Here is a 56,826-nt window from a genome sequence, read left to right as displayed (position 1 = left end):
GCCGGTCGATATGGTCGGCGGACATCGACAACCGCAGCCTGGTGGTCGACCAGGTGTCCGTCACCGAGCAGGGCGCGCCCGAGCACGTGGCCCGGGTGCTGGGAGTGGACCCGGGTGCGCCGATGTGCGTACGGCACCGCCGGTTCGTCCTGGACGGCAAGCCGGTGCTGCTCTCCACCTCCTACCTGCCCGCCGTGCTGGTCGCCGGTACCGCCATAACCCGCGAGGACACCGGGCCCGGCGGTACCTACGCCCGGCTGGCCGAGATCGGTGCCAAGCCCGTCCACTTCCGCGAGGAGGTCCGCTCCCGCATGCCCGGCGCCGAGGAGGCCGCCCGTCTCGAACTCTCCGCCGGCACGCCGGTCATCCTGATCTGCCGCACCGCCTTCGCCGACGAGGGCCAGGTCGTCGAGCTCAACGAGATGATCCTGGACGCCGCCTCCTACGTCCTGGAGTACGACTTCGACGCGTGAAACGGGCAGCGAAACCGCCCCGGTCGCGTGCGCGCGACCGGGGCGGTTGAAGGACTTGCCGATGCTACTGGTAGTGGTAACGGGCCTTGAGGATCATCACTTCCTTCTCGTCGGCCCGGTACACCAGGCGGTGTTCGTCGTCTATCCGGCGCGACCAGTAGCCGGCCAGGTCGCCCTTCAGGGGTTCGGGCTTGCCGATCCCGCCGAACGGGTCGCGCTGAATCTCGCCGATCAGGCGGGTGATCCGCTGAGCCATCTTCCGGTTCGACCCGAGCCAGAAGAGGAAGTCCTCCCAAGCGTCCGGGTCGAAGTGGACACTCCTCACACCTCACCTGCTAGGGCTTCCAGTTCCTCCAGGGTCCTGGTGAGGCCGGGGTGGCCGGCCTTGTCGCGGGCGACAGCTGCCATGAGTCGCTGGGCGTTGGCGGGAGAGCGCAGGAGATAGATCGTCTCCTGCCACGAGTCGTAGTCCTCGGCGGACATGAGGACCGCGTCCCCGCTCTTTGAGGTGATTCTTATCGGGGCGTGGTCGTCGTTGACCTTCTTGATCAACGGGAAGAGTTGGGTGCGTGCCTCGCTCGCGCTGATCGCCATCGCCATGCCCTCCGTGCTCGTTCCTAGTTTCGGTACCACGATGGTACGAGTTTTCCGTACCGTCTGCCATGGCATTGCGGCTATGTGAAACCGCCCCGGTCGCGGCATGCGCGACCGGGGCGGTCAAGGGTCGGGTAGCGGCTACTCCTTGGAGCGGATCCGCAGGTTGGTGATCAGCGGGCCCTCGGTGGTCTCGCGGAAGAAGTCGTTGCCCTTGTCGTCGACGACGATGAAGGCCGGGAAGTCCTCGACCTCGATGCGCCAGACGGCCTCCATGCCGAGTTCGGCGTACTCCAGCACCTCGACCTTCTTGATGCAGTCCTGGGCGAGGCGGGCGGCCGGGCCGCCGATGGAGCCGAGGTAGAAGCCGCCGTGCGTGGCGCAGGCGTCGGTGACCTGCTTGCTGCGGTTGCCCTTGGCGAGCATGACCATCGAGCCGCCGGCGGCCTGGAACTGGTCGACGTAGGAGTCCATCCGGCCGGCCGTGGTCGGGCCGAAGGAGCCGGAGGCGTAGCCCTCGGGGGTCTTGGCCGGGCCGGCGTAGTAGACCGGGTGGTCCTGGAGGTACTTGGGCATGCCCTCGCCGGCGTCCAGGCGCTCCTTGATCTTGGCGTGGGCGATGTCGCGGGCGACCACCAGGGTGCCGGTGAGCGAGAGCCGGGTCTTCACCGGGTACTTGGAGAGCTCGGCGCGGATCGCGGACATCGGCTGGTTGAGGTCGACGCGCACCACGTCGTCGTCCAGGTGCTCGTCGGTGGTGTCCGGCAGGTACTTGGCCGGGTCGGTCTCCAGCTGCTCCAGGAACACGCCCTCGGCGGTGATCTTGCCGAGCGCCTGGCGGTCGGCGGAGCAGGAGACGGCCATCGCGACCGGCAGCGAGGCGCCGTGGCGCGGCAGTCGGACCACGCGCACGTCGTGGCAGAAGTACTTGCCGCCGAACTGGGCGCCGATGCCGATCTTCTGGGTCAGCTCGGTGACCTTGGCCTCCAGCTCCAGGTCCCGGAAGCCGTGGCCGGTCTTGGCGTTGCCCGAGGTCGGCAGGTTGTCCAGGTAGTGCGCCGAGGCGTACTTGGCGGTCTTGAGCGCGAACTCGGCGCTGGTGCCGCCGATCACGATGGCCAGGTGGTACGGCGGGCAGGCGGCGGTGCCGAGCGAGCGGATCTTCTGCTCCAGGAACGAGAGCATGCTCGCCTCGTTCAGGATGGCCTTGGTCTCCTGGTACAGGTACGACTTGTTGGCGGAGCCGCCGCCCTTGGCCATGAACAGGAACTTGTACGCGTCGCCGTCAGTGGCGTACAGCTCGATCTGGGCCGGCAGGTTGTTGCCGGTGTTCTTCTCGTCCCACATGGTCACCGGGGCCATCTGGGAGTAGCGCAGGTTGAGCTTGGTGTACGCGTCGTACACGCCGCGCGCGATCGCGGACTCGTCGCCGCCCTGGGTCAGCACGTTCTGGCCGCGCTTGCCCATGACGATGGCGGTGCCGGTGTCCTGACACATCGGCAGGATGCCGCCGGCCGAGATGTTGACGTTCTTCAGCAGGTCGAGCGCCACGAAGCGGTCGTTCGGGCTGGCCTCCGGGTCGTCCAGGATGCGGCGCAGCTGGGCGAGGTGGGCGGGGCGCAGGTAGTGCGAGATGTCGTGCATCGCCTCGGCCGTCAGCAGCCGCAGCGCCTCGGGCTCGACCTGGAGGAAGGTGCGACCGCCGGCCTCGACGGTGGAGACACCCTCGGAGGTCAGCTTGCGGTACGGGGTCGGGTCAGCGCCCAGGGGGAGCAGGTCGCTGTACTCGAAGTCTGGCGTGGGAGCCATGGGGGCGGTCCTTAGGTGTCCAGTGATCCGGCTGCGTCGGCGAAGCACCATCCAGGGTAGGACCCGCTGATCGCGCGCATGCGGACAGGTCAGCCTTGCGTGACGGGGCTCACTCGGGCAGCAGTGCGAGCGACTAGGCTTGGGCCGTGGACAACTCGCCGTCGCAGGACGATCCGGGGCAGCCGCCGGTGCCGGCTCCCGTACCGATGACCAAGCCCGAACTCGAGCCCCGGCTCAAGCCCGAGACCAAACCCGAGACCAAGCCGCAGCCCTCGCACGCCCCGGTCGCGGAGGCGGAGATGCGGGTGTCGGACGCCGACCGCGAGCGGGTCGCGGAGCTGCTGCGGGACGCCTACGCCGAGGGCCGGCTGGACGCGGACGAGCACGCCGAGCGGATCGGGGCCGCGTACGCCGCCAAGACCTTCGGCGACCTGGTGCCGCTGACCCGGGACCTGCCCGCCCACCGCCCGCCGCCCTTCGAGAAGCCGCCGCTGGACGCCTCGGCGCCGGCCCCCGCGTCGCCCTCGCTGCCGCCCGCGCGCCAGGAGGCGCCGTCGGTGGTGGCGATCTTCGGCGGCGCCGCCCGCAAGGGTCGCTGGCGGGTCGGCTCGCACCTGACCGCGTTCACCATGTTCGGCGGGGTGGAGATCGACCTGACCGACGCGGTGTTCGAGTCCCCCGAGGTGGAGATCACCGTCACGGCGATCTTCGGCGGGGTCGAGGTCCGGGTGCCGGAGAACGTCAGCCTGCAGGGCTCCGGGGTCGGCATCTTCGGCGGGTTCGACGTCCGCGAGCAGACCGCGGCGGACCCGTACGCTCCGGTCGTGCGGGTCAAGGGCGTTGCCCTGTTCGGGGGTTGCAACGCCAAGCCGCGCCGGGGCAAGAAGCTCAGGGAGTGGGCGCGCAAGCAACTCGGCACCGAATAGCCGGGGTTGACCGTCCGAGTGCCCGACCGGGGAGCAACTCCCGGTCGGGCACTCGGCGTTGCGATCGGTGCACTCCGTAGTCGATTGCGTGCAGTGTGCATGAATCCCGCCCGCGCGGGTAGGTCATTCCGCACATCGCTTCTTGTACGGCTGCGCACCGGAGGCGGCCCATGCGGCCGGTCCGGAGGGTTGGACCAGCGGGGGCTCGCAGCCGGGCATGGGAGCGAGGTTCCCCGTGTCCGAGAGCCTCGTCAGGAGTACGGCCGTGCTGCATCCGATCGAGTCCCGCCCCACCTCGCCAGTCGCCGCCGCCCAGTTGCTGGAGCGCCGTCCGGCCGTCCGCCCGCAGCCGCAGCCCCCGAGCGGCACCGTGGGCACCGCGGTGGGCGTCGCTGCGGGTGAGGACAATCCCTGGCACACCGGTGCGGCCTGTCGGCGGGACGAGGCGGGGCTGTTCTTCGCGCCCTCCAAGGAGCCGACGGCGGCCCGGCTGTCGCGCGAGGAGCAGGCCAAGCAGGTGTGCGCCCGGTGCCCGGTGCTGCTGGAGTGTCGGGAGCACGCGCTGGTGCAGCCGGAGCCGTACGGGGTCTGGGGCGGACTGACGGCCGCCGAGCGGCGGGTGGTGCTGGCCCGGCGCCGTCGGCGGGACGCGGAGCTGCGTGAGGCGGCCCGGGTCACCACCGCCCGGAGCCGGATAGCCGGGTGACGGCGGGCCGAGGGCGGGACCGGGGGTAACTCCCCCCAGGGTGGTCGGAAACGGGGCGCGGCCTCGGCGGAGGGGGATTCCGCCGAGGCCGCGCGTGGCCTGAAGCCGCTGCGCGTGGGTCAGTTGGCGCGGTCGAAGTCGATCGCGCTGTAGGCCCGCAGCTTGGACAGCTTGTGGACGGAGTTGATCTCGCGGATCGTGCCGCTCTTGGAGCGCATCACCAGCGAGCTGGTGGTGGCGGTCTCCGAGCGGTAGTGCACGCCGCGCAGCAGCTCGCCGTCGGTGATGCCGGTGGCGACGAAGAACACGTTCTCGCCGCTGACCAGGTCGTCGGTGGTGAGCACCCGGTCCAGGTCGTGCCCGGCGTCCAGGGCCTTCTGCCGCTCGGCGTCGTCCTTGGGCCACAGTCGGCCCTGGATCACGCCGCCCATGCACTTCATCGCGCAGGCCGCGATGATGCCCTCCGGGGTGCCGCCGACGCCCATCAGCAGGTCGACGCCGGTGCCTTCGCGGGCGGCCATGATGGCGCCCGCCACGTCGCCGTCGGAGATGAACTTGATCCGGGCGCCCGCCTCGCGGATCTCCCGGACCAGGCCGTCATGGCGCGGGCGGTCGAGCACGACCACGGTGACGTCCTCGACGGCGCTGCCCTTGGCCTTGGCGACCCGGCGGATGTTGACCGCCGCCGGGGCGGTGATGTCGACGAACTCGGCGGCCTCGGGGCCGGCCACCAGCTTGTCCATGTAGAACACGGCGCTGGGGTCGAACATGGTGCCGCGGTCGGCGACGGCCAGCACGGCCACCGCGTTGTTCATGCCCTTGGCGGTCAGCGTGGTGCCGTCCACCGGGTCGACCGCGACGTCGCACTCGGCGCCGGTGCCGTCGCCGACCCGCTCGCCGTTGTAGAGCATCGGGGCTTCGTCCTTCTCGCCTTCGCCGATGACGACCACGCCGTTCATCGAGACGGTCGAGACGAGGGTGCGCATCGCCTTCACGGCGGCACCGTCCGCGCCGTTCTTGTCGCCGCGGCCGACCCATCGACCGGCGGCCATGGCGGCTGCCTCGGTGACCCGGACGAGTTCGAGCGCGAGGTTCCGGTCCGGAGCTTCGGGCGCGACCTCCAGGGCACTGGGGAGGTGGTGCGGGTACTGCGTGGTCATCGTCGTTACCTCTCTGTACGCGACGGCCAGTGAGCGCCCGACTACTGCCTGGTCGAACGCCGTGGTGAGGGTTATGCGATCGTATCTGCCCACGAGATGACTGTCTGTGGCGCAGGTCGCCGCCCTGCGGCGAAAAGCACCGGTTCGTCCGGCTTCACCCGTACGTGGACACCCCGGGTGGCCCCGCCGGCATATGGATGAGTCACCATGTGGGGGTGGCTGCAGAGAGCAAGGGCATGAGGGGTCGGCAGACCGTACGGGACATGGTCCTGTCGATGCTGGCGGTCGGTTTCGTCGTCTGGATCGGGTACCTGTTCCTCCCGCACGACGCCAACGGTGACCCGGTGCACGTGGTCGAGTACAAGGTGGCGGCGGCCACGGCCAAGCGCGCCGCGCCCTATCCGCTGCTCGCTCCGGAGGGGCTGTCCGACAAGTGGCGGGCCACCTCGGTCAGCTACACCCCGGTCGATCTGGACCCCGGCAAGGGCAACGCCTGGCACCTGGGCTTCGTGACGCCCTCCGGCCAGTACGCGGCGGTCGAGCAGGCCGACGTGCCGCGCGAGAAGCTGCTGGCCGACAAGGTCGCCGGCGGCCAGCCGGACGGCACCTCGGACGCCGCCGGGCGCACCTGGGACCGGGTCCAGGGCGAGAAGGACCGCGCGCTGGCCGTGCAGACCGGCTCGGCGACCACCGTGATCACCGGCACCGCCTCCTACGAGGAACTGGCCGAGCTGGCCCGGGCGCTGAAGTAGCGCGGGGCCCCGCGCACGCGGAAGGGCCCGCACCGGACGAACCGGTGCAGGCCCTTCGCCGTTCTGCCGTCGTGGGTCAGACGGTGGTGACGACCTGGTCGTACTCCAGGCGCGGGGAGCGCGGGAACCAGGCGTCGTCGCCCGGCTTGCCGATGTTGACCACGGCCAGCACCGAGTGGTCGCCGTCGCCGAAGAACTCCTTGTTGATGCCCTCGGCGTCGTAGCCGGTCATCGGGCCGGCGGCCAGGCCGGCAGCGCGCACGCCGATGATGAAGTAGGCGGCCTGCAGGGCGCCGTTCAGCGCGGCGGACTGCTCGCGGACGGCGCGCTCCGAGAAGAACACGTCCTTGGCCTGCGGGAAGTGCGGGAACTGGATCGGCAGCTCCTCGTGGAACTCGTTGTCCGCGGCCAGGACGGCGACCAGCGGTGCGGTCGAGGTCTTGGCCTTGTTGCCGTCCGCCATGTGCTGGACGAGGCGCTCGCGGCCCTCGGCGGAGCGGACCAGGACGACGCGCAGCGGCTGCTGGTTGAAGGCGGTCGGACCGTACTTGACCAGGTCGTAGATGGCCTGGACCTGCTCCTCGGTGACCGGCTCGTCGGTGAAGGTGTTCGCGGTGCGGGCCTCGCGGAACAGCAGGTCCTGAGCGGCGGCGTCGAGTACCAGGGCGTCGGTGGTCATGCTTCTGCACCTCATGCGGGAGGGGGTTCGTCGGTGTGACCGGCGTGGCCGATCACTTCCTCCAACATAGGTGAAGTTTCAACGATTCCCCCATTGAATGTGACCCGTGTCACTCCTCGCCGGGGGCTCCGCCCTCCTCGGCGGCCAGCGCGGCGTCCAGCCGGGCCCGGGCGCCGTCCAGCCAGCGCTGGCAGACCTTCGCCAGCTGCTCGCCGCGCTCCCACAGCGCCAGCGACTCCTCCAGGGAGGTGCCGCCGTTCTCCAGCCGCCGGACCACGTCCAGCAGCGCGTCCCGGGCGTGCTCGTAGCCCAGCGCCTCGTCCGGGGTCGGCGCCGCCGCGTCCTGCTGCTCCTGCTGCTCTGCCATGCGTGCCAGCGTAGGGGCTGGCGCCGACAGGGACGCCCTTCAGGCCTGTCGTGGCCGAAACCCGGGTGCACCCGGGCGGCCCGCGGCGCTAGCCTCCGCCGCATGACCGAGGTACGACCCGCCGTCCCGGCAGACGCGCCCATGGGGGCACCTCCCGGCCGAAGGCTGGGGGATCGTCCGGCTGCGCAACCTGATGTTCGAAGCGATGCCCGGCATGGCCGCCCTGGCCGGGCCGGGGCCCTGGCAGACCACCGCGGAGCGGGTGCTGCGCAAGCGCCTCGCCGTCCCGGCCGCGGAGCTGACCATGCCCTCCTTCGTGATCGACGACCCGGACCGGCCCGGCCGGCTCGCCGCCTGCGCCGTCGGCACCCTGGAGCGGCGGTTGCCCGCGCCCGGAAACCCGGAGGGCCTGTTCGGCTTCGTCTTCAACATCTGCACCGACCCCGACCACCGGCTGCGCGGCTACGCCCGGGCCTGCACCGAGGCGCTGCTGGACTGGTTCGACGGCCGCCGGGCCGGTCGGATCGACCTGCACGCCAGCAGCGGCGGCGAGGTGCTCTACCGCAGCCTCGGCTTCGGCGAGCACTCCACCGCGCTGTCCCGGCAGCGCTCCTACTCCTGAGCCGCCTGAGCCGTCTGAGCAGCCTGGGCCTCGGCCCCGGCCACCGTGACGCCGAAGCCGCCGCCGGCCACCCGGGCGTGCAGTCCCTCGCCGGCCGCGACCTGCGCCGGGTCCGTCACCACCGTGCCGTCCGCCCGCTGCAGCACCGCGTAGCCGCGCTCCAGGGTGGCCGCCGGGGACAGCGCGACCACCCGGGCCAGGGTGTGCCCGAGGTCGCTCTGCGCGTGGTCCAGCCGGGCCCGCAGGGTGCGCCGGGTCCGCTCCAGCAGGCCGTCCACCTCCTGGCCGCGCCCCTCCAGCATCCGGTGCGGTGCGGCCAGTGAGGGGCGGCTGCGCAGCCCGTCCAGGCCGTGCTGCTCGCGCTCGACCCGGGCCAGTACGTGCCGGCGGGCCCGGTCGCGCAGCTGGTGGACCTTGGTCAGCTCCTCGCCGACGTCCGGGACCACCCGTTTGGCGGCATCGGTCGGGGTGGAGGCGCGCAGGTCGGCGACGAAGTCCAGCAGCGGCTGGTCCGGCTCGTGCCCGATCGCGCTGACCACCGGCGTACGGGTGGCCGCGACCAGCCGCACCAGCCCCTCGTCCGAGAACGGCAGCAGGTCCTCCACGCTGCCGCCGCCCCGGGCCACGATGATCACGTCCACCTCGGGGTGCTCGTCCAGCTCCCGCACGGCCGCGCTGACCCGCTCCACCGCGCTGACCCCCTGCACCGGGACGTTGCGCACCTCGAAGCGCACGGCCGGCCAGCGCCGCCGGGCGTTCTCCAGCACGTCCCGCTCGGCCGCCGAGCCGCGCCCGGTGACCAGGCCGACGCACTGCGGCAGGAACGGCAGCCGCTGCTTGCGCTCGGCCGCGAACAGGCCCTCCCCGGCCAGCCGCCGCTTCAGCTGCTCCAGCCGGGCCAGCAGCTCGCCCAGGCCCACCGGCCGGATCTCCGAGGCCCGCATCGACAGCTGCCCGCGCGCCGCGTACCACTCCGGCTTGGCGTGCACGACGACCCGCGCGCCCTCCTGCACCACGTCCGCGACCTGGTCGAACACCGAGCGGAAGCAGGTCACCGTGAGCGAGACGTCGGCCTGTGGGTCACGCAGGGTCAGGAACACCACGCCCGCCCCGGGGCGGCGGCTGAGCTGGGTGATCTGGCCCTCGACCCACACCGCGCCGAGCCGGTCGATCCAGCCGCCGATCAGCGCGGAGACCTTGCCGACCGGGAGCGGGGCTTCGGGGGAGCTGGTGTTGGCCATGCGTACGAGGCTAGCGGCGCCCGCCGACACCTCGGGCGCTATCGGCGCCCGTCGACGCCCGAAGCGGTACCGCCCTGCACGCCGAACACCATCAGGCCGACCGCCAGCCAGGCCAGCCCGACGATCTGCGCGGTCGTCGAGGCCTCGTGGACCACCGCCCCGATCACCGCGATCCCCAGCACCGGGACGACCAGGTGCCGCAGTCGGTCCCGCGAGCCGTGCCGGACGGTGTACCAGCCGATCACCGAGGCGTGCAGCAGCACGAAGGCGGTCAGCGCGCCCACGTTCACCACCGAGGTCAGCTGTTCCAGCCCGTCGTCCCGGTCGGCCGCCCAGACCGCCGCCGCCATGGTGACCGCCGCGGCCGCCAGCAGCGCCCGGCGCGGCACCGCGCTGCCCGGGTCGACCGAGCCGAGCACCCGCGGCAGCCGCCCGTCCCGGCCCATCGCGAAGACCAGCCGTCCGGCGGCCGCCTGCCCGGCCAGTGCCGCGAAGGCCGCGCCGATCGCCTTGCCGGCCGCCACCAGCACGTGCAGCCAGTGCCCGACGCCGCTCTCCACGGTGTCGTAGAAGGCCGAGCCCTGGGCGGCCGGGTCGGCGGCCAACTGCTGCGGGGTCATCGGCTCCAGCAGCGCCGCCAGGTAGGTCTGGGCGACGAACAGCACCCCGGCCAGCGCCAGGCACCACAGCAACGCCTTGGCCACTGCCGCCGAGGCGCCGACCGCCTCCTCGACGAAGGTGGCGATCGCGTCGAAGCCCAGGTAGGAGAGCACCGCGACGGACACCGCGGAGATCACCGCGGTGAGCGAGAAGTCCCCGACGGCGGTGAACGGGGTGTCCCAGCCGCGCCGGGCGCCGTCCTGGGCCAGCGTCACCACGGCCGCGGTCACGAACACCGCCAGCACCGCGATCTCCAGCGTCAGCACCGCGAAGCCGACCGCGGCCGCCGTGCGCACCCCGATCAGGTTGAGCACGGTGGTCACCACCACCGCGAGCGCCGTCCACAGCCAGCGCGGGACGTCCGGCACCAGGGAGTGCAGCGCGATCCCGGAGAACAGGTAGGCCACCGCCGGGATCAGCAGATAGTCCAGCATCGCCATCCACCCGGCGATGAACCCCGGCCCCTCGCCCAGTCCGGCCCGTGCGTAGGCGTACACCGAGCCGGTCTGCGGGACCGCGCGCACCATCTGGGCGTACGAGAAGGCGGTGAGGCCCATCGCCACGGTCGCGGCCAGGTAGACCGAGGCGAGGGCGCCGTGGCTCTTGGCGTCCAGCACGCCGAACACGCCGACGGGGGCCATCGGGGCGATGAACAGCAGTCCGTAGACCATCAGATCGCGGACGCCCAGACTGCGGCGCAGGCCGCTCGGCGCCTGCTCGCTCACAGCGCTCATAGACATCACATTTGAGCACTTCCGATCGGATCCGGCTGGAAAGTGTCCGCCGTCGGCGCGGCTGCCTGCCGGGGACGGTGCGGCTCGCGGGCGCCCGTACGATGGAGCCATGTCCAACACCGCGCAGCGCCGTGTCCTGCTCGCCGCTCCCCGGGGCTACTGCGCGGGTGTCGACCGCGCCGTGATCGCCGTGGAGAAGGCCCTGGAGCAGTACGGGGCGCCCATCTACGTCCGCAAGCAGATCGTCCACAACAAGTACGTGGTGCAGACCCTGGAGAAGAAGGGCGCGATCTTCGTCGACGAGACGGAGGAGGTGCCCGAGGGCTCGATCGTCGTGTTCTCCGCGCACGGTGTCGCCCCGTCCGTCCACGACGAGGCGCGGGCCGGCAAGCTGGCCACCGTCGACGCCACCTGCCCCCTGGTCACCAAGGTGCACAAGGAGGCCGTGCGCTTCGCCGACGAGGGCTTCGACATCCTGCTGGTGGGCCACGAGGGCCACGAGGAGGTCATCGGCACCATGGGCGAGGCCCCGGACCGGATCCACCTGGTGGACGGTGCCGAGGACGTCGCCAACGTGCAGGTCCGGGACGAGTCCAAGGTCGTCTGGCTGTCCCAGACCACCCTGTCGGTGGACGAGACCATGGCCACCGTCGGCGAGCTGAAGAAGCGCTTCCCGGCGCTGGTCAGCCCGCCCAGCGACGACATCTGCTACGCGACCCAGAACCGCCAGGTCGCGGTCAAGCAGCTGGCCCCGGAGACCGACCTGCTGATCGTGGTCGGTTCCAAGAACTCCTCCAACTCGGTCCGCCTGGTCGAGGTCGGCCTGGAGTACGGCGCCAAGGCCGCCCATCTGGTGGACTTCGCCGAGGAGATCCAGGAGTCCTGGCTGGAGGGTGTCACCACGGTCGGCCTGACCAGCGGCGCCTCGGTGCCGGAGATCCTGGTCGACGGCGTGCTGGAGTTCCTGGCCGCGCGCGGTTACGACACGGTCGAGACGGTCAAGACCGCCGAGGAGCACCTGACCTTCTCGCTGCCCAAGGAGCTGCGCCGCGACCTGCGCGCCGAGGCGGCGGGCAAGCTCTGATCCGTCCCGGAGAACCCGGCACCCCCGGTGGGGTGCCGGGTTCTCCGCTGTTCTCCGCGGTGCGCGGCCGTACGCCCTCTCGTAGCTTTGTGCACAGGCTGTGGACACGAAGGTGCGCGGCCGAACTGCGGAGGGCGGAGTGATGGTGGCGGTATTCGGCGTGGACATCGGCGGTTCGGGCATCAAGGGCGCCCCGGTCGACCTCGCCCGGGGAACGCTCACCCAGGAACGCCACAAGGTGCTCACCCCGCAGCCGTCCGAGCCCGAGGCCGTGGTCGCCGCCGTGTGCGAGGTGGTCCGGCACTTCGACCACCAGGGGCCGGTCGGGCTGACCTTCCCCGGTGTGGTGGTCGGCGGCCGCACCAGAACCGCGGCCAATATGGACAAGGGCTGGATCGGCCTGGACGCCGAGGGCCTGTTCCGCGAGGCGCTGGACCTGCCCGCGACCGTCCTCAACGACGCCGACGCGGCCGGCCTGGCGGAGATCACCCACGGCGCCGGGCGGGGCGAGTCCGGCGTGGTCCTGGTGCTCACCTTCGGCACCGGTATCGGCAGCGCGCTCTTCGTGGACGGCGCGCTGGTGCCCAACACCGAGCTGGGCCACCTGGAGCTGCGCGGCAAGGACGCCGAGCGCCGCGCCTCCTCGGCCGCCAAGGAGCGGCACGGGCTGGACTGGGAGCAGTGGGCCGGGCGGGTCGACGAGTACCTGGACCTGGTGGAGATGCTGTTCTCGCCGCAGCTGATCGTGATCGGCGGCGGGGTGAGCCGCAAGAACGAGAAGTTCCTGCCGCTGCTGAAGGACCGCGAGGCGCGGGTGGTGCCGGCGGAACTGCGCAACGACGCGGGCATCGTCGGGGCGGCGATGGCGGCGGCCCGGGCGGCGGGCTGAGGGCCTGCCTGCGCCGGGCGTCCTGAACGGTGGAGCTCAGCGGGAGCGGTGGATCCGGCGCTGGGCGACGAAGCGGGCGAGCACGATCAGTGCGGCCAGGCCGGTGCCGGAGAACAGCCAGCCGGCCCGCAGCGCCAGCCCGGTCGCCAGCGCCACCACCTGGGCGGTGACGCCCGAGGAGCCGACCGGCGCGAGCAGCAGCAGCGCCAGGGCGAAGGCGATCGGCCCGCTGATCGGTGCGGCCAGCAGGTCGGCGTAGCGGACCCGGACGGCCAGCTGGAAGCAGACCACCAGGTAGCCGAGGCCGAACAGCCAGCCGAGGTCGTCGAAGACCAGCCGGTCCAGGCCCGCCGCCGCGAGCGTCGCCAGCACGGCGACCACGCCGGTGCCGATGGCGGTCAGCCGGGCCGGCCGACCGGTCCGGCGCCGCCCGTACACCCGTAGCCGCCGCCCGGGCGACTGGCGCGCCGCGGCGGGCCGACTGGCCGCCGGGCGCGGCCGGGAAGGGGGAATCGCGGGGTCGGCGGGGGCTCCGGTGTGCTCGGGAGCCCGGCCGGGACCGGGGACGGCGGCCCCGGCCGCGCCGTTCGGCGGACGGCGTCTGGGCCCTGGCGGCTGGGTACGGATGCTCTGCTCCACCCGTCCAACGTACGGTCCGATCATCGCCACACTGTGTAATGGACCGTTCAGGCCTTGTCCCGTGTCCTTGGGTGGGGTAGTCCTGTGATCGTCACTCAGGGCATCTGACCTGCTCGGACGAGTCGACACGCCAAGATCATCGGATCGCCGTACGGGGGACGACATGACTGCGGACTTCACTTTCGAACGCCTCGACCACTTCCAGCTCGACATCCCGGCCGACGCCGAGGACGAGTGCCGCGCCTTCTGGTCCGGCGTGCTCGGCATGGCGGAGCTGGAGAAGCCGCCGGTGCTGGCGGCCCGCGGCGGCTGCTGCCAGTCCTGATTCGGCGGGGCGCGGCGGCGGGGTCGAGGTGCACCTCGGCGTCACCCCGGACTTCCGCCCGTCCGTCAAGGGGCACCCGGGCATCCTGGTGAGCTCGTTGGACGCCCTGGCCGAGCGGCTCACCGCGCACGGCCACGAGGTGCGCTGGGACGACAACCTGCCCGGCCACCGCCGCTTCTACGCGGCCGACAAGCTGGGCAACCGGCTGGAGTTCCTGGAGCCGCGGCCCGCGGCGACCGAGGCGTAGGGCGGCGGAGGCGCTGCCCGTAGACTTGGGGGTCGGCCCGTACGGTGCCGACCCAACTCCTCCAAGCCCACGGGACTGCGCTTCATGTCGCTCACGATCGGAATCGTCGGCCTGCCGAACGTCGGCAAGTCGACCCTGTTCAACGCCCTGACCAAGAACGACGTGCTGGCGGCCAACTACCCGTTCGCCACCATCGAGCCGAACGTCGGCGTCGTCGGCGTCCCGGACGAGCGGCTGACCAAGCTCGCCGAGATCTTCAGCTCCCAGCGCATCCTCCCGGCCACCGTCGACTTCGTCGACATCGCGGGCATCGTGCGCGGCGCCAGCGAGGGCGAGGGCCTGGGCAACAAGTTCCTCGCCAACATCCGTGAGTCGGACGCGATCTGCCAGGTCGTGCGCGCCTTCACCGACCCGGACGTGGTGCACGTGGACGGCAAGGTGTCGCCCAAGGACGACATCGAGACCATCCACACCGAGCTGATCCTCGCCGACCTCCAGACCATCGAGAAGGTCCTGCCGCGCCTGCAGAAGGAGGCGCGCCTCAAGAAGGACACCGCCCCCGTGCTGGCCGCCGCCGAGGCCGCGCAGGCGATCCTGGAGACCGGCAAGACCCTCTTCGAGGCCGGCTTCGACACCGCCCCGATCCGCGACCTGCACCTGCTGACCTCGAAGCCCTTCCTCTACGTCTTCAACGTGGACGAGGCCGAGCTGGCCGACGAGGACTTCAAGAACGCCCAGCGCGAGCTGGTCGCCCCGGCCGAGGCGATCTTCCTCAACGCCAAGATCGAGTCCGAGCTGATCGAGCTGGACGACGCCGAGGCCCTCGAACTCCTCCAGTCCATGGGCCAGGAGGAGCCCGGTCTCGCCACCCTGGCCCGCGTCGGCTTCGACACCCTCGGCCTGCAGACCTACCTCACGGCCGGCCCCAAGGAAGCCCGCGCCTGGACCATCAAGAAGGGCGCCACCGCCCCCGAGGCCGCCGGAGTCATCCACACCGACTTCCAGAAGGGCTTCATCAAGGCCGAGGTGATCGCCTTCGCCGACCTGGTCGAGACCGGCTCCACCGCCGAGGCCCGCGCCAAGGGCAAGGCCCGCATCGAGGGCAAGGAGTACGTCATGCAGGACGGCGACGTCGTGGAGTTCCGCTTCAACGTCTGACAGGTCTGACGCGTCCGACCCGGCGACGGCCGACACCCCCGGAGGGGCCGACTCCCGCGAGTGGAGTTCGGCCCCTCCGGCCCGTTCGGGGGCTGTGCGTCCCCGGGGTGGGGGCGGCCGACCGGGGGTCGTGGGAGAGAGGCCGCCGGATCGGCCTAGCCCCAATGCCACTGACTTAACAGCGATCGCGAGCCGCTGACCTGTGGCGATGCTTCGGGCAGAGGGCCGTGGCAGAACGCAAAGTCACCGGCATTGGGCCTAGCCCTGGACGGTGACCGTCAGCACCCCGTCCGCGTCCGCCGTGACGGTGACCGCCTCAAGGGTGGCCGCCAGCGCGTCCGGGTGGTGGGCGGCGGCGCGGGGGCCGATGCCGACGACGCGCATGCCGGCCGCGCGGGCGGCGGCGATGCCGGCGCCGGAGTCCTCGAAGGCGAGGCAGTCGGCGGGGGCGTGGCCGAGGGCGGCGGCACCCTTGAGGAAGCCCTCGGGGTCGGGCTTGCTGGCGCCGACCGACTCGGCGGTGACCAGGACGGGCGGCAGTCGCAGGTCGGCGGCCGCCATCCGGACCCGGGCGAGCGGTTCGTCGGCGGAGGTGACCAGGGCGTGCGGCAGGCCGGTCAGGGCGGCGAGGAAGGCGGGGGCGCCGGGGATCGGGACGACGCCCTCGACGTCGGCGCGCTCCTCGGCGAGCATCCGCTCGTTCTCGGCGAGGTTGACCTCGACCGGGCGCTCCGGCAGCAGCACGGCCATGGTGGCGTGGCCCTGGCGGCCGTGGACGACGTGCATCACCTCGACGGGGTCGAGGCCGTGCCGCTCGGCCCAGCGGCCCCAGCAGCGCTCGACCACGGCGTCGGAGTTGACCAGGGTGCCGTCCATGTCGAGGAGGAGGGCGCGGGCGGTCAGCCGGATGGGGGCGGCGGGCATGGGGCGGCTCCTCGTGGAGAATGGCGGCGGAAGAGCCGGGAAAGCGAGCTCTTTGTTTCTAGATGATACAAAAGATCAGCGGAGCAGATGGGCGTTGACCGCCCGGGCCTCCTCGGCCAGCTCCGGCAGCTCCACCACCTCGACCCCGGCCGCCTCCAGCAGGGCCGTGCCCTGGCAGTCGGCGACGAACAGGTCCGGCTCGCGCCAGGCGACCACCACCCGAGGCACACCCGCCGCGATCAGCAGCCGGGCGCACGGCACCGGCCGCGAGGCGCGCTGCCCGCAGGGCTCCAGGCTGCTGTAGACGGTCGCCCCGCGCAGCCGGGCGTCGCCCGCCGGGAGCTTGCCGAGGGCCGCCTCCTCGGCATGGTCGTGCGCGTTCCCCTCCCGGCTGAAGCCCTCCGCCAGCACCTCGCCGTCGGCGCCGACGATCACCGCGCCGACCGAGAAGGCCGTCTCGGAGGGCGGGCAGCGGCGGGAGAGCTCGACGGCCCGGCGCAGGTGGTCGAGGTCGGTGGTCGTGGGCTGGTTCACGGCGCGGGCTCCTTCGGGGCGTACCTCAACAGGACGACGTCGCCCACGGTACGTGCCTCCAGCAGCCGCATCCGCCGGGCCGGGCCGCCCGGGAAGGCGGCCGTGCCGACGAACCGCGGCGCCCCGGCCTGGCCGACCAGCAGCGGGGCGACGGCCAACTGGAGTTCGTCCGCCAGGCCCTGGGTGAGGAACTGGGTGTGCACGCCGCTGCCGCCCTCGACCATCAGCCGGCGCACCCCGCGCGCGCCGAGGTCGTCCAGCACCGTGCCGAGGTCCACCGCGCCGCCGAGTGCGACCACGTCGGCCAGCCCGTCGAGCCGGGGCCGCAGCACCGCCGCGCCGGCGTCCGTGGTGTAGGCGAGCTTGGCGCCGCCGGTGTGCCAGAACCGCAGGTCCGCGTCGAGGGCGCCGCTCGCGCTGAGCGTCACCTTCAGCGGGTACTCCGGCCGTCCGGCGGCCACCCGGGCGGCCCGGCGCCCGGGGTCGTTGACCAGCAGGCGGGGGTTGTCGGCGCGCAGGGTGTTGCCGCCGACCAGGATCGCGTCGGCGGCCGCGCGCTCCCCGTCCACCCGGTCGAAGTCGGCGGCGTTGGAGAGCAGCAGGCGCTCGGGGGAGGCGTCGTCGAGGTGGCCGTCGAGCGACACGGCGGCGCTCAGCAGGACGAAGGGGCGCTGGCCGGGGCCGGGCATGGGCGGGACCGTTCTGTCGGGGGCGCCTCCACGGTACGGCTGCGGGGTGTGGCGCAGACCTGCGGTAGTCGAAATGCGAGACGCTTCTTCTCGTCATGCGGGATGCGGCGTAGCGTCGGAGCCGTCGCGCGAACGGAAGACCTGCCGGAAGACCGACCACGCCCAGGGGGGACCCTCATGTCCGGACCGCAGCCCGCCACCGTCTACACCCACGGCCACCAGGAGGCCGTGCTGCGCTCGCACCGCTCCCGGACCGCCGCCGACTCGGCCGCCTACCTGCTGTCCGAACTGCGGCCCGGGCAGGCCCTGTTGGACGTCGGCTGCGGGCCCGGCACGATCACCGCCGACCTGGCCGAGCTGGTCGGCCCCACCGGGCGGGTGGTGGCCGTGGACACCTCCGCCGAGGTGCTGGAGCAGGCCGCCGGGTACGTCGCCGAGCGCGGCCTGGCCAATGTGGTGTTCGAGCTCGCGGACGTGCACCGACTGCCGTACCGGGACGGCGAGTTCGACGTCGTGCACGCCCACCAGGTGCTGCAGCACCTGGGAGATCCGGTGTCCGCGCTGCGCGAGATGCGCCGGGTGACGGCGCCCGGCGGGGTGGTCGCGGCCCGGGACGCCGACTACGCCTCGATGACCTGGTTCCCGGAGGCACCCGCGCTGGACCGCTGGCTGGAGCTGTACCGCCGCACCGCCCGCGCCAACGGCGGCGAGCCGGACGCCGGGCGGCGGCTGCTGTCCTGGGCCCGCGCGGCCGGTTTCACCGAGGTGACCGCGAGCACCAGCACCTGGACGTACGCGACGCCCGAGCGGCGCGGCTGGTGGGGCGGGTTGTGGGCGGACCGGGTGACCGGCACGGCCCTCGGCCGGACTGCGGTGGAGCGGGGCTTCGCGGACCGGGTCGAGCTGGAGCGGATCGCGGACGGCTGGCGGGAGTGGAGCGCCGCCGAGGACGGCTGGTTCTCGATGATCCACGGGGAGGTCCTGGCCCGCGGCTGAGCACGGAGGGCCGGGCGGGCGGGCCCGGGCGGGAACGGGCAGGAGCGGCCGGGCGGGCGTTCGGAAAGATCGGGTAAAGTCGCGCGACCGTTCGCATCTGGCCCGTCCGGGGCCGAGCCGGACGGCGCCGAACGCCGCATCACCGAGCCGACGCCCGCCCCGGCGGGTTGGGGGAGCCCACGTGTCCAAGCCTGAGTCCGAGCTGCCCGCCGCCCCGGCGGCGGACCCCCGGGTGGACTTCCGCAAGGACTCCGGCCGTACCGACGCCAAGGCCCCCGAGCGGCCGACCGAGGCCGGGCCCGTAGCGGCCGAGCCCGCCGCGGTGGAGCCCGGTGCCGAGCCGACGGCGACCCCGGCCCCGACCCCGGAGCCCGTCGACCCCTGGGCCCCGCCGTCCGACCAGCCCCCGCAGACCGCCCCGCCGTCCTCGAAGGCCCCGCCCCAGCCGCCGCCCCCGCCGCTGCCGGCCGGCGGCTGGGCCACGGCGGCGTCCTCCGCGCAGTCCGGCCTCCAGCCGGGCCCGCCGTACCCGTACCCGTACCCGTACGGCTCCCCGTCCCCGTACGACCCACAGCCGGAGCGGCGCACCAACGGCTTCGCGGTCGGCTCGCTGGCGACCGGCCTGAGCCTGCTCTCGCCGGTGGCCCTGGTGTTCGGGATCATCGCGCTGACCCAGATCAACCGCCGCAAGGAGCGCGGCCGCGGCATGGCGGTGACCGGTCTGGTGCTCGGGGCGGTCGGCACGGTGCTGCTGGCGCTCCTGGTGGGCGCGGGGGACTTCGGCTCCGCACGGGACGACCGGTACGCCCAGAAGCCCCCGGCCGGCTCGGTCCGCTGGTCCGCCCTGAAGACCGGGGACTGCTACGACTCCCCGGCCGGGAGCGCCGCGACCGACGGCAACGGCGACGAGACGGTGTACTGGGTGCGCCCGGTGCCCTGCTCGGACCCGCACCACGGCGAGGTGGCCGGCACCGCCAAGGTCCCCGAGAACAAGGGCCCCTACCCCGGCGAGACGGTGATGCGGGAGCGGGCTGCCGTGCTGTGCCGCACCGTGCTCGACGACTACGCGCTGGACCAGTGGGCCGTCCCGGACGGCATGGACGACGTCTACCTCTACCCGACCTCGGGCAACTGGGCGGCCGGCGAACGCTACGTCACCTGCGCCTACGAGGACCGCGACGACCAGCACCAGGGGACGGTCCGCACCGACCGGGGCAGCCTGACCTCCGCCCAACTGGCCTACCTGGAGGCGGACCGGGGCTTCAACGACACCTACACGGACGCGCCGAAGAAGGACCTTTCCGTCTCGGAGGCCGAGTACCAGTCCTGGGCCCGCCGGATGGCCGCCGCCTCCCGGGCCGAGGCCGCCGCGCTGCGCAAGCCGGCCACGCACTGGCCGTCGGACGTCCAGCCGAAGGTCGAGAAGCTGGCCGAGGCCCGGACCCAGGCGGCCACCGCCTGGGACGCCGTCGCCTCCGGCGCCGACCTGGCGGGCGACCTGCGCCGGGCCCAAGCACTGGTGGCCAAGACCGCGCCGGTCAGTGTGGAGATCCGCCGTGCCCTCGGCCTGTCCACCGGCGAGCAGGCGCCCGACCTCCGGGTCTGACCGCCCGGGCACCGGGTTACCCATCGTTAACCCGGCCCGTACCTCCCGGTAGCGCACCGCCCGTACGCTCGCTGACATGTCCCCGGCCCGACCCCCACGCCGGCCGGGGACAGCCGCCCGCGACGCCGGTACGCTCGCGCCATGGGCACCTTTCGGGTGATGCGGCAGGACGACAACGGCAACCGCTTCCTGGTCGCCAAGGGCCTGGACCGGGCCGAGGCACAGCGGTTGGCGGCCGAGTTCGAGGCGCGTGGCCACAAGCAGATGTACTGGGTCGAGTCGGAGGACACGGACGCCGCCCCGTAGGGTCGGGGCATGGACCAGACCGGCGGGACCCCCAGCGAGCCGCGGATCGTCGTCGGCGGTGCGCTGATCCACCGGGGCCGGGTGCTCGCCGCCCGGCGCAGCGCGCCCGCGGCGGTGGCCGGGCGGTGGGAGTTCCCCGGCGGCAAGGCCGAAGCCGGGGAGACCGAGGCACAGGCGCTGGAGCGGGAGCTGCTGGAGGAGCTGGGCGTACGGGCGCGGGCGCTGCGGCGGCTGCCCGGCGCGTGGAGCGTCCGGCCGGGCCTGGAGCTGCGGTTCTGGGCGGCCGAGTTGCTGGACGGCGAGCCGCGGCCGTTGGAGGACCACGACGAGCTGCGCTGGCTCGGCCCGGCGGAGCTGGGCTCGGTGGACTGGATCGAGCACGACCGCGAGGTGCTGCCGCACGTCGCCGAGCTGCTGGTGGCCACGGGCGACGCGCAAGCCGCCAGATAGGTCAATCGGACAAGACGACCCGGCGGCCGGGATAGCCTGGGTGCTGCTGGGTATGTCGCTTTTCGGCACTATTCGTCACCATCGGTGAGCCGCCCCAGCCGGCGACGCCGATCCCGACCCAGAGCCGGAGGCCCCGTCGGTGTCGACTACCGGGAACGGCGGCGGGGGAGCGCGGCGGGCAGGCACCGCGGGGAGCGCCTCCGCCCGCGCCCGACTGCGCCGCGCCGTCCGGCCGGCCGCCCCGCAGCCGCCGGCCGGCCGCCGCCGCGGTGGTGCCCTCGCCGGCTCCGAGGCCGCGCAGCCGGTCCGGCCTGCGCCGACCCTGGCCGTCCCCGAGCCGGGCGCCCTGCCCGGCCTGCGCAGCCGCCCCGGGCGGCCGTTCCCCGGTGGGTCCGCCGACGCCGTACGCGGCCTCGGCGCGCCGTCCGAGGGCAGTCTGCTGGACATGCTCAAGGTCGCCATCGCGATCCTGGACACCGCGGGCCGGGTGGTGCTCTGGAGCCCGGCCGCCGAGGAACTGCTCGGCTGGCCGAGCGAGCTGCTGGTCGGCCGCCGGATCGACGACCTGATCCCCGACCAGGACCAGGTCGCCCGGATCCGGGCCGCGATCCAGGACACCCTGCGCCACGGCCGCTGGGTCGGCAGCGCCGAACTGCGCGACCGGGACGGCCTGCCGGTCGCCGTGGACGCCCGGATCTCCCTCCTGGTGGACGGCGACGGCGCCCCGTTCCTGCAGGTCAACCTGGCCGAGGCGGCCGCCGTCCGGGCCGTCGAGCGGGACCTCGCGGTGCGCGACGCGCTGTTCGAGCAGTCCCCGCTGGGCATCGCCGTCCTGGACACCGACCTGCGCTACACCGCGGTCAACCAGACCCTCGCCCAGATGAACGGCGTCGCCCTGGAGGACCACGTCGGCCGCACCACCGGCGAGACCCTGCCCGAGCGGGCCGCCGACGAGATCACCGCGATCCAGCGCCAGGTGCTGGCCACCGGCGAACCGGTCATCGACGTCACGCTCGCCTCCCCGGTCACCACCCGGGCCGGCTACCGCTCGATCTCCTACAGCCGGATGACCGACCGCTCCGGCCGGGTGCTCGGCATCTCGGGCACCGTGATGGACGTGACCGAGCGCTACCGGGCGGTCGCCAAGGTCGAGCACGCCCGGCGCCGCCTCTCGCTGCTCAACGAGTTCGGCTCGCGGGTCGGCGACCTGCTCGACGCCTCCCGGATCGCCCAGGAGCTCGCCAGCTCCGTCGTCCCCCGGCTCGCCGACCACTCCGCGGTGATCCTGCTGCAGGCCGTCGCGCACGGCGACGACCTGCCCCGGCACGGCCACGACCGGCGCACCTCGCTGCTCCAGCTCGGCACCGCCTCCGTCCAGGACGGCCCCGAGGTCGAGGTGATGCTCCGGCACGGCGCCCGGATCACCTTCGCCGAGGACTCCGCCTGCGGCCGGGTGCTGCGCACCGGGGTGCCCGAGCTGCTCTCCGGCGCCGACCAGCTGGACGACGTCACCTACCCCGGCGACCCCAAGATGCAGGCCGCCCACGACCTGGGCGTGCACTCGATGCTGGTCGTCCCGCTGCGCGCCCGCGGCATCGTGATCGGCCTGCTGCTGGTCAGCCGGGCCGGCTACCGCGAGGGCTTCGACCGGGACGACCTCGCCTTCACCGTCGAACTCGCCGACCGGGCCGGCAGCTCACTGGACAACGCCCGCCTCTACGCCCGCGAGCGCACCGCCGCGCTCACCCTTCAGCGCACCCTGCTCCCGCAGCAGGTCCCGCAGCCCACCGGCGTCGAGGTCGCCTACCGGTACGTGCCCGGCAGCAGCGGCACCGAGGTCGGCGGCGACTGGTTCGACGTCATCCCGCTGCCCGGCGACCGTACCGCGCTGGTGGTCGGCGACGTGATGGGCCACGGCCTGCGGGCCGCCGCCACCATGGGCCGGCTGCGCACCGCCGTCCGGGTGCTGGCCGCCCTCGACCTGCCGCCGGACGTGCTGTTGCGGCACGTCCACGAGCTGGCCGACGACCTGGCCCAGGGCCCGGACGAGGCGCTGCTGGCCACCTGCGTCTACGCGGTCTTCGACCCGGGCACGGCGATGCTGACCGTGGCCAAGGCCGGGCACATCCCGCCGGTGCTGGTGGTGCCGGGCGAGGAGGCCGAGGAGCCGACCCGCACCGGTGGCCCGCTGCCGGGCGGCGCCGGCTGGATCCTCGACCTGCCCTCCGGCGCCCCGCTCGGCGTGGGCGGCGTTCCGTTCGAATCCGTCGAACTGAAGATCCCCGAGGGCAGCCTGCTCGCGCTGTGCACCGACGGCCTGGTCGAGTCCCGGGACAAGGACCTGGACGTCGGCCTCGGCCGGCTGATCACCGTGCTCCAGGAGCCGTACGCCTCCATCCAGGCCGCCTGCGAGGCGGTGCTCGACACCATGGAGCAGGGCCGGGAGCCGGACGACGTCGCCCTGCTGCTGGCCCGGCTCGGGCACGGCCAGGCCGGCACCCCGACGGCCGGCTGGACCCTGCCGGCCGAGCCCACCGCCGTCTCCCGGGCCCGCCGACTGGTCCGTTCCACGCTCACCGAGTGGGGCGTCGAGGACCTCACCGACACCGCCGAGCTGCTGGTCAGCGAGCTGGTCACGAACGCCGTCCGGTACGCCAGCGCCCCGATCGGGGTGCGGCTGACGCTGGGTGAGACGCTGCTGACCGAGGTCTCCGACCCGCTGCCCGACCCGCCCCGGGAGCGCCACGCGGCCGAGGCCGACGAGGGTGGCCGGGGCCTGGAGCTGGTCCACCGGCTGGCGCTGCACTGGGGCGCCCGGGCCGAGGGGATCGGCAAAGTGGTCTGGTTCGAGCTGGCGCTGCCGGGTAATGAGCCGGGCGAGTCATGATCCGAGCGGGACGCGAGTAGAACGTCGGAGCCCGAGCGGGACGCGAGTAGAACATCAGGAGAACAGTGCCGCATATGCCGTCGGGGGTCCGGGGGGAGCGCGTAGCCCGGAAGGGGGCGCGGACGTGGCATTGTGGTTGCGCGGGCGGTAGGACAAAAACCTCCGCCCGATCTGATGTTGTGATGTTGAGGGCGTGTGAACGCACCCCTCGATGATGAATACTCGGTCTTCTCGACATCCGGACGGTCGCGGGTTGGAGGGGTCGGTCCGTTGAACAGCACTCCGGCGCGGAACGCGCCGAGCAGCAGCGGTCATGCCGCTGTACCCGGGCAGGCCGGCTCCTTGCACCTGCCCGTACCGGCGGCCCCGCCGGCCACCGGGACCGGGGGCCCGGGCCGCGCCGCCCACCCCGTCGCCGAGCACCGCTCGTGGGGCGCCGGCGACCCCGGCTCGATCTACGACTACATCCGGGTCGCCACCTTCGCGATCGGCCCCGACGGGCGGATCAGCCAGTGGAGCGAGCGCGCCGCCGAGTTCTTCGGCGTCCCCGCCGCCGAGGCGGTCGGCGCCGACCCGGTCTCCACCTTCGTCCCGCGCGAACTCTGGCAGCGCGGCCGCGCCCGGCTGGAGCGCACCCTGGCCGGCGAGGAATGGGTCGGCACCACCCCCTACCGGGACGCCACCGGCGGCGAGGGCCTCGCCGAGCTCTACCTGATGCCCGACAGCGCGCTGCCCACCGCGGGTGCCACCTGCCTGGCCGTCGACCTCGGCCGCCTGCGCCGGATCGAGACCGACCTGGCCGCCTCCGAGGCCGTCTTCGGCCAGACGCCCACCGGCTTCGTGCTCTTCGACGACCGGCTGCGCCTGCAGCGGGTCAACGACGCCTTCGCCTCCGGCATGGGCCTGGTCCCCACCGACCTGGAGGGCCTCACCGCGCACGACCTCTTCCCGCCCTCCGAGGCCGACCGGCTCACCGCCGCCCTGCGCAAGGTCCTCGCCACCGGCGAGCCCGTCTTCGACCTGCGCTTCCACAGCGCCGTCCCGACCCGCGAGGGCAACCGGCTCTGGGCCGTCTCGCTGTACCGGCTCAACGGCTCGGCCGGGCAGCCGATGGGCGTGGCCGGGCAGGTCTCCGACGTCACCAGTCGGCACGTCGCCGAGCGCGAGGCCGACGGCGTGCGCCGCAACCTCGCCCTGCTCAACGAGGCCAGCGCGCACATCGGCTCCACCCTCGACCTGGAGACCACCGCCAAGGAACTCCTGGACGTCGTCGTCCCGCCGTTCTGCGACCTCGCCACCGTCGACCTCTACACCGCGCTGCTCTCCGGCGAGACCGTCCCCAGCGCCGGCCGGCCCGGCGACACCGTGCTCACCGACGGCAGCGGCGAACTGCGCCGGGTCGCCGTCTCCAGCGTGATCGGCGGCGCCTCCTCGGTGCTCGGCTCGGTCACCGGCCTGCCGATCGCCGAGGCCGGTGGCACCCTGTGTTACCCGCGCCGCTCCCCGCACGCCCGGGCGCTGCGCACCGGCCGCAGTGTCGTCCCCGAGCCCGGCCGCGACCCGCTGCTGCGCTCCACCCTGATCGTCCCGCTGGTCGCCCGGGACCAGGTGCTCGGGCTGGTCCAGCTCTCCCGGGCGATCGGCAGCGAACCCTTCGACGCCCGGGACGTGGCGATCGCCGAGGAACTCGTCGCCCGCGCCGCCGTCTGCATCGACAACGCCCGGCTCTACCGCCGCGAGCACGAGCGCGCGCTGATCCTCCAGCGCAGCCTGCTGCCCCCGGGCAACCCGGCCGCCAGCGGCCTGGAGATCGCCTGCCGCTACCTGCCCAGCAACAACAACACCGAGGTCGGCGGCGACTGGTTCGACGTCATCCCGCTTCCCGGCAGCCGCACCGCCCTGGTCATCGGCGACGTGATGGGCCGCGGCCTGCGCGCCGCCGTCGCCATGGGCCAGCTGCGCACCGCCGTCCGGACCCTGGCGATGCTCGACCTGGAGCCGGGCGAGGTGCTCACCGCCCTGGACGAGATCGCCCGCGGCCTCGGCGACGACTCCGTCCCGGCCGGCCCGCCCACCCCGTACGGCCGGCTCACCTCGACCGCCGACGAAGAGGCCCGCGAGGTCTACCTGGCCACCTGCGTCTACGCGGTCTACGACGCCGTCACCCGGCGCTGCTGGATCGCCAACGCCGGCCACCTGCCGCCCGTGCTGCTCAGCCCCGGCGAGCCCGCCCGGATGCTCGACGTGCCGCCCGGCCTGCCGCTCGGCGTCGGCGGCGAGCCCTTCGAGGAGGTCGAGCTGACCCTCCCGGACGGCGCCGTGCTCGGCCTCTACACCGACGGCCTGGTGGAGAGCCGCAAGCACCAGCTGGACGAGGGCCTGCGCGCTTTCCGGGCCGCGCTCTCCGACCCGGGCAAGGGACTGGAGGACCTCTGCGACCACGTCCTCGGCGAACTCAACCCGCACCACGGCGAGGACGACATCGCCCTGTTGATGGCCAAGGTGCACGCCTTCCCCGAGGACGCCGTCGGCAACTGGGTCCTGCCGCCCGAGCCCACCTCAGTGGCGAAGGCCCGCGAGTTGGCCTGCAGCTGGCTGCTCGCCCGGGGCCTGGAGGAGCTGGTCGACACCACCGAGCTGCTGGTCAGCGAGCTGGTCACGAACGCGCTCAAGCACGGGCGGGGCGAGATCCGGCTGCGGCTGCTGCGCGAGCGCAGCATGGTCTGCGAGGTCTGGGACGACGGCTACGCGCAGCCCCGGCAGCGGCGCGCCCAGGAGACCGACGAGGGCGGGCGAGGCCTGCAGCTGGTCAGCCTGCTGGCCGAACGCTGGGGCAGTCGGCGCACGCCCAAGGGCAAGATCGTCTGGTTCGAGCTGGCGCTGTAGTCGGTTCGGACGATGGGCCGTCCGGGTGCTGTCGCCCGGCGGCCCGCCGTGTCGGTGCGGGCCGGGCCGTCCGGGCGGCGTTCGATGGCCGCCATGCGTGTCCGCCAGTTCACCGCCGCAGCCGCCGCGCTGCTGCTCGCCGCCGGCCTCGGTGGCTGCTCCGACAGCCCCGCCCCGGTCCGTCCCCCCACCCCCACCCCCGAGCCCGTTCCCAAGGCCACCGCCTCCACCGGGGACGTCCGGCCCGCCGACCGTGTCGACATCGCGGACGGCGGGGTGCTGCGGTGGGCCGTCGACCAGGTGCCCGCCACGCTCAACGTCTACCAGCCCGCCGCGACCGCCGACTCGGCACTGCTCGCGCACGCCCTCTACCCGTCGCTGTTCCGTCCCGACGAGCACGGGCGGCCCGTCCCCGACCCGGACTACCTGGCCGGCGCCGAGTCCACCCCGCCCGGGCAGCAGCCCCAGGTCGTCACGTACCGGCTCAACCCGCAGGCCGTCTGGAGCGACGGCACCCCGCTCTCCGTCGCCGACTTCACCGCCCAGCGGGCCGCCCTCGCCCGCCTCGACCCGGCCTACGACGCCATCGACGCGATCGCCGAGGGCGCCGACCCGCGCGAGATCAAGGTCACCTTCCGGCGGCCGTACGCCGAGTGGCAGTCCCTGTTCGGGCCGCTCTACCCGGCCGCGGAGACCGCCACGGCCGCCTCGTTCAACCGGGCGCTGGTCGGCGGGGCACACCTGACCGCCGGGCCGTACACGGTGTCCCAGTACAACACCGAGGACGGGCGGGTGACGGTCGGGCGCAACCCGCGCTGGTGGGGCGACCGGCCGAAGATCGACCGGATCGACTTCCTCGCGACCCCGCCCGAGCGGCGGCTCGACGACCTCGACCAGGAACGGCTGGACATCGCCCCGCTCACGGCGGCGGTGGACCGGGCGGTGCCGGCCGCGTCGTCCGGCAGCCCCTCGGCGGCAGCGGTGCCGCCCGCCGCCGCGCCCGAGGCGGCGGCGCTCGCCCTGAAGTGGGCCGAGTCGCTGCCGGACGTCACCGTGCACCGGGCCGCCGCGCCCTCGCTCACCCAGCTCACGGTGAACGCCGCGCGGGGCCCGCTGACCGACCCGGCGCTGCGGCTCGCGCTCGGCCGGGCCGTCGACCGGCGGCGGATCGCCGAGGCCGCGCTCGGCCCGCTCGGCCTGCCCGGCGCCCCGCTCGGCAGCCACCTGCTCGCCGGGGACCAGGAGGGCTACCGCGACAACAGCGCCGCGGCCAGCCCGGCGACCGTCGCGCAGCTGCTGGACGGGGCGGGCTGGACGCGGCCGAACGGCGGCACCCGGGTCAAGGACGGCAAGGAGCTGTCGCTCTCGCTGCTCGTCCCGGCCGGCTCGGCGACCGCCAAGCGCACCGCGGACGCGCTCACCGCGAACCTCGCCGAGTCCGGCATCGCGGTGAAGCCGGTGACCGCGCCCACCGACACCTTCGTCAAGGACCACCTCGCGGCCGGGGACTTCGACCTCGCCCTCTTCTCCTGGCCGGCCGGCCCCAACCCGGCGAGCCAGCAGCGCGCCGTGTACGCCAAGCCCCGGCCGGACGCCGACGGCGCCGTCAAGTCCGGCAGCAACTACGCCCGCAGCGGCACCGAGGAGATCGACCGCCTCTTCGACCGGGCGGCCGCCGAGCTGGACCCGGCGGCCCGGCTGGACCTGCTGCAGGAAGCGGACGTCCGGATCTGGCAGCTCGGGCACTCGGTGCCGCTGTACCAGCGGCCGGACCTGGTCGGGGTCCGGACCGGGGTGGTCGGGGCCGGGGCCTGGGGCTTCGGGTGGCCGCGCTTCCAGGACATCGGCTGGAGCGGCTAGCGGCCGGGCCCGCGGGCGAACGGAGGAGTGTCGGAGCCCGACCGCCGGGTGAAGACCGCGTGACTCACCTGTGATCTTGGTCCCGCCCGACCTGCTCGTTTCCGCCCATCTGGGCGCTTCCCCGTACGATAGGAGGAAGCCGAGGCATGTCCATATGCCCGGCGGGTGGACCGGTAGTAGCAGGCGAACGGGTGGCGGCGGCCGACAGGGGTCGCAAGTGCGCGTCTCGCGGCCGGGCGCCGTAACCCACGATTCCGGGAGAATCCGCTAGGCATGCCCACGCGTAACGATATCCGTAACGTCGCCATCGTCGCCCACGTCGACCACGGCAAGACCACACTGGTCGACGCCATGCTGAAGCAGGCCGGCGCCTTCGCCGCCCACCAGCAGCTCGACGACCGCATGATGGACTCGAACGACCTGGAGCGCGAGAAGGGCATCACCATTCTCGCGAAGAACACCGCAGTCAAGTACCACCCCAAGGACGGTGGCGCGCCGATCACCATCAACATCATCGACACCCCGGGCCACGCCGACTTCGGTGGCGAGGTCGAGCGCGGTCTGTCGATGGTGGACGCGGTCGTGCTGCTGGTCGACGCCTCCGAGGGCCCGCTGCCGCAGACCCGCTTCGTGCTGCGCAAGGCGCTCGCCCAGCGCCTGCCCGTCATCCTGTGCATCAACAAGACGGACCGTCCGGACTCCCGGATCGACGAGGTCATCAACGAGACCTACGACCTGTTCCTGGACCTGGACGCGGACGAGGAGCAGATCGAGTTCCCGATCGTCTACGCCTGCGCCCGTGACGGCGTCGCCTCGCTGACCAAGCCGGAGAACGGCACCGTTCCCGCGGACAGCACCAACCTGGAGCCGTTCTTCTCCACCCTGCTGGAGCACGTCCCGGCCCCCAGCTATGACGAGGACGCGCCGCTCCAGGCCCACGTCACCAACCTGGACGCCGACAACTTCCTCGGCCGTATCGCGCTGCTGCGCGTCGAGCAGGGCGAGCTGCGCAAGGGCCAGACCGTGGCCTGGATCAAGCGCGACGGCTCGATCCAGAACGTCCGCATCTCCGAACTGCTGATGACCGAGGCGCTCACCCGCAAGCCGGCCGAGGTCGCGGGCCCCGGTGACATCTGCGCCGTCGCCGGCATCTCCGACATCATGATCGGCGAGACCCTCGCCGACCCGGAGAACCCGATCGCGCTGCCGCTGATCACGGTGGACGAGCCGGCCATCTCGATGACCATCGGCACCAACACCTCGCCGCTGGTCGGCCGGGGCGGCAGCGGTAAGGGCGCGGACGCCAAGTCCGGCGCCAAGGTGGACCGCAAGGTCACCGCCCGCCAGGTGAAGGACCGCCTGGACCGCGAGCTGATCGGTAACGTCTCGCTGCGCGTGCTGGACACCGAGCGTCCGGACGCCTGGGAGGTGCAGGGCCGCGGTGAGCTGGCGCTGGCCATCCTGATCGAGACCATGCGCCGGGAGGGCTTCGAGCTGACCGTCGGCAAGCCGCAGGTGGTCACCAAGGAGGTCAACGGCAAGACCCACGAGCCGGTCGAGCGCCTCACCGTGGACGTCCCCGAGGAGCACATGGGTGCCGTCACCCAGCTCATGGGCATCCGCAAGGGCCGGATGGACAACATGTCCAACCACGGCTCGGGCTGGGTCCGGATGGAGTTCGTCGTGCCGTCCCGCGGCCTGATCGGCTTCCGCACCGAGTTCCTCACCAACACCCGCGGCACCGGCATCGCCCACTCGATCCACGAGGGCCACGAGCCGTGGTTCGGCCAGCTGACCACCCGTAACAACGGCTCGCTGGTCGCCGACCGCGCGGGTGTGGTCACCGCCTTCGCGATGACCAACCTCCAGGAGCGCGGCGTGCTCTTCTGCGAGCCGGGCACCGAGGTGTACGAGGGCATGATCGTCGGCGAGAACTCGCGCTCCGACGACATGGACGTGAACATCACCAAGGAGAAGAAGCTCACCAACATGCGGTCCTCGACCGCCGACGTGGCCGAGTCGATCGTCCCGCCGCGCAAGCTCTCGCTGGAGCAGTCGCTGGAGTTCTGCCGCGAGGACGAGTGCATCGAGGTGACCCCGGAGACGGTTCGCATCCGTAAGGTCGTCCTCGACCAGAAGGACCGCGGTCGTACTGCCTCGCGCGCCAAGAAGGCGTGATCCGGACGCCCTGACGGCCATTGGCCGGATTGTTTCGCCCCCCTTTCCGATTGGAGAGGGGGGCGAACTTTTTCAACTACTCCAAGTTGTCGGGGCCGGTATTAACGGAATAACGCTCATCACACCCGAGTGTCCGCTGAGCGGACGCGACGGTTCGTCATGCATGACGACTGTCCGTTTGGTACCTGTCTGGCTATGTCTTAAATGTCCGGTTTTCGAAACTTACCGACTGTTCATGTGACCTAATTGAGATCGTCACTGGTCACTTTCGTGTCCGTGCGTGACGGATAGTGGAGCCAGTCAGGCTCGGGTCAAGGGTGAACGCGCAGGGGTGCGCGCCGAAACCGCGAGCGCGGACGGCATTGCGGCTCCGGTGACAACCGTTCCGCGGTGCCCTCCTCGTTGAAACGTCGAATTCAGGAGGCACACCGATGCGCGGTGCGAGCCAGGCCAAGTGGGTTGTCGCAGCTGTTGCTGTCGCCCTTGCCGCGACTGCTTGTAGCAGTGGCAGCAGCTCCTCCGGGGGCAGCTCGGACAGTGGCGCGGCCAACGCCGCGGGCGTCTTCAGCTACCAGAGCGGGGAGCCGCAGAACCCGCTCCAGCCGGCCAATGCCAACGAGACCATCGGCGGCCGTGTCATCAAGAACCTCTTCACGGGGCTCGTCGACTACGATCCCGCGACCGGCGCGCTGCGCAACCAGGTGGCCGACAAGATCGAGACCACCGACGCCAAGAACTACACCGTCACGCTGAAGTCCGGCTGGACTTTCCACGACGGCACCCCGGTCACCGCCGCGTCCTTCGTGAAGGCGTGGAACTGGTCGGCCAACGTCAAGAACAACCAGATCAACTCGTCCTGGTTCTCCGACATCGTCGGCTACGACGCCGTCCACCCGGAGAAGGGTGACCCGACCGGCACCGAGATGTCCGGCCTGAAGATCGTCGACGACACCCACTTCACCATCGAGCTGACCAGCCCGGTCTCGTACTTCACGTACAAGCTCGGCTACTCGGCCTTCTCCCCGCTGCCCGAGGGCTTCTTCAAGGACCCGGCCGGCTACGGCGAGAAGCCGGTCGGCAACGGCCCCTACCAGTTCGTCTCGTGGGAGCACAACAAGGCCATCACCGTGAAGGCCTACGACAAGTACACGGGCAGCAACAAGCCGAAGAACGGTGGCATCGTCTTCCGCAACTACGCCACCGGCGAGGCCGCGTACAAGGACCTGATGTCCGACACCCTGGACGTCCTGGACCAGGTCGACTCGACCGACCTGCCGAAGTTCAAGGACGACCTGGGCAAGCGCGCCGTCGACCAGCCGCAGGGCGCCATCCAGAACATCTCGTTCGCGCTGTACAACGCGGACTGGGCCTCCCTGGACAAGGACAAGGCCGCCAAGATCCGCCAGGGCATCTCGATGGCGATCGACCGCGACACCATCACCAAGACCGTCCTGAACGGCAACCGCCAGGCCGCCGACGCGTTCGTGGCGCCCGGCGTCATGGGCTACAAGGCCGGCACCTGCGGCGACGCCTGCAAGTTCGACCCGGCGAAGGCCAAGCAGCTCATCACCGAGAACGGTGGCGTCCCCGGCGGCAAGATCAGCATCATGTACAACTCCGACGGCAGCCACAAGGAGTGGGTGGACGCGGTCTGCAACTCGATCCGGCAGAGCACCGGCGTCGAGTGCCTCGGTGACCCGAAGCCGGACTTCAAGACCGTCCGCAACCTCGTCACCAAGCAGCAGGTCCCGAGCATGATGCGGACCGGCTGGCAGCAGGACTACCCGCTGAACGCCAACTTCCTGCGTGACGTCTACGGCACCGGTGCGTCCTCCAACGACTCCCACTACTCCAGCCCGGAGTTCGACAACCTGGCCAAGCAGGCCGACGCCGCCACCTCGGTCGAGAAGACCGCCGAGCTGTACCAGCAGGCTGAGGCCGTTCTGGCCAAGGACATGCCGTCCATCCCGCTCTGGTACTACAAGACCAGCTCCGGCTACTCCAACAAGGTCCAGAACGTGAAGTTCGACTCCTTCGGCGACCCGGTCTTCACCGACGTCGAGGTCAAGAAGTAATCGGTCGGCACCGCCTGACCCGGTGCGAACGGCCGGTGCCCGTCCCATCCCCACAAGGGCGAGGACTGGTACCGGCCGTTGGCACGCCGACTTATCTCTTGCTGGGTTGACGGGCCCAGCAGAGCCATACATGGAGGCACGATGGGGCGTTTTGTCGCGAGGCGACTGCTCCAGATGATCCCGGTCTTCCTCGGAACGACCTTGCTCATCTTTGTGATGGTGCACGCGCTGCCGGGCGACCCGGTGGCAGCGTTGTGGGGCGAAAAGGCGCCGGACCCGGCCCAGCTTGCCGCCCGGAAGCACCAGCTGGGCTTGGACAAACCTATGCTCCAGCAGTACTTCGACTACATGAGCGGCATGTTCACCGGGGACTTCGGGAAGACCCTGGCCGGGCGGCCCGTGCTCGATGTGATCACTGAGGCGCTGCCGGTCACCATCCGGCTGGCGCTGTTCGCGTTCGCCATCGAGATCGTGCTGGGCATCGGCATCGGCCTGTTCGCCGGTCTGCGTCGCGGCAAGGCGTTCGACAAGGGCGCCCTGGTCATCACCCTGCTGCTGATCTCGATCCCGGTGCCGGTGCTCGGCTTCATCTTCCAGACGGTCTTCGCGGACGATCTGAAGTGGGTCACGCCGACCGTCCAGGACTCGAACGACATCACCCAGCTGATGCTGCCGGCCTTCGTGCTGGGCTCGCTGTCGCTGGCCTACGTCGCGCGTCTCACCCGTACCTCCATAGCCGAGAACATCAAGGCCGACTACGTGCGCACCGCGGTGGCCAAGGGCCTGCCGCGGCGCAAGGTGATCGGCACCCACCTGCTGCGCAACTCGCTGATCCCGGTGATCACCTTCCTCGGCACCGACCTCGGCGCCCTGATGGGCGGCGCGATCGTCACCGAGGGCATCTTCAACGTCAAGGGTGTCGGCAACGCGCTCTACCACGCGATCAACCTGAAGGAGGGCTCGACGGTCTCCGGCTTCGTGGCCTTCCTGGTGCTCGTGTACCTGGCCGCCGGCCTGATCGTCGACCTGCTTTACGCGGTCCTGGACCCGAGGATCCGTTATGCCTGACCTGACCGAGAAGAAGACGGCCGAGGAGATCCCGGCCCAGAGCGCCGCGGCCACCGCGGCGGCCAAGCCGGAGAAGGCCCGCAGCCTCGGCTCTGACGCCTGGCACGACCTGCGCCGCAAGCCGATCTTCGTGATCTCCGCGCTGCTGATCCTGCTGCTGGTGGTCATCGCGATCGCCCCGGGCCTGTTCACCTCGGTGGACCCGCGGGCCGGCGACCTGCGCCTGCACTACCTGACGAAGCCGAACTACAGCCACTTCTTCGAGCCGGACTGGTTCGGTTACGACCTCCAGGGCCGCAGCATCTACGCCCGCGTCATCTACGGCGCCCGCGCCTCGGTCGTGGTCGGCATCTGCGTCACCCTGGGTGTGACCATCCTCGGTGGCCTGACCGGTATGATCGCCGGCTACTTCGGCGGCTGGATCGACACGATCATCTCCCGCATCACCGACATCTTCTTCGGCATCCCGCTGCTGCTCGGCTCGCTGGTGATCCTCAACGCCTTCACCTCGCGCACCGTGTGGAGCGTGGTCTTCGCGCTGGTCGCCCTGGGCTGGACCCAGATGACCCGTGTCATGCGCGGTGCGGTGATCACGGTCAAGCAGTCCGACTTCGTGACCGCCGCCAAGGCGCTCGGTGCCGGTACCAACCGAATCCTGTTCAAGCACATCCTGCCGAACGCGATCGCCCCGGTGATCGTGGTCGCGACCATCGCGCTCGGCGGTTACATCGCCACCGAGGCGACGCTGAGCTTCCTCGGCATCGGTCTGCAGGACCCGACCATCTCCTGGGGTATCGACATCAACTCGGCCCAGAAGGTGATCCGTACGGCGCCGTTCGCCCTGTTCTTCCCCGCCGGCATGCTGAGCCTGACCGTGCTGGCCTTCATCATGCTCGGCGACGCGGTGCGCGACGCCCTCGACCCGAAGCTCCGCTGAGAGAAGAGGTGACGACCCGATGACCACCGTGATCGAGAACAACCAGAAGAGCGACCGTCTCGAAGTCGGAACCCCGCTCCTGGAGGTCAAGGACCTCCACGTGGAGTTCCACACCCGGGACGGGATCGCCAAGGCCGTGAACGGCGTCAACTACTCCGTCGCGGCCGGCGAGACCCTCGCCGTGCTCGGCGAGTCCGGCTCCGGCAAGTCCGTGACGGCGCAGACCATCATGGGCATCCTGGACATGCCTCCGGGCAAGGTGACCCAGGGCCAGATCCTGTACCGCGGTCAGGACATGCTCAAGATGAGCAACGAGGAGCGGCGGAAGATCCGCGGCCGGAAGATCGCGATGATCTTCCAGGACGCGCTGTCCGCCCTCAACCCCGTGCTCAGCGTGGGCTACCAGCTCGGCGAGATGTTCCGGGTGCACCAGGGCGCCTCCAAGGCCGAGGCCAAGGCCAAGGCCATCGAGCTGATGGACCGGGTGCGCATCCCCGCTGCCAAGCAGCGCGTGAACGACTACCCGCACCAGTTCTCCGGCGGTATGCGCCAGCGCATCATGATCGCCATGGCGCTCTCGCTGCAGCCCGACCTGATCATCGCCGACGAGCCCACCACCGCCCTGGACGTGACCGTCCAGGCCCAGGTGATGGACCTGCTCGCGGAGCTGCAGGCCGAGTACAACATGGGCCTGATCCTGATCACCCACGACCTCGGCGTGGTCGCCGACGTCGCGGACAAGATCGCCGTGATGTACGCGGGCCGGATCGTCGAGACCGCCCCGGTGCACGACCTGTACGCGAACCCCGCGCACCCGTACACCAAGGGCCTGCTCCGCTCGATCCCGCGCCTGGACCAGAAGGGCCAGGAGCTGTACGCGATCAAGGGCCTGCCCCCGAACCTGCTGAAGGTCCCGGCCGGCTGCGCGTTCAACCCCCGCTGCGATGTCGCCACCGACCTGTGCCGCACGGAGATCCCGGCGCTGCACCACGTGACCGACAAGGACGGCGAGGAGCTCACCGGCCGCCGCAGCGCGTGCCACCTTTGGAAGGAGACCCTCCATGGCTGAGAACATCCTGGAGGTCAAGGACCTGGTCAAGCACTACCCGCTGACCCAGGGCGTCCTGTTCAAGAAGCAGGTCGGCGCGGTCAAGGCCGTCGACGGCATCAGCTTCGACCTGAAGAAGGGTGAGACGCTCGGCATCGTCGGCGAGTCCGGCTGTGGCAAGTCCACGCTGGCCAAGGTGCTGATGAACCTGGAGCGGGCCACCTCCGGCCAGGTGCTGTTCAAGGGCGAGGACATCTCCAAGCTGGGCGGCGCGGCCCTCAAGGCCGTCCGCCGGAACATCCAGATGGTGTTCCAGGACCCGTACACCTCGCTGAACCCACGCATGACGGTCGGCGACATCATCGGGGAGCCGTTCGAGATCCACCCGGAGGTGGCGCCGAAGGGTGACCGCCGCAAGGCCGTCCAGGACCTGCTGGACGTCGTGGGTCTGAACCCGGAGTACATCAACCGGTACCCGCACCAGTTCTCCGGCGGTCAGCGCCAGCGCATCGGCATCGCCCGCGGCCTCGCGCTCAAGCCCGAGATCATCATCTGCGACGAGCCGGTCTCCGCCCTGGACGTGTCCGTCCAGGCGCAGGTGATCAACCTGCTGGAGCAGCTGCAGGGCGAGTTCGGCCTGTCGTACATGTTCATCGCGCACGACCTCTCCATCGTCCGGCACATCTCCGACCGCGTCGGCGTGATGTACCTGGGCAAGATGGTCGAGATCGGCACCGACGAGCAGATCTACGACAACGCCACCCACCCGTACACCCAGGCGCTGCTGTCCGCGGTGCCGGTGCCGGACCCGACGGCGCGCGAGTCCCGGGACCGGATCATCCTCAGCGGCGACATCCCCTCGCCGGCCAACCCGCCGTCCGGCTGCCGCTTCCGCACCCGCTGCTGGAAGGCGGAGGACCGCTGCGCGGAGGAGATCCCGCTGCTGGCGATCCCGACCACGCTGGAGGGCCCGGCCGCCCACGAGTCGGCCTGCCACTTCGCCGAGGTCCGGGAGTCGGCCGCGGCCTGACCTCCCCCGGCGTCCCAGGAAGGGCCCGCGGCTTCGGCCGCGGGCCCTTCCGGCATTTCTTTTAATCCGGCATTTCTTTTAATCCGGCGCTGCGTCAACTCCGCAGGGGGAGCGGTACCCGTCCGGGTGCACCCGACTCGCGCCGTCGCCGGGGCGCGCTTCTCATGGGGTGTGATGCGACACACACCCCATGAGGAGGGACCGTCATGCCCGTAGCCGCCCGTGCTCGCCTGGTCCTCGCCGCTGCGACGTCCGTGGTCCTGGTGGCCACCGGGTGCAGCAGTGGCGGTGGCGGCGGTACCAGTTCGTCGAACGCCACCAAGACCTTCAGCTACCAGAGCAGTGAGCCGCAGAACCCGCTGCAGCCCGCCAATGCGAACGAGGTCGGCGGTGGTCGCATCATCCAGAACCTCTTCAAGGGGCTGGTGGACTACGACCCCAGCAACGCCAAGCTCCGGATGCAGGTCGCCGACAAGATCGACACCAGCGACTCGCAGACCTTCAACGTCACCCTGAAGTCCGGCTGGAAGTTCCACGACGGAACCCCGGTGCAAGCCCAGAACTTCGTGAACGCCTGGAACTGGGGCGCCAACCCGGCCAACGCCCAGATCAACAGCTCCTGGTTCTCCGACATCGAGGGCTACCAGGACGTCCACCCGGCCAGCGGGAAGCCGACCACGGACAAGATGTCCGGGCTGACCGTCACCGACGCCCAGCACTTCACCGTCAAGCTGAGCCACAAGGTCTCGTACTTCGAGTACAAGCTCGGCTACATCGCCTTCTCGCCGCTGCCGGACGGCTTCTTCAAGGACCCGACCGGGTACGGGCAGAAGCCGGTGGGCAACGGCCCGTACCAGTTCGTCAGCTGGTCGCACAACACCGAGGTGGTCACCAAGTCCTTCCCGGACTACCAGGGCGTGGACAAGCCGAAGAACGGCGGCATCGTCTTCAAGATGTACACCACGTCCGAGGCCGCCTACGCCGACCTGCAGTCCAACAACCTGGACGTGATGGACCAGGTGCCGCCGTCCGCGCTGGCCACGTACAAGACCGACCTCGGCAACCGGGCGATCGACGCCCCGCAGGGCGCGATCCAGAACATCGGCTTCACGCTCTACCAGGCCGACTGGTCCGCGCCGGAAAGGGCCAAGGTGCGCCAGGGCCTGTCGATGGCGATCGACCGCGACGTCATCACCAAGACCGTGCTGCAGGGCTCCCGCAAACCGGCCAGCGCCTGGGTGGCGGAGGGCGTCGAGGGCTACAAGGAGGGCGCCTGCGGCGACTTCTGCAAGTTCGACGTCGCCAAGGCCAAGCAGCTGATCCAGGAGGGCGGAGGCGTCCCCGGCAACAAGCTGCTGATCACCTACAACTCGGACGGCGGCCACAAGGAGTGGGTCGACGCGGTCTGCAACTCGATCCGGCAGGGCACCGGCGTGGACTGCCTGGGCGACCCGAAGCCCGACTTCAAGACCGCCCGTCAGGCCATCACCCAGCACCAGCTCGACGGCGCCTTCCGCACCGGCTGGGTGCAGGACTACCCGCTGAACGCCAACTTCCTCGCCGACGTGTACCGCACCGGCGCCGCCTCCAACGACACCGGCTACAGCAACCCGCAGTTCGACCAGCTGTCGACCCAGGCCGACGCGGCCCCCAGCGTCGCCGATTCGACGACCGGCTACCAGAAGGCCGAGGCCGTGCTGCCGAGCGGCATGCCGACCATCCCGCTCTGGTACTACCGCACCAACTCGGGCTACTCGACCAAGGTGCAGAACGTGCAGTTCGACTCCTTCGGCAACCCGGCCTGGACCCAGGTCGAGGTCAAGGGCTGATCTCCTGGGCCCGCCCGGCGGTGGGCCCGAACCCCCGGGCCGGCCCCGCCCTCCCCGCGCGGAGGGCGGGGCCCGGTCTCCCGGCCGACCGGCCGCAGCCGGTCGGGCACCTCGAAAGGAGGAGGCCCGGATGGGCAGTTACGTACTGCGGCGGGTGCTGCAGATGATCCCGGTGTTCTTCGGCACCACGCTGCTGATCTTCCTGATGGTCTACACGCTGCCGGGTGACCCGGTGGTCGCGCTGTTCGGCGAGAAGGCCGCCGACCCGGCCGTGGTGGCCAGCATCAAGCACAAGTACTACCTGGACCAGCCGGTCTGGAAGCAGTACCTGCACTACATGGGGAACCTCTTCCAGGGCGACTTCGGCACCAGCTTCACGGGCCGCCCGGTCTCCGACATCATGGCCGACGCCTTCCCGGTCACCATCCGGCTGGCGCTGCTGGCCTTCACCTTCGAGGTGGTCCTGGGCCTCGCCTTCGGCCTGCTCTCGGGCCTGCGGCGCGGCAGCGTCCAGGACACCCTGGTGCTCCTCCTCACCCTGGTGGTGATCTCGATCCCGGTCTTCGTGCTGGCGTACATCGCGCAGACGATCTTCGCCACGAACCTCGGCTGGGTGACACCGACGGTGCAGGACTCCACGGACCTCTCCCAGCTGCTCCTGCCCGCGATCGTGCTGGGTTCGCTCTCGCTCGCGTTCGTGGCCCGGCTCACCCGGACCTCCATCGGCGAGAACCTGCGGGCCGACTACATGCGCACGGCGGTCGCCAAGGGCCTGCCCGGGCGCACCATCGTCTCCCGCCACCTGCTGCGCAACTCGTTGATCCCGGTGATCACCTTCCTCGGCACCGACCTCGGCGCGCTGATGGGCGGCGCGATCGTCACCGAGGGCATCTTCAACGTGCAGGGCGTCGGCAACGTCCTGTACCGGGCGATCAACACGAAGGAAGGCCCGACCGTGGTCGGCATCGTGACCGTCCTAGTGATCATCTACCTGGTCGCCAGCCTGCTCGTCGACCTGCTCTACGCGGTCCTGGACCCGAGGATCCGCTATGCCTGACATCCACGACGAGGACTCGTACGAGCCGCACCCCAAGCCCGGCGTCTCGCACCTCGACTACGCCGGGGAGCAAGGCATGGCGGTCGAGCAGGGGACCCTGGTCGAGCGCGACGTGGAGAAGCGTGAGGAGGCCCGGAGCCTGTGGGCCGACGCCTGGCGGGACCTGCGCCGGCGGCCGATCTTCCTGCTCTCGGTCGCACTGATCGTGCTGCTGGTGCTCGTGGCGATCTTCCCCTGGGCCTTCACCGACGCCAACCCACGCAAGGCCGATCTGGTGCACGACTACCTCAAGCGGCCGGACTGGACGGACTTCTTCGGCGCCGGCTGGTTCGGCTACGACGCGCAGGGCCGCTCGATCTACGCCCGGGTGGTGTACGGCGCCCGCGCCTCGATCACCGTCGGCATCTTCGTGACCGCCGCGGTCACCGTGCTCGGCGGGCTGACCGGCATGATCGCCGGGTACTTCGGCGGCGGCGTGGACGCGGTGATCTCCCGGATCATCGACATCTTCTTCGGCATCCCGCTGCTGCTCGGCGCCCTGGTGCTGTTGAACGCGTTCACCGTCCGCACGGTGTGGACCGTGGTCCTCGCGCTGGCCGTGCTCGGCTGGACCCAGATCGCCCGCGTCATGCGTGGCGCGGTGCTGACCGTCAAACAGGCCGACTACGTGGCGGCGGGGCGGGCGCTCGGCGCCGGGACGGGGCGGCTGATGTTCCGGCACATCCTGCCGAACGCGGTCGCCCCGGTGATCGTGGTGGCGACCATCGCGCTCGGCGGCTACATCGCGACCGAGGCGACGCTGAGCTTCCTCGGCATCGGCCTGCAGGAGCCGACCATCTCCTGGGGCATCGACATCTCCTCCGCCCAGAAGGTGATCCGGACGGCCCCGTACGTGCTGTTCTTCCCGGCCGCGGCGCTCTCCGTCACCGTGCTGGCCTTCATCATGATGGGCGACGCGGTGCGCGACGCCCTCGACCCGAAGCTTCGCTGAGCGAGGGGAGCGCATCGTGACTACAGCTGTGGACACCACCAAGCGCGAGCGGGAGGCGCCGTACGAGGGGCCGCTGCTCGACGTACGGGACCTGCACGTCGAGTTCGTCACCCGGGACGGCGTGGCCCGGGCCGTCAACGGGGTCAACTACAGCGTCCGGGCGGGGGAGACGCTGGCGGTGCTGGGCGAGTCCGGCTCCGGCAAGTCGGTGACGGCGCAGGCGATCATGGGCATCCTGGACATGCCGCCTGCCCGCATCCCGCGCGGCGAGATCCGCTTCCGCGGCCAGGACATGCTGAAGATGGGCAAGGACGAGCGGCGGAGGATCCGCGGCCAGCGGATCGCGATGATCTTCCAGGACGCGCTGTCCGCCCTCAACCCGGTGCTCAACGTGGGTTTCCAGCTCGGCGAGATGTTCCGGGCCCACAGGGGCGTCTCCCGCGCGGAGGCCAAGGCGAAGGCCGTCGAGCTGATGGAGCGGGTACGCATCCCGGCGGCCAAGCAACGGGTGAACGACTACCCGCACCAGTTCTCCGGCGGTATGCGCCAGCGCATCATGATCGCGATGGCGCTGGCCCTGGAGCCGGACCTGATCATCGCGGACGAGCCCACCACCGCCCTGGACGTGACGGTGCAGGCCCAGGTGATGGACCTGCTGGCCGAACTCCAGGCCGAGTTCCACATGGGGCTCATCCTGATCACCCACGACCTCGGCGTGGTCGCCGACGTCGCGGACAAGATCGCGGTGATGTACGCGGGCCGGATCGTCGAGACCGCCCCGGTGCACGAGCTCTACGCCCGGCCCGCACACCCGTACACCAGGGGGCTGCTGGACTCGATTCCGCGGCTGGACCAGAAGGGCCAGGAGCTCTACGCCATCAAGGGCCTGCCGCCCAACCTGCTGCGGATCCCCGCGGGCTGCGCGTTCAACCCGCGCTGCCCCCGGGCGCAGGACATCTGCCGGGCCGAGGTGCCGGAGCTCTTCCCGGTCGCCGAGGAGGACGGCACGCCGCTGGAGGGGCGCGGCAGCGCCTGCTTCTTCTGGAAGGAGACCCTCCATGACCGGTAACGGGGCTAGCGCACTGGGCGCGGTGGTGCCGGAGGAGGCCGCGTTCAACCAGGAGGTGCCGCGCGGCGAGCCGATCCTCGAGGTGCGGGAGCTGGTCAAGCACTTCCCGCTCACCAAGGGCGTGCTGTTCAAGAAGCAGGTCGGCGCGGTCAAGGCGGTGGACGGGGTCAGCTTCGACCTGATGCAGGGCGAGACGCTCGGCATCGTCGGCGAGTCCGGCTGCGGGAAGTCCACGCTGGCCAAGGTGCTGATGAACCTGGAACCGGCCACCGGCGGCTCGGTCCGGTACAAGGGGGAGGAGATCTCCTGGTTGTCCGGCTCCGCGCTGAAGGCCGTCCGGCGCAACATCCAGATGGTGTTCCAGGACCCGTACACCTCGCTCAACCCGCGGATGACGGTCGGCGACATCATCGGTGAGCCGTTCGAGATCCACCCGGAGGTGGCGCCGAAGGGCGACCGCCGCAAGGCCGTCCAGGACCTGCTGGACGTGGTCGGGCTCAACCCCGAGTACATCAACCGGTATCCGCACCAGTTCTCCGGCGGCCAGCGCCAGCGCATCGGCATCGCACGGGGGTTGGCGCTCAAGCCGGAGATCATCATCTGTGACGAGCCGGTCTCGGCGCTGGACGTGTCGGTGCAGGCGCAGGTGATCAACCTGCTGGAACAGCTGCAGGGCGAGTTCAACCTGTCGTACATGTTCATCGCGCACGACCTCTCCATCGTCCGGCACATCTCGGACCGGGTGGGGGTGATGTACCTGGGGAAGATGGTCGAGATCGGCAGCGACGCGGAGATCTACGACCACGCGACCCACCCGTACACCCAGGCGCTGCTGTCCGCCGTACCGGTGCCGGACCCGACGGCGCGCGAGTCCCGGGACCGGATCGTGCTCACCGGGGACGTGCCCTCGCCGGCCAACCCGCCGTCGGGGTGCCGGTTCCGGACCCGGTGCTGGAAGGCGCAGGAGCGCTGCGCGGTGGAGATCCCGCTGCTCGCCGCACCGAGCTGGCTGAAGGGTGCGGCCTTCCACGCCTCGGCTTGCCATTTCGCCGCGGAGCGCGAGATCGGGCGGAGTGCGGCGGAGCGCGAGAACGGGCAGGACGCCGCCGAGCGGGAGGACGGGCCGGGCGGCAGCTGACCCGGTCGTCCTCAGGGCGCGTCCTCGGAGCGAGGGCGCGCCCTGTGCCGTGATGGAACCGAGATCTGCCGTGCTCTCCCCAAGTGTGCTCCGGTCATTGATAGTTGCTAGGCGCCTATCGATGGTCGCTGCTGTGCTGAGGAGGGCTGCTCACATGGACGCGGTGGAAGTGGTCGGCGGCGGTCGGGCGAGCCTGGTGCCCGGGACCCCGTTGCTGGAGGTCGAGGACCTGCACGTCGAGTTCCACACCCAGGACGGTGTGGCCAGGGCCGTCAACGGGGTGAGCTACTCGGTGTCGGCGGGGGAGACGCTGGCGGTGCTGGGCGAGTCCGGCTCCGGCAAGTCGGTGACCGCGCAGGCGATCATGGGCATCCTGGACGTGCCGCCCGGGAAGATCACCTCGGGGCGGATCCTGTTCCGCGGCGAGGACCTGCTGACCATGCAGTCCAAGGCCCGGCGGGCCGTCCGGGGCCAGCGGATCGCGATGATCTTCCAGGATGCGCTGTCCGCCCTCAACCCGGTGCTCAGCGTGGGCTACCAACTCGGTGAGATGTTCCGGGTGCACCAGGGGCTCTCCCGCAAGGAGGCCCGGGAGAAGGCCGTCGAGCTGATGGACCGGGTGCGCATCCCCGCCGCCCGGCAGCGGGTCGGCGACTTCCCGCACCAGTTCTCCGGCGGGATGCGCCAGCGCATCATGATCGCGATGGCGCTCTCGCTGGAGCCGGACCTGATCATCGCGGACGAGCCCACCACCGCCCTGGACGTGACCGTGCAGGCCCAGGTGATGGACCTGCTGGCCGACCTCCAGGCCGAGTTCAACATGGGCCTGATCCTGATCACCCACGACCTGGGCGTGGTCGCCGACGTCGCGGACAAGATCGCCGTGATGTACGCGGGCCGGATCGTCGAGACCGCGCCGGTCCGCGAGCTGTACGCGCGCCCGGCCCACCCGTACACCCGGGGACTGTTGGACTCCATTCCGCGGCTGGACCAGAAGGGCCGGAACCTGCACGCCATCAAGGGCCTGCCGCCCAGCCTGCTGCGGATCCCGCAGGGCTGCGCCTTCAATCCGCGCTGTGACCGGGTGCAGGACCGCTGCCTGGCCGAACTCCCACCGCTGGTACCGGTGGTGGACGAGGAGGGCGCCGAGCTGCCGGGCCGGCGCAGCGCCTGCCACTACTGGCGGGAGACGCTGCACGGCTGACCGTTGCCGGCCGACTCGGCGCCAGGCGGCCCTACTTGGTGAAGCCGACGTTCTCCCAGGCGATGTCGGACAGTCCCTGCGCGCCGATGTTGGCCAGGTCGGCGCGGGCGCCGTACAGCTGCGGGCGCTGGTAGAGCGGCAGCACGCCGGCGACCTTCCACAGCTCGCCGTCGGCCTGGTTGATCGCCTCGGAGGCGGTCGCGGCGTCGGTCGCGGCGGCGGCCCGGTCGAGGGCGGCGTCCGCGGCCGGGCTGCCGGCGCCGACGTGATTGGCGCCGCCGTTCTGGGCGAAGCCGGCCCGGCTGCCGCTGGCCGGGAACGGGGTGCCGAGCAGGGCGTAGGCGGCCAGGTCGAAGTCGTTGTGGTTGATGTACTTGTCGAAGAACTCGTTGGCGGCGGCGGTCACCGTGGTGACCTTGATCCCGACGTCCTTGAGCATCTTGGTGACGCCGGTCGCCTCGTTCTGGGCCAACGCGACCCCGGCCGGGACGATCATCCGCAGGTTCAGCTCATGGCCGTCCTTCTTGCGGACGTCGCCGTCGAGCTTCCAGCCGGCCGCGTCCAGCTTGCGGGCGGCCTCGGCGGGGTCGAAGCGGGACAGGCCGAGGGAGTTGTCCCGGTAGCCGTTCTGGTTGGCGGCCAGCAGGTGGTTGTTGAGCGGGACGCCGGGCCAGTCCAGGCCGTTGAGGTCGGAGCGGATCAGTGCGTCCCGGTTGATCGCCTGGAACACGGCCTGGCGGACGGACGGGTCGCTGAGCGCCGGGGTACGGGCGTTCAGGGTGATCTGCCGGAAGTCCGGCCCGCCGGCCCGGCGGACGGCCGCGCCCTTGGTGTTCTTGATGACCTGGTAGCCGGCTAGGTCGGGGCCGTTGTTGAAGAGGTCGATCTCGCCCTTGGCGAAGGCGGCGCGCATCGCGTCCGGCGTCATGGCGTGGAAGACGATCCGGTCCAGCATCGGCTTGTCGCCCCACCAGGTGGGGTCGGCGACCAGGGTGACGGTCTGCGCGGCACGGTCCAGCGCCTCGACCTTGAACGGGCCGGCGGTGAGCGGGATCGCGTCCAGGTAGGCCGAGTTGAACAGGTCCGGGGTGGCGATCTTGGTGGCCGGCAGCAGCGGGGCGTTGGCGGCGCCGTTGAACATCGATTGCCACTCGGAGAACGGCCGGTCGAAGGTCATCACGGCCTGGAAGTCGTCCTTGCCCCGCTCGACCGAGGAGACCAGCTCGAAGCCGGTGCTGCTGGAGGGCCGGTAGGCCGGGTCCTTGCCGTTCAGCGCGCGCCAGTTCGCCTCGATGTCGCGCCAGGTGATCGGGGTGCCGTCGGACCAGTGGGCCTTCGGGTTGAGGGTCCATGTGACCACCTGCCGGCCGTCCTTGATGTCGGCGTGCGCGTCCTGCAGGTAGGCCGGGTTGACGGTCTGGGTGCCGGCCGCGTCCGAGCGGAAGAACGTCGGCAGCAGCGGCTTGGTGACGGCGATGGTCGAGGACTCGCTGCCGTCGGTGTGGATCGGCGACCACTGGTGGGAGAACTGGGTGATCGCCAGGTTCAGGGTGCCGCCCTGGCGCAGCTGGGTGCGGTCGTGCTGGTTGATGTCGATCGAGGTGAGCTTGGGTACCCCGGCGGCGCTCGGCATCGCGTCCGCGGCGGCGCCGCCCGGCCCGGAGGAGCAGGAGCAGAGCGTGAGCGAGAGGGTCAGGACGGCGAGACCGGCGAGCAGTGCCGTCCGGTGGTGCTGGAGGCGGCGGCCCATCGGCGTGGCTCCCGGGGTTGCTGTGACGGAAGGTGTGGCGTCACATCTTGCTGACCGGAAGGGGGAGTTGTCGAGGGGCGGGACGCCTGCCGTCATAGCGGCAGCGGGCCCGCCCCTCGTTCGTGTCCGGTCCGTCAGGCGGCGGGGAACTTGAAGGTGCGGTCCTTGTCGCCGGTCTTGTCGAACAGCGAGGTGATGGCGTCCGCGACGTCCTGCGGGGTGACCGTGCCGGACTGCCCGTTCTTCTTGACCTTCACCTTGTCGAACACGCCGTTCAGCTGGGAGTTCAGCGCGTCGAGGTCCCACTTGGGCACGATCTTGCCGGAGACGTCCGGAACCAGCGTGAGCGCCTTGGCGGCGGTCTTGCCGCCGAATTCCCAGGGCTTGGCGCCGGCCACGATGTGGATCTTGCCGTTGGTGACCTGCTTGCCGAGGCTGTCCGCGGCGGCCTGCAGGGCCTGGGTGGAGACCTTGGGCTGGGCGGCCGTGACGGCGAGTGCGATCGGCTGGTCGGGCTTGCCGGCGGCGCGGTCGCGGTAGGCCTGCTCGACCACGTCCAGGGCGGCGTTGGAGTCCACCGCCTGGCCGGCCTTGCCGGGGACCACGACCGGGTCGCCGTTGTCGGCGAACTTGACGTAGCCCTCCTGCAGGCCCTGGCCCGAGCCGGCCGCCAGCGAGTCCAGTGCGGCCTTGAGCTTGGCCCGGTCGACCCGGACCTCCGGCGCGACCGCCTTGCTGCCGCCCTGGAGCGACTTGATGACGTCGACCGGGTTGTAGCTGTGCGCGGCGAGGCCGTCCACGGTGGCCGTGGTGTCGAAGCTCAGTCCGGCGACCGTCGGGTCGAGGTTGACGGTCTGGTCGCCGATCTTCAGCTTGAGCGGCTGCTGCCCGGCCTTGCCGACCGAGTCGTCCAGGGCGTGGATCGCCTGGTCGCGGCTGTTGCCGCCGATGTCGGTGCCGAGCACCACGGTGCCCTTGGGGACGTCCGACTGGTTCAGCATCAGGCCGGTGCCGTACGCGGCGGCGCCGAGGAAGAGTACACCGCCGATCGCGTAGACGCCGAGCTTGACCAGCTTCTTGGCGCCGCCGCCCTTGCCCTTGCCCTTGCCCTTGGCGGGGGCGGCCGGTTCGGTCTTGGCCGGAGCCGGGGCGGGCGCGGGGGCGGACTGCGCGGCGGGGCCGGGCGGAACGGGACCGGCGGGACCGCCCGGAGCACCCGGAGCGGGCTGGGTCGCCCCGGGGCCCGAGGTCGGCAGCGGGGTGACCGCGGTGGCCTCCGGGTCGCGGCCGGTCTGCCGGGGGCCACCCGGGGCGGGCTGCGGCGCGCCCGGGAAGAGCCCGCCGGGGGCCGCCGGGGCGCCGAAGGGGTCCTGGCCGGGGGCGGCCGGACGCTGGGTGGCGAACGGGTCGGCGCCGGTCGGGGCCGAGGCGAACAGGCCCGGCTGCGGACGGGCGTCGGCGCCGCGCGGGGCGCCGTTGCGGGGCAGGCCGGGTATGGCGGCCTGCGGCGGGGTGTTCCCCCGGATCGGCGCGAAGCCGTCCACGGAGGTGTCCTCCGGGCCGGGCTCGGCGGCCGGGCCCTGCGGGCGGCCGTTCAGCCCCGGCGCGCCCTGCGGACCGTTCTGCTGCCGCCGGTTCGGCCGGGGGCCGTTCGGCTGGTTCGACTGGGGCGTGTCCTGCCGGGCCGCGTTCGGCTGCGGGGCCTGCTGCTGGCGGCGGCCGCCGCGCGGGCCGCGCGCACCGGCGTCGGGGCCGGTCGGGGCGAACGGGTCGGCGACCGGCGCGAAGGGGTCGGCGGCCTCGTACACGCCGGGCTCCTCGGCCGGCGCCTCGACGCCGTACGGCGAAGCGGGCGCGGGAGCGGCCTGGTTCGGCGACTTGCCCGGGGCGGGCACCGGGCGGCCGTTCGGACGGGCCGCAGCGGCGGCCCCGGCCGGTCGGGCGCCGTTCGGGGCGCCCTGCGGACGGGCCTCGGCGACGGTGCCGGGCGCGACCGCGGCCTCCGGCGCGCTCGGGGCGCCGGCCGGCACGGCGGCCGGGGTGGGCTCGGCGGCCTTCTTCTGCCGCGGCCGGAACCAGGCGCCGGTGGACTCGGACTCGGAGGTCGCCGGCGGGATCGGCGGGATCTGCCACTCCGGCGGCAGGTTCGGCGGGGTGGCCGTGCCGCCGCCGTCCATCACGCCGAGGACGGGCGAGGCGGGCGCGGAGCGGTGCCGCGGGCCGCCCGGTTCGGCGGCGGCCGGGGCCTGGTCGCCCGGGCCGTCCTCGTTCTTGACGGTGCTGCGGACGACGACCGGCGGGATCGGGCGCGAGCCGGGGATGTTGATCCGGACCCGGGTGGTCAGGGTGGTCTCGGTCTTCGGCCCGTCGTCCTCGCCGCCCGACGCGGCGCCGTGGTCGCCGCCGGGGAGGCCCGGGGTGCCGTAGGGCGGCGTGCCCGACGGGTAGGCGTCCGGACCCGTACGCCGGGGCGTCGGGTTGGCGTTGTCAGATTCGCGGCTGCTCAATGCTGCTCTGCTCCGGGTTCGCGGGCGGGCCGTGCGGCGCGACCGCGGTTCGTGGTCGCCGGGCCTTGGGCGGGCGGGCGGCGGTCGGGGACGTCGTACTGCGGGACCACCATACTGGGAAGAACTGAGCGGTGAACGGCTTCGGACAGATCCTGATACGTCCGGTTCCTCCGGTATGAGAGTACGGCCGTGTGGCCCTGACTGCGCGTCGTACGCGGTACCGTACGCCGTTCGCGGGCGGGGTCAGCGCGGGGGGTTGGGCACCCCGGGCAGCCAGCTGTTTCGGGTGGGCAGGGTGGCGCAGATCACGCCCAGGACCGAGCCGGCGAACAGCCAGGCCAGCGAGGTGGCGTTGGACCACAGCACGTTGTCGCCCTCCGGCCGGGGCACCATCATCAGCAGCATCGCCAGGAACCAGCCGGCCGCGGGCATCGCGGCGCCGAGCCGGGTGCCGGTGATCCGCAGACCCGCGTAGAAGGTCGCGGCGCTCGCGGCGAGCGCCAGTAGAACTCCCACCGGCGGCCACAGGGCCTGCACAAAGGATCCGCAGATCGACACCGCGATGCCCAGCAGGAAGAACAGGACATACACCGCGATCCGGACGGCGCGCGGGGGTTGAGGCTCGGCCAGCCGCTCCTTCTGGGTGCCGAGGACGGCCGCCGCGAACGAGCGGCGCGGCGGCGCGGCGGGCGCGGTCATCGGGCGCTCCCCTCAGTGGCGGTCGCGGTGACGTGGTCCAGGCCCGCGAACAGGTCGCGCTCGGGCCGCTCCGGCCCGGCCTGGCCGTGCACCAGCTGGTAGTACTCGGTGGCGAACAGGGGCTGGCCGAGGTCGTTGGAGAGCGCGAAGAAGGCGCCGTCCACGGTGATCTGGGTGGCGTGTGCGGCCAGCGCGGCGGCCTTGCGGCCGACGTACGCGGTGCCGTCCAGCACCGTGGTGACCGCCTCGTCGGCCACCACCCCGGGCACGTCGGCGGGCTGGGCGACGCCGGGGAAGGACGCCCCGGCGGCGGCCTCGGCGAGCCCGGCCTCGATCACCGAGCGGGGCATCCGGTTCCAGTACACCTTGGCGATCCGCCAGGCCCCGCCCAGCTCCGGGCGGTGCGCCGGGTCGGCGGCCAGCTCGTACGCGCGCATCGCGACCCGGTGCGCCTGGATGTGGTCCGGGTGCCCGTAGCCGCCGTTCTCGTCGTAGGTGACCAGCACCTGCGGCCGCACCTCGCGGATCACCGCGACCAGGTGGCCGGCCGCCTCGTCCACGTCGGCCCGCCAGAAGCAGCCGGGGACGTCGTTGTCGGGCACGCCCATCATCCCGGAGTCGCGATAGCGCCCCGGGCCGCCGAGGAAGCGGAAGTCGGTGACGCCGAGGGCGCGCATCGCCTCGGTCAACTCGCCGATCCGGTGAGCGCCGAGGGCGTCCTCCCGATCGGCCGTCAGATGGGCCAGCCCAGGCGGGATCACCTCGCCGCCCTCGCCGAGGGTGCAGGTCACCAGCGTCACCCGGGTGCCCTCGGCGGCGTACCGGGCCATGGTGGCGCCGTTGCCGATCGACTCGTCGTCGGGATGGGCGTGGACCAGGAGGAGGCTGCGGCCGGTAGTCGCGGTCATGGGAGGAAGCCTAGGGCCTGCCGCTGAACTCGCGTCGTCCGCCCGGAGGGCGGGCGGGGCGGCGGCAGGCCCGTGTCCACCGGCCGGAGGGTGCTAGAGCTTCAGGCCGTTGATCATTCCGGCGAGGTTGGTGGTGACCTGGGTGATCGACGGGGCGATCGAGCTGGAGGCCAGGTAGAAGCCGAGCAGTGCGCAGACGATGGCGTGCGCCAGCTTCAGGCTGGAGCGGCGGATCAGCACCACCACGATCGTCAGCATCAGCACGACTGCGGAGATGTTCATGGCCATGTCGGCTCATGCCCCTTCTCGGGCGCCGACCCCTGGGGAGGGCGGCGGTGGGACCGTACGGGAATCGGGGGGCGGGTGACCGGGGGCCGGGACGGGTCCGACGATCACTCGCCCGACCAGTCATACCCGATGGGTAAGGGGAGCATTACATTCAGTGAGTCCGCGCGTGCCGGGGCATCGAGGCGCTCCCGGGGCGCATGGGCCGGTCGGAGGGGGTTTGGACCCCTTTAGGGCGTACTTGGGAACGATGCTCCGAACGAGTGATCACCAGTCACCCGGCAGTGAGAGTCCGTCGTCGTAGGGTCTGGTGCCATGACCTCCCACACCCCTGCGGACACCTTCCCCCGGCAGTACGCGCGGACCCTGCGCTACACCGTCGGCGCGCCCCGCTCCTTCTCCGTCGCACCGGACGGCTCGCGGGTCGTCTTCCTCCGCTCGCGCTCGGGCAGCGACCGGGCCAACCTGCTCTGGACCCTCGACACCGCCACCGGCGAGGAGCGGATCGCCGCCGATCCGGCCGTCCTGCTCGGCGGCGGCGAGGAGGACCTCTCGCCGGCCGAGAAGGCCCGTCGTGAGCGCAGCCGCGAGGGCTCGGCCGGCATCGTCGGCTACGCCCTGGACGCGGACGGTCGGCTGGCCGCCTTCGCGCTGTCCGGCCGGCTGTTCACCGCCGACCTGGCCACCGGCGCCACCGCCGAACTGCCCGCCCGCGGACCGCTGTTGGACCCGCGGCTCTCCCCGGACGGCTCGCACGTCGCCTACGCCAACACCGTCGGCGAGCTGCGGCTGACCCGCACCGACGGCGGTGGCGACCGGGCGCTCGCCGAGCCGGACGGCCCGAACGTCACCTGGGGGCAGGCCGAGTTCATCGCCCAGGAGGAGATGGACCGCGACCGCGGCTTCTGGTGGTCCCCGGAGAGCGACCGGCTGCTGGTCGAGCGCGCCGACGACAGCCCGGTGCGCCGCTGGTGGATCGCCGACCCGGCCAATCCGGACCGCGAGCCCGCCGAGGTCGCCTACCCGGCGGCCGGCACCGCCAACGCCGAGGTCGGCCTCTGGGTGCTCGACCTGCACGGCGGGCGCACCGAGGTGTCCTGGGACCGCGAGGCCTTCCCGTACCTGGCCCGGGTGCACTGGTCCAAGGGCGGCGTGCCGCTGCTGCTGGTCGAGTCCCGCGACCAGCGCGCACAGCGCATCCTCGGCCTGGACGTGGCCACCGGCGCCACCGAGACGCTGTTCGAGGAGCGCGACGACGCCTGGCTGGAGGCCTTCCCGGGCGTCCCGGCCTGGACCCCGGACGGCAAGCTGGTCCGGATCTCCGACGAGGGAGGCGTGCGGGCGCTGGTGGTCGGCGACCAGGCCGTCACCGGGGCCGACCTGCACGTCCGGTCGGTCATCGCGGTCACCGAGGAGGAGGTGTTCTTCAGCGCCTCCGGCGGTGCCGGGGAGACCGACCCCGAGCCCGGCTGGATCGCCGTCGGCCGGATCAGCCACGACGGCAAGCGGCTGGCCTGGGAGTCTTCCAACGGCCGTCCGTTCACCTCCGTCACCAGCGCGGTGCACGCGGGTGGCATCACCGTCCGGGCCACCGCCGAGCCCGACCTGCCCGGCACCCTGGTCCAGGTCGCCCGCGACCTGCCGGAGGGCGTGGTGGTCGACGATGTCGCCGTCATCGCCTCCCACGCCGAGACCCCGGTCATCACCGCCCGCCCGGTCTTCCGCTTCGCCGGCGAGCGCCGCATCCCGGCCGCCGTCTTCCTGCCCACCGGCTACGACCGCGAGCGCGACGGCCTGCTGCCCGTCCTGATGGACCCGTACGGCGGCCCGCACGGCCAGCGCGTCGTCCAGGCGCACAACCCGCACCTCAACTCGCAGTGGTTCGCCGACCGGGGCTTCGCGGTGATCGTCGCCGACGGCCGCGGCACCCCCGGGCGCGGGCCGGCCTGGGAGAAGTCGATCGCCTTCGACTTCGCCGGGGCCACCCTGGACGACCAGGTGGAAGCGCTCCAGGCGCTCGCCGGGGAGTTCCCGCTCGACCTCGGCCGGGTCGCCATCCGCGGCTGGTCGTACGGCGGCTACCTCTCCGCGCTCGCGGTGCTGCGCCGCCCGGACGTGTTCCACGCGGCGGTGGCCGGGGCGCCGGTGACCGACTGGGAGCTGTACGACACCCACTACACCGAGCGCTACCTGGGCCACCCGGCCGAGCGGCCCGAGGTGTACCGGGCGAACTCGCTGAACGGCTACGCGGCCGGGCTGGAGCGCCCGCTGATGATCATCCACGGCCTCGCGGACGACAACGTGGTGGCCGCCCACACCCTGCGGCTCTCCTCGGCACTGCTCGCGGCCGGCCGCCCGCACACCGTGCTGCCGCTGTCGGGCGTCACCCACATGACCCCGCAGGAGGAGGTCGCGGAGAACCTGCTGCTGCTCCAGGTCGACTTCGTGAAGCGCTCGCTGGGGCTGTGAGCGGAGGAGGGGGAGCGGGTCGTGGTGTCGGAACTCGAACCACCGAGGGCCCGCGTCCGAGCGGCGCCGAGGCGGTCTCCTCGATTCCGCTCCCCCTGTGCCGCGACGCTCGAAGCGTGTCCGTCCGGCCTCGCGGGGAACGCTGGCCTCCGCCCCTGACAAACGCCCCTGACAAACGCCTGTGACAAACGCCCCTGACCAGCCCCTTTCGCGGCCGGTGCCCGTGATGCGGGTACCGGCCGCCGGCATGACATCCGTCATACCGAAGGCACGACGGCCGACACTGCCGTCGGCCCCCGCCCGTGCGGGACTCTGAGGTGGTGCGGACAGCGCCGCACGCGACACCTTCAGGGGAGAGGAGCGGGGCGATGGGTACCGAGGTGGCCGCCTTCCGCGGCGTCGGCAAGAGCTACGGGCGGGTGCGCGCCGTGGACGGACTGGACCTCGTGCTGCGGCCGGGCGAGACCGTCGCCCTGCTCGGCCCGAACGGCGCCGGGAAGTCCACCAGCCTGGACCTGCTGCTCGGCCTGCGCGAGCCCGACCAGGGCAGCGTCACGCTGTTCGGCGGCACCCCGCGGGAGGCGATCGCGGCCGGCCGGGTCGGCGCGATGCTGCAGAGCGGCGGGCTGATGACCGACGTCAAGGTCCGCGAGCTGGTCGAGCTCGCCTGCGAGGTGCACCCGAGTGGTCGGTCGGTCACGGGGGTGCTGACCGACGCCGGGATCACCGAGATCGCCGACCGCCGGGTCGACAAGCTGTCCGGCGGCCAGGAGCAGCGGGTCCGCTTCGCCCTGGCGATCGCGGGCGACAGCGACCTGATCGTGCTCGACGAGCCCACCACCGGCATGGACGTCAGTGTCCGGCAGGCGTTCTGGGCGAGCATGCGGGCGCAGGCCGACGCCGGTCGCACGGTGCTGTTCGCCACCCACTACCTGGAGGAGGCCGACTCGATCGCCGACCGCGTCCTGGTGCTGCACCGGGGCCGGCTGATCGCCGACGGCAGCTCCGCGGAGATCAAGGCGCGCGCCGGGGCCCGTCGGATCGCCTTCGAACTCCATGACGCCGACTTCGCCCCGGCCGCCGGCCAGTTCGAGGAGGCCGTGCTGCGCGCACTGCCGGGCGTGCAGTCGCTGGACGTCACCGCGAGGGTCCCGGGGGTGCGGACGGTGCGGATCCGGACCGCGGACGCCGACGCGAGCGTGGCCGGCATCTACCGGGCGGGGCTGTACCCGCGCGGGCTGGAGGTCGCCGGGCTGGGCCTGGAGCAGGCCTTCCTGACCATCACGGGCGAGCTGGACCGCGAGGACGGCGCCGCGAAGGAGAGCGTGCGATGACCACCCTGATCAAGCTGGAGATCCTGCGGACCCTCCGCAACCGGCGCTACCTGTTCTTCACCGTCGCCTACCCGGCGCTGATGTATTTCTTCTTCATCCACGCCTACGGCTCCACCAACCAGGCCGGCGGCCTCCCGGTGAAGACCTACTTCATGGTCTCGATGGCCACCTTCGGCGCGGTCGGCGCGGTGCTGACCGGCAACGCGCAGCGGATCTCACTGGAGCGCAAGACCGGCTGGACGCGCCAGCTGCGGCTGACCGCGCTGCCGGGCCGGGCGTACACCGTCGGCAAGATCGCGGCGACCGCGGTGACCACGCTGCCGGCGATCCTGGTGGTCTTCGCGGTCGGCCTGAGCCAGGGCGTCTCGCTGAGCGTGGCCCAGTGGATCGGGCTGGCGGCGGCGCTGTGGCTGGGAAGCTTCGTCTTCGCGGCGCTCGGTGTGGCGCTCGGCTACGCGGCGGCGCCGGACTCGGTGCAGCCGATCGTGATGATCACCTACATGGCGATGTCGCTGCTCGGCGGCACCTGGTTCCCGGTGAGCGACTCGCTGGAGAAGTTCGCCCGGTTCAACCCGGTGTTCCTGTACAACAAGCTGGCCACCTTCACCCGGCCCGGGAACTCACAGGACATGGTCGCGGTCGCCGGGCTGGCCGCCTTCCTCGCGGTGTTCGTCGCCGCCGCCGCGACGCTGTACCGCCGTGACACCCGCCAGGCATGATGATCCGTATGAGTGACGCGCGCCGGACCCACCGCCCCGACGAATCGCCGGAGGCGGGTGCGGCGCGCGCGTCGTTCATGAACGTCCCCGGCTCGCCGGTGGAGACCCGGCGGCAGCTGCTGGTCAAGGTCGCCTGGATGCTGCTGTGGATGACCTACCTGGCCTACCCGGCGGGCAACCTGCTGAACGGGCACCACAGCCCGGCGGCCCAGGTGCTCGGCTGGTGCTGCCTGGGCGCGTTCGTGGCGGCGTACATCCTGCTGGTGATCTTCCGTTCGCAGGCGGGGATGCGGCCGCGGGCCTGCCAGGTGATCGTCGTGACGATGGTCGTGCTCGCGGCCACCGCCCCGTTCGTCCTCGGCGAAGCCTTCCTGACCCTCTTCATCTACGCCTCGGTGTGCGTCGCGATCATCACACCGGCGAACTACGCGCTGGCCGCCCTCGGCGGCATGGCCGGGCTCGCCGCCGTGGTCGGTCTGCTGATCCACGCCAGTGCGGACAACATCACCACCTTCGCCCTCAGCGCCTTCCTCTCCGGTGTCGCGATGACCGGCCTGCAGCGGCTGGTCGCCACCATGAAGGAGCTGCGCGAGGCCCGCGCGGCCATCGCCCACCTGGCCGCCTCCGAGGAGCGACTGCGGCTCGCCCGCGACCTGCACGACCTGCTCGGGCACTCGCTCTCGCTGATCACCCTGAAGAGCGAGCTGGCCGGGCGGTTCATGGACGCCGGCAAGGACGAGGCGGCGCGGGCACAGGTCGCCGACATCGAGCAGGTCGCGCGCCAGTCGCTGATCGACGTCCGGGAGGCCGTCACCGGCTTCCGCCGTCCGACCCTGCCGGTCGAGCTCGCCGCCGCCCGGACCGCCCTGGCCGCCGCGCAGGTCCGGCTGGAGGCCGCGCCGGAGCTGGTGGACGCCTGGCCGTCGCTGGCCGACGAGGAGGCCGGCGCGCTGGCCTGGGCGCTGCGCGAGGCCGTCACCAACATCGTCCGGCACGGCGAGGGCGCCACCGTCTGCACGGTGACGGCGGACGAGAGCTGGGAGACGAGCGGCGAGCGGTACGCCGTCCTGGAGATCACCGACGACGGGCGGGGGCCGGGCAAGTCCCAGCCGGGCAACGGACTGTCCGGGCTGGAGGAGCGGCTGGCGCTGGTCGGCGGGCGGCTGGAGACCGGGCCGGGGGAGCGCGGGAAGGGCTTCAGGGTGCGGGCCTCGGTGCCGCTGCGGACGACGGCTGCGCCCTCCGAACCTTCCGAGCCCTCCAAGGTCCGCTAGCCGGAAGACGCTCCCGCGGGAACCCGACCGGGCGGACCGATCGTCCTGTCGGTCATGTCCACCGTTCTCATCCTCGGCTTCGACCCGCACGCCGTCCCCGGCATGGACGGCGACGGCATGCGGGCCGTCCTCGACGCCGAACTCGCCCGCTTCGCCGAGCACGGCCTCGACGCGGCGATGACCCTGGTCGCCCCCGATGAGACCGCCGAGCCCGCGATCACCGCCGCCCTCGCCGACCGGGACTGGGACGTCGTCGTCATCGGCGGCGGCATCCGCAAGCCCGAACCGGCGCTGCCCTTCTTCGAACTCGTCGTCAACCTCGTCCGCCGCCACGCCCCACAGGCCGCCGTCGCCTTCAACACCAGCGGCGCCGACAGCGTCGAGGCCGCCCAGCGCTGGCTGTAACCCCTGGTAGGACGTGGTTTCGTCGCACTCAGTCCCGCTGGTACGAGTAACCGCCCGGTGCGGTGTGGGAAGTCGGCCCGGCCGACTTCCCACTACGCTCAACTCCCGCACTCCCACCGCTCGCCGAGGCGGCGGTACCACCAGGGGGCCGGCCAGCTGAAGCGGGTGAGCGGATCGGGAAGGGTGCGGCGGAGGTAGGCGGCATCCAAGGGCCGGACGAGTCGGGCCAACTCGGCGCGCGGCCCTGGCGGAAGAACGGACAGCACCTCGTCCAAGACGTCGCGGGCGTGCCGCACGTCGTCGAACGAGCAGCCGCGGCAAGTGCAGTGAAGCGCCCTCGGATAGCGCGGGCGGGTGCCGGGAGGGCTCAGGAACTGCCGGTACCGCCGCAGGGCTCGTTCGGTCGCGCCCGGAAACACGTAGTACGACCTGTCCAGTTGCTCGTACCGATGGACGGCGAGGCTGGTCGAGGTCGAAAGCCCGTGAATCCGGACCGGCGGGGCGGTCTCCCAACGGCGGGCGGGATCAGGGTGCGCGCGCAGCGCGCCGGGCCGCTTACGCGGCATCGGCCTTTCGGCAGATCGTCATACCCGCCATCATGCCAGCCCCGGCCGTCAGAGGGGTGGGAAGTCGGCCCGGCCGACTTCCC

The 56,826-nt window shown here is 71.9% G+C and carries 50 protein-coding genes and 1 pseudogene (1 of these 51 only partly in view); 33 read left to right on the top strand and 18 right to left on the bottom strand.

The window, feature by feature from the left end:
* On the top strand, positions 1 to 473 hold the 3' portion of the coding sequence (locus ABZW30_RS11880) for a GntR family transcriptional regulator (RefSeq protein WP_355670925.1). Its footprint begins 286 nt before the window's first position; 473 of the gene's 759 nt are visible here — the last part of the coding sequence; its start codon lies off the left edge, out of view; the stop codon is at positions 471 to 473.
* A gap of 64 nt (positions 474 to 537) precedes the next feature.
* Here the strand turns inward: ABZW30_RS11880 and ABZW30_RS11875 are convergent, their stop codons facing one another.
* The 3 genes from ABZW30_RS11875 to ABZW30_RS11865 all read right to left on the bottom strand — a co-directional run bounded on the left by ABZW30_RS11875 (position 538) and on the right by ABZW30_RS11865 (position 2,876).
* On the bottom strand, positions 538 to 798 hold the full coding sequence (locus tag ABZW30_RS11875) for a Txe/YoeB family addiction module toxin (protein ID WP_355670924.1): 261 nt from the start codon (positions 796 to 798) through the stop codon (positions 538 to 540).
* Positions 795 to 1,067, bottom strand: coding sequence for a type II toxin-antitoxin system prevent-host-death family antitoxin (locus ABZW30_RS11870; protein ID WP_355671070.1), 273 nt, complete (start codon positions 1,065 to 1,067; stop codon positions 795 to 797). The genes ABZW30_RS11875 and ABZW30_RS11870 overlap by 4 nt, the downstream gene beginning before the upstream one ends.
* A 141-nt stretch (positions 1,068 to 1,208) precedes the next feature.
* Positions 1,209 to 2,876 carry a fumarate hydratase gene (locus ABZW30_RS11865; protein ID WP_355670923.1) on the bottom strand — a complete coding sequence of 556 codons (1,668 nt, stop codon included), beginning with the start codon at positions 2,874 to 2,876 and terminating at the stop codon, positions 1,209 to 1,211.
* Between the two features lie 299 nt (positions 2,877 to 3,175).
* Here ABZW30_RS11865 and ABZW30_RS11860 point away from each other — a divergent pair, with 299 nt between their 5' ends.
* Together ABZW30_RS11860 and ABZW30_RS11855 are read left to right on the top strand one after the other, a co-directional pair.
* On the top strand, positions 3,176 to 3,802 hold the full coding sequence (locus ABZW30_RS11860; RefSeq protein ID WP_355671069.1) for a DUF1707 domain-containing protein: 627 nt from the start codon (positions 3,176 to 3,178) through the stop codon (positions 3,800 to 3,802).
* A 370-nt stretch (positions 3,803 to 4,172) separates the two neighbouring features.
* Positions 4,173 to 4,508 (top strand): WhiB family transcriptional regulator, encoded by a 336-nt coding sequence (locus tag ABZW30_RS11855; protein ID WP_355671068.1) that lies wholly within the window; start codon positions 4,173 to 4,175, stop codon positions 4,506 to 4,508.
* Positions 4,509 to 4,627: 119 nt separating this feature from the next.
* Here the strand turns inward: ABZW30_RS11855 and glpX are convergent, their stop codons facing one another.
* A complete protein-coding gene (gene glpX, locus ABZW30_RS11850) occupies positions 4,628 to 5,668 on the bottom strand; it encodes a class II fructose-bisphosphatase (RefSeq protein ID WP_355670922.1) in 1,041 nt (346 codons plus the stop codon).
* A gap of 215 nt (positions 5,669 to 5,883) precedes the next feature.
* On the opposite strand from glpX, the gene ABZW30_RS11845 reads away from it, so the two are divergent.
* Positions 5,884 to 6,420, top strand: a complete 537-nt coding sequence (locus ABZW30_RS11845) for a DUF4245 domain-containing protein (RefSeq protein ID WP_355670921.1) — start codon at positions 5,884 to 5,886, stop codon at positions 6,418 to 6,420.
* Between the two features lie 76 nt (positions 6,421 to 6,496).
* Here the strand turns inward: ABZW30_RS11845 and ABZW30_RS11840 are convergent, their stop codons facing one another.
* Both ABZW30_RS11840 and ABZW30_RS11835 read right to left on the bottom strand, forming a co-directional pair.
* Entirely contained in the window at positions 6,497 to 7,099 is a 603-nt protein-coding gene (locus ABZW30_RS11840) for a malonic semialdehyde reductase (RefSeq protein WP_355670920.1), read from the bottom strand.
* A gap of 109 nt (positions 7,100 to 7,208) precedes the next feature.
* Positions 7,209 to 7,466, bottom strand: a complete 258-nt coding sequence (locus ABZW30_RS11835; protein ID WP_355670919.1) for an exodeoxyribonuclease VII small subunit — start codon at positions 7,464 to 7,466, stop codon at positions 7,209 to 7,211.
* Between the two features lie 205 nt (positions 7,467 to 7,671).
* On the opposite strand from ABZW30_RS11835, the gene ABZW30_RS11830 reads away from it, so the two are divergent.
* Positions 7,672 to 8,088 (top strand): GNAT family N-acetyltransferase, encoded by a 417-nt coding sequence (locus ABZW30_RS11830; protein ID WP_355670918.1) that lies wholly within the window; start codon positions 7,672 to 7,674, stop codon positions 8,086 to 8,088.
* On the opposite strand, the gene xseA is transcribed toward ABZW30_RS11830, so the two are convergent.
* Entirely contained in the window at positions 8,079 to 9,329 is a 1,251-nt protein-coding gene (gene xseA, locus ABZW30_RS11825) for an exodeoxyribonuclease VII large subunit (protein ID WP_355670917.1), read from the bottom strand. The two genes, ABZW30_RS11830 and xseA, sit on opposite strands and share 10 nt — an antisense overlap.
* A 38-nt stretch (positions 9,330 to 9,367) precedes the next feature.
* Positions 9,368 to 10,729 (bottom strand): APC family permease, encoded by a 1,362-nt coding sequence (locus tag ABZW30_RS11820; protein WP_355670916.1) that lies wholly within the window; start codon positions 10,727 to 10,729, stop codon positions 9,368 to 9,370.
* A 103-nt stretch (positions 10,730 to 10,832) separates the two neighbouring features.
* On the opposite strand from ABZW30_RS11820, the gene ABZW30_RS11815 reads away from it, so the two are divergent.
* Together ABZW30_RS11815 and ppgK are read left to right on the top strand one after the other, a co-directional pair.
* Positions 10,833 to 11,807, top strand: coding sequence for a 4-hydroxy-3-methylbut-2-enyl diphosphate reductase (locus ABZW30_RS11815; protein ID WP_355670915.1), 975 nt, complete (start codon positions 10,833 to 10,835; stop codon positions 11,805 to 11,807).
* A 145-nt stretch (positions 11,808 to 11,952) separates the two neighbouring features.
* Complete coding sequence (gene ppgK, locus ABZW30_RS11810; protein WP_355671067.1) at positions 11,953 to 12,696, top strand: polyphosphate--glucose phosphotransferase; 744 nt, start codon at positions 11,953 to 11,955, stop codon at positions 12,694 to 12,696.
* Between the two features lie 36 nt (positions 12,697 to 12,732).
* Here ppgK and ABZW30_RS11805 read toward each other — a convergent pair whose 3' ends face one another.
* A complete protein-coding gene (locus ABZW30_RS11805; RefSeq protein WP_355670914.1) occupies positions 12,733 to 13,359 on the bottom strand; it encodes a DUF6542 domain-containing protein in 627 nt (208 codons plus the stop codon).
* 139 nt (positions 13,360 to 13,498) lie between these two features.
* Between ABZW30_RS11805 and ABZW30_RS11800 the strand changes: the two are divergent.
* A pseudogene (locus tag ABZW30_RS11800) lies at positions 13,499 to 13,907 on the top strand (VOC family protein).
* Positions 13,908 to 13,991: 84 nt separating this feature from the next.
* Positions 13,992 to 15,065, top strand: coding sequence for a redox-regulated ATPase YchF (ychF, locus tag ABZW30_RS11795; RefSeq protein WP_355670913.1), 1,074 nt, complete (start codon positions 13,992 to 13,994; stop codon positions 15,063 to 15,065).
* A gap of 258 nt (positions 15,066 to 15,323) precedes the next feature.
* Here the strand turns inward: ychF and ABZW30_RS11790 are convergent, their stop codons facing one another.
* From ABZW30_RS11790 to ABZW30_RS11780, 3 genes are all read right to left on the bottom strand, one after another.
* Positions 15,324 to 15,989, bottom strand: coding sequence for an HAD-IA family hydrolase (locus ABZW30_RS11790; protein ID WP_355670912.1), 666 nt, complete (start codon positions 15,987 to 15,989; stop codon positions 15,324 to 15,326).
* A 75-nt stretch (positions 15,990 to 16,064) separates the two neighbouring features.
* On the bottom strand, positions 16,065 to 16,523 hold the full coding sequence (locus tag ABZW30_RS11785) for a deaminase (RefSeq protein ID WP_355670911.1): 459 nt from the start codon (positions 16,521 to 16,523) through the stop codon (positions 16,065 to 16,067).
* Positions 16,520 to 17,212 (bottom strand): RibD family protein, encoded by a 693-nt coding sequence (locus ABZW30_RS11780; protein WP_355670910.1) that lies wholly within the window; start codon positions 17,210 to 17,212, stop codon positions 16,520 to 16,522. The genes ABZW30_RS11785 and ABZW30_RS11780 overlap by 4 nt, the downstream gene beginning before the upstream one ends.
* A 177-nt stretch (positions 17,213 to 17,389) precedes the next feature.
* Between ABZW30_RS11780 and ABZW30_RS11775 the strand changes: the two genes are divergently transcribed.
* The 19 genes from ABZW30_RS11775 (at position 17,390) to ABZW30_RS11685 (ending at position 43,827) form a co-directional block, all read left to right on the top strand.
* Positions 17,390 to 18,208 carry a methyltransferase domain-containing protein gene (locus tag ABZW30_RS11775; protein WP_355670909.1) on the top strand — a complete coding sequence of 273 codons (819 nt, stop codon included), beginning with the start codon at positions 17,390 to 17,392 and terminating at the stop codon, positions 18,206 to 18,208.
* 181 nt (positions 18,209 to 18,389) lie between these two features.
* Positions 18,390 to 19,814, top strand: coding sequence for a DUF4190 domain-containing protein (locus ABZW30_RS11770; protein WP_355670908.1), 1,425 nt, complete (start codon positions 18,390 to 18,392; stop codon positions 19,812 to 19,814).
* A 141-nt stretch (positions 19,815 to 19,955) separates the two neighbouring features.
* Positions 19,956 to 20,120, top strand: coding sequence for a hypothetical protein (locus ABZW30_RS11765; RefSeq protein WP_355670907.1), 165 nt, complete (start codon positions 19,956 to 19,958; stop codon positions 20,118 to 20,120).
* A 9-nt stretch (positions 20,121 to 20,129) separates the two neighbouring features.
* Complete coding sequence (locus ABZW30_RS11760; protein ID WP_355670906.1) at positions 20,130 to 20,570, top strand: NUDIX domain-containing protein; 441 nt, start codon at positions 20,130 to 20,132, stop codon at positions 20,568 to 20,570.
* A gap of 139 nt (positions 20,571 to 20,709) precedes the next feature.
* Positions 20,710 to 23,457 carry a SpoIIE family protein phosphatase gene (locus ABZW30_RS11755; RefSeq protein WP_355670905.1) on the top strand — a complete coding sequence of 916 codons (2,748 nt, stop codon included), beginning with the start codon at positions 20,710 to 20,712 and terminating at the stop codon, positions 23,455 to 23,457.
* Between the two features lie 453 nt (positions 23,458 to 23,910).
* Positions 23,911 to 26,343, top strand: coding sequence for a SpoIIE family protein phosphatase (locus ABZW30_RS11750; protein ID WP_355671066.1), 2,433 nt, complete (start codon positions 23,911 to 23,913; stop codon positions 26,341 to 26,343).
* A gap of 93 nt (positions 26,344 to 26,436) precedes the next feature.
* Positions 26,437 to 28,203 carry an ABC transporter family substrate-binding protein gene (locus ABZW30_RS11745; protein WP_355670904.1) on the top strand — a complete coding sequence of 589 codons (1,767 nt, stop codon included), beginning with the start codon at positions 26,437 to 26,439 and terminating at the stop codon, positions 28,201 to 28,203.
* 273 nt (positions 28,204 to 28,476) lie between these two features.
* Complete coding sequence (gene typA / locus ABZW30_RS11740) at positions 28,477 to 30,381, top strand: translational GTPase TypA (RefSeq protein ID WP_355670903.1); 1,905 nt, start codon at positions 28,477 to 28,479, stop codon at positions 30,379 to 30,381.
* Positions 30,382 to 30,812: 431 nt separating this feature from the next.
* Positions 30,813 to 32,456, top strand: coding sequence for an ABC transporter substrate-binding protein (locus tag ABZW30_RS11735; protein ID WP_355670902.1), 1,644 nt, complete (start codon positions 30,813 to 30,815; stop codon positions 32,454 to 32,456).
* A gap of 141 nt (positions 32,457 to 32,597) precedes the next feature.
* Positions 32,598 to 33,524 carry an ABC transporter permease gene (locus ABZW30_RS11730; RefSeq protein WP_355670901.1) on the top strand — a complete coding sequence of 309 codons (927 nt, stop codon included), beginning with the start codon at positions 32,598 to 32,600 and terminating at the stop codon, positions 33,522 to 33,524.
* Complete coding sequence (locus tag ABZW30_RS11725; protein WP_355670900.1) at positions 33,517 to 34,461, top strand: ABC transporter permease; 945 nt, start codon at positions 33,517 to 33,519, stop codon at positions 34,459 to 34,461. Before ABZW30_RS11730 ends, ABZW30_RS11725 begins: the two co-directional genes overlap by 8 nt.
* Before the next feature lie 19 nt (positions 34,462 to 34,480).
* Entirely contained in the window at positions 34,481 to 35,530 is a 1,050-nt protein-coding gene (locus ABZW30_RS11720) for an ABC transporter ATP-binding protein (RefSeq protein ID WP_355670899.1), read from the top strand.
* Positions 35,523 to 36,539 (top strand): dipeptide ABC transporter ATP-binding protein, encoded by a 1,017-nt coding sequence (locus ABZW30_RS11715; RefSeq protein WP_355670898.1) that lies wholly within the window; start codon positions 35,523 to 35,525, stop codon positions 36,537 to 36,539. Before ABZW30_RS11720 ends, ABZW30_RS11715 begins: the two co-directional genes overlap by 8 nt.
* A gap of 206 nt (positions 36,540 to 36,745) precedes the next feature.
* Positions 36,746 to 38,368, top strand: coding sequence for an ABC transporter substrate-binding protein (locus tag ABZW30_RS11710; protein ID WP_355670897.1), 1,623 nt, complete (start codon positions 36,746 to 36,748; stop codon positions 38,366 to 38,368).
* 130 nt (positions 38,369 to 38,498) lie between these two features.
* Positions 38,499 to 39,425, top strand: a complete 927-nt coding sequence (locus ABZW30_RS11705) for an ABC transporter permease (protein WP_355670896.1) — start codon at positions 38,499 to 38,501, stop codon at positions 39,423 to 39,425.
* Positions 39,426 to 39,501: 76 nt separating this feature from the next.
* A complete protein-coding gene (locus tag ABZW30_RS11700; RefSeq protein WP_355671065.1) occupies positions 39,502 to 40,416 on the top strand; it encodes an ABC transporter permease in 915 nt (304 codons plus the stop codon).
* 16 nt (positions 40,417 to 40,432) lie between these two features.
* A complete protein-coding gene (locus tag ABZW30_RS11695) occupies positions 40,433 to 41,485 on the top strand; it encodes an ABC transporter ATP-binding protein (RefSeq protein ID WP_355670895.1) in 1,053 nt (350 codons plus the stop codon).
* Positions 41,475 to 42,623: a dipeptide ABC transporter ATP-binding protein gene (locus ABZW30_RS11690; protein WP_355670894.1), complete on the top strand. Its 1,149-nt coding sequence runs from the start codon at positions 41,475 to 41,477 to the stop codon at positions 42,621 to 42,623. The genes ABZW30_RS11695 and ABZW30_RS11690 overlap by 11 nt, the downstream gene beginning before the upstream one ends.
* A 154-nt stretch (positions 42,624 to 42,777) precedes the next feature.
* Positions 42,778 to 43,827, top strand: coding sequence for an ABC transporter ATP-binding protein (locus ABZW30_RS11685; protein ID WP_355670893.1), 1,050 nt, complete (start codon positions 42,778 to 42,780; stop codon positions 43,825 to 43,827).
* A 31-nt stretch (positions 43,828 to 43,858) separates the two neighbouring features.
* Here ABZW30_RS11685 and ABZW30_RS11680 read toward each other — a convergent pair whose 3' ends face one another.
* The 5 genes from ABZW30_RS11680 to ABZW30_RS11660 form a co-directional block, all read right to left on the bottom strand.
* Positions 43,859 to 45,577 carry an ABC transporter family substrate-binding protein gene (locus ABZW30_RS11680; protein WP_355670892.1) on the bottom strand — a complete coding sequence of 573 codons (1,719 nt, stop codon included), beginning with the start codon at positions 45,575 to 45,577 and terminating at the stop codon, positions 43,859 to 43,861.
* 134 nt (positions 45,578 to 45,711) lie between these two features.
* On the bottom strand, positions 45,712 to 48,084 hold the full coding sequence (locus ABZW30_RS11675) for a peptidoglycan binding domain-containing protein (RefSeq protein WP_355670891.1): 2,373 nt from the start codon (positions 48,082 to 48,084) through the stop codon (positions 45,712 to 45,714).
* A gap of 243 nt (positions 48,085 to 48,327) precedes the next feature.
* Positions 48,328 to 48,783 carry a DUF6113 family protein gene (locus tag ABZW30_RS11670; protein ID WP_355670890.1) on the bottom strand — a complete coding sequence of 152 codons (456 nt, stop codon included), beginning with the start codon at positions 48,781 to 48,783 and terminating at the stop codon, positions 48,328 to 48,330.
* On the bottom strand, positions 48,780 to 49,691 hold the full coding sequence (gene mshB, locus ABZW30_RS11665; protein ID WP_355670889.1) for an N-acetyl-1-D-myo-inositol-2-amino-2-deoxy-alpha-D-glucopyranoside deacetylase: 912 nt from the start codon (positions 49,689 to 49,691) through the stop codon (positions 48,780 to 48,782). Before mshB ends, ABZW30_RS11670 begins: the two co-directional genes overlap by 4 nt.
* Before the next feature lie 93 nt (positions 49,692 to 49,784).
* On the bottom strand, positions 49,785 to 49,979 hold the full coding sequence (locus ABZW30_RS11660) for a DUF2304 family protein (RefSeq protein ID WP_355670888.1): 195 nt from the start codon (positions 49,977 to 49,979) through the stop codon (positions 49,785 to 49,787).
* 312 nt (positions 49,980 to 50,291) lie between these two features.
* On the opposite strand from ABZW30_RS11660, the gene ABZW30_RS11655 reads away from it, so the two are divergent.
* From ABZW30_RS11655 to ABZW30_RS11635, 5 genes are all read left to right on the top strand, one after another.
* Entirely contained in the window at positions 50,292 to 52,445 is a 2,154-nt protein-coding gene (locus tag ABZW30_RS11655) for a prolyl oligopeptidase family serine peptidase (protein ID WP_355670887.1), read from the top strand.
* A 368-nt stretch (positions 52,446 to 52,813) separates the two neighbouring features.
* On the top strand, positions 52,814 to 53,779 hold the full coding sequence (locus ABZW30_RS11650) for an ABC transporter ATP-binding protein (RefSeq protein WP_355670886.1): 966 nt from the start codon (positions 52,814 to 52,816) through the stop codon (positions 53,777 to 53,779).
* Positions 53,776 to 54,498 (top strand): ABC transporter permease, encoded by a 723-nt coding sequence (locus ABZW30_RS11645; protein WP_355670885.1) that lies wholly within the window; start codon positions 53,776 to 53,778, stop codon positions 54,496 to 54,498. The genes ABZW30_RS11650 and ABZW30_RS11645 overlap by 4 nt, the downstream gene beginning before the upstream one ends.
* A gap of 8 nt (positions 54,499 to 54,506) precedes the next feature.
* A complete protein-coding gene (locus ABZW30_RS11640) occupies positions 54,507 to 55,772 on the top strand; it encodes a sensor histidine kinase (RefSeq protein WP_355670884.1) in 1,266 nt (421 codons plus the stop codon).
* 54 nt (positions 55,773 to 55,826) lie between these two features.
* On the top strand, positions 55,827 to 56,177 hold the full coding sequence (locus tag ABZW30_RS11635; protein WP_355670883.1) for a hypothetical protein: 351 nt from the start codon (positions 55,827 to 55,829) through the stop codon (positions 56,175 to 56,177).
* A gap of 98 nt (positions 56,178 to 56,275) precedes the next feature.
* Here the strand turns inward: ABZW30_RS11635 and ABZW30_RS11630 are convergent, their stop codons facing one another.
* Entirely contained in the window at positions 56,276 to 56,743 is a 468-nt protein-coding gene (locus tag ABZW30_RS11630) for a hypothetical protein (protein ID WP_355670882.1), read from the bottom strand.
* Positions 56,744 to 56,826: the final 83 nt, after the last annotated feature.

The organism is Kitasatospora sp. NPDC004669 (genome assembly GCF_040609455.1).
Taxonomy (GTDB): Bacteria; Actinomycetota; Actinomycetes; order Streptomycetales; family Streptomycetaceae; genus Kitasatospora.
Note: the sequence above shows the minus strand (reverse complement) of the source record. Positions and strands in the feature narration are given on the sequence as shown.

Coding starts and splice junctions, on each gene's coding strand:
- ABZW30_RS11870 (WP_355671070.1), bottom strand. CDS start 1,067: ATGGCGATCAGCGCGAGCGAGGCACGCACCCAACTCTTCCCGTTGATC.
- ABZW30_RS11865 (WP_355670923.1), bottom strand. CDS start 2,876: ATGGCTCCCACGCCAGACTTCGAGTACAGCGACCTGCTCCCCCTGGGC.
- ABZW30_RS11860 (WP_355671069.1), top strand. CDS start 3,176: ATGCGGGTGTCGGACGCCGACCGCGAGCGGGTCGCGGAGCTGCTGCGG.
- glpX (WP_355670922.1), bottom strand. CDS start 5,668: ATGACCACGCAGTACCCGCACCACCTCCCCAGTGCCCTGGAGGTCGCG.
- ABZW30_RS11840 (WP_355670920.1), bottom strand. CDS start 7,099: ATGACCACCGACGCCCTGGTACTCGACGCCGCCGCTCAGGACCTGCTG.
- ABZW30_RS11835 (WP_355670919.1), bottom strand. CDS start 7,466: ATGGCAGAGCAGCAGGAGCAGCAGGACGCGGCGGCGCCGACCCCGGAC.
- ABZW30_RS11830 (WP_355670918.1), top strand. CDS start 7,672: ATGCCCGGCATGGCCGCCCTGGCCGGGCCGGGGCCCTGGCAGACCACC.
- xseA (WP_355670917.1), bottom strand. CDS start 9,329: ATGGCCAACACCAGCTCCCCCGAAGCCCCGCTCCCGGTCGGCAAGGTC.
- ABZW30_RS11820 (WP_355670916.1), bottom strand. CDS start 10,729: ATGTCTATGAGCGCTGTGAGCGAGCAGGCGCCGAGCGGCCTGCGCCGC.
- ABZW30_RS11815 (WP_355670915.1), top strand. CDS start 10,833: ATGTCCAACACCGCGCAGCGCCGTGTCCTGCTCGCCGCTCCCCGGGGC.
- ABZW30_RS11805 (WP_355670914.1), bottom strand. CDS start 13,359: ATGATCGGACCGTACGTTGGACGGGTGGAGCAGAGCATCCGTACCCAG.
- ychF (WP_355670913.1), top strand. CDS start 13,992: ATGTCGCTCACGATCGGAATCGTCGGCCTGCCGAACGTCGGCAAGTCG.
- ABZW30_RS11790 (WP_355670912.1), bottom strand. CDS start 15,989: ATGCCCGCCGCCCCCATCCGGCTGACCGCCCGCGCCCTCCTCCTCGAC.
- ABZW30_RS11780 (WP_355670910.1), bottom strand. CDS start 17,212: ATGCCCGGCCCCGGCCAGCGCCCCTTCGTCCTGCTGAGCGCCGCCGTG.
- ABZW30_RS11775 (WP_355670909.1), top strand. CDS start 17,390: ATGTCCGGACCGCAGCCCGCCACCGTCTACACCCACGGCCACCAGGAG.
- ABZW30_RS11765 (WP_355670907.1), top strand. CDS start 19,956: ATGGGCACCTTTCGGGTGATGCGGCAGGACGACAACGGCAACCGCTTC.
- ABZW30_RS11760 (WP_355670906.1), top strand. CDS start 20,130: ATGGACCAGACCGGCGGGACCCCCAGCGAGCCGCGGATCGTCGTCGGC.
- ABZW30_RS11745 (WP_355670904.1), top strand. CDS start 26,437: ATGCGTGTCCGCCAGTTCACCGCCGCAGCCGCCGCGCTGCTGCTCGCC.
- typA (WP_355670903.1), top strand. CDS start 28,477: ATGCCCACGCGTAACGATATCCGTAACGTCGCCATCGTCGCCCACGTC.
- ABZW30_RS11735 (WP_355670902.1), top strand. CDS start 30,813: ATGCGCGGTGCGAGCCAGGCCAAGTGGGTTGTCGCAGCTGTTGCTGTC.
- ABZW30_RS11730 (WP_355670901.1), top strand. CDS start 32,598: ATGGGGCGTTTTGTCGCGAGGCGACTGCTCCAGATGATCCCGGTCTTC.
- ABZW30_RS11725 (WP_355670900.1), top strand. CDS start 33,517: ATGCCTGACCTGACCGAGAAGAAGACGGCCGAGGAGATCCCGGCCCAG.
- ABZW30_RS11720 (WP_355670899.1), top strand. CDS start 34,481: ATGACCACCGTGATCGAGAACAACCAGAAGAGCGACCGTCTCGAAGTC.
- ABZW30_RS11715 (WP_355670898.1), top strand. CDS start 35,523: ATGGCTGAGAACATCCTGGAGGTCAAGGACCTGGTCAAGCACTACCCG.
- ABZW30_RS11710 (WP_355670897.1), top strand. CDS start 36,746: ATGCCCGTAGCCGCCCGTGCTCGCCTGGTCCTCGCCGCTGCGACGTCC.
- ABZW30_RS11705 (WP_355670896.1), top strand. CDS start 38,499: ATGGGCAGTTACGTACTGCGGCGGGTGCTGCAGATGATCCCGGTGTTC.
- ABZW30_RS11700 (WP_355671065.1), top strand. CDS start 39,502: ATGGCGGTCGAGCAGGGGACCCTGGTCGAGCGCGACGTGGAGAAGCGT.
- ABZW30_RS11690 (WP_355670894.1), top strand. CDS start 41,475: ATGACCGGTAACGGGGCTAGCGCACTGGGCGCGGTGGTGCCGGAGGAG.
- ABZW30_RS11685 (WP_355670893.1), top strand. CDS start 42,778: ATGGACGCGGTGGAAGTGGTCGGCGGCGGTCGGGCGAGCCTGGTGCCC.
- ABZW30_RS11680 (WP_355670892.1), bottom strand. CDS start 45,577: ATGGGCCGCCGCCTCCAGCACCACCGGACGGCACTGCTCGCCGGTCTC.
- ABZW30_RS11670 (WP_355670890.1), bottom strand. CDS start 48,783: ATGACCGCGCCCGCCGCGCCGCCGCGCCGCTCGTTCGCGGCGGCCGTC.
- mshB (WP_355670889.1), bottom strand. CDS start 49,691: ATGACCGCGACTACCGGCCGCAGCCTCCTCCTGGTCCACGCCCATCCC.
- ABZW30_RS11660 (WP_355670888.1), bottom strand. CDS start 49,979: ATGGCCATGAACATCTCCGCAGTCGTGCTGATGCTGACGATCGTGGTG.
- ABZW30_RS11655 (WP_355670887.1), top strand. CDS start 50,292: ATGACCTCCCACACCCCTGCGGACACCTTCCCCCGGCAGTACGCGCGG.
- ABZW30_RS11650 (WP_355670886.1), top strand. CDS start 52,814: ATGGGTACCGAGGTGGCCGCCTTCCGCGGCGTCGGCAAGAGCTACGGG.
- ABZW30_RS11645 (WP_355670885.1), top strand. CDS start 53,776: ATGACCACCCTGATCAAGCTGGAGATCCTGCGGACCCTCCGCAACCGG.
- ABZW30_RS11640 (WP_355670884.1), top strand. CDS start 54,507: ATGAGTGACGCGCGCCGGACCCACCGCCCCGACGAATCGCCGGAGGCG.
- ABZW30_RS11635 (WP_355670883.1), top strand. CDS start 55,827: ATGTCCACCGTTCTCATCCTCGGCTTCGACCCGCACGCCGTCCCCGGC.
- ABZW30_RS11630 (WP_355670882.1), bottom strand. CDS start 56,743: ATGCCGCGTAAGCGGCCCGGCGCGCTGCGCGCGCACCCTGATCCCGCC.